Here is a 57,671-nt window from a genome sequence, read left to right on the forward strand (position 1 = left end):
GGCCTGGTGCAGGAATTCCAGTTCGGGATGGCGTGGAGTGAATACAGCCGCTTTGTCGGAGATGTCTTCGGTGCGCCGCTGGCGCTGGAATCGCTGCTGGCCTTCTTCGTCGAGTCGATCTTCCTCGGCCTGTGGATCTTCGGCTGGGGCCGGCTCCCTAAGGCCATTCACCTGCTGAGCATCTGGGCTGCATCGCTGGCAACCATGGGCTCGGCCTACTTCATCCTCGCGGCCAACTCCTGGATGCAGCACCCGGTCGGCGTCGAAATGATCGACGGCCGTCCTGTCATGGTCGATATCTGGGCCGTCCTCACCAACAACACGCTGCTTGTGGCCTACCCGCACACCCTTTTCGGAGCGTTCTCCGTGGCCGGCGGCTTCCTGCTCGGCATCAGTTGGTACCACCTGTGGAAGCGCCGCCGTGACGGGATCGACACCGTGGGCCCCGACGGCAAGGTTATTGTTGGCTCCAGGCCTGCCATCGGCCGCGACGCCGCGGACCATAGAGTCTGGCTGCGCTCCCTGCGGATCGGCGCCGTCGTCGCTATGGTTTCGTTCGGCGGGGTCGCCCTGACCGGTGATCTGCAGTCCAAGCTCATGTTTGAACAGCAGCCAATGAAGATGGCTGCGGCCGAGGCGGCGTGCCATGACGGGACAGGATTTTCGATCCTCTCCGTCGGTGATCTGGGTTCCAATGACTGTGATGATCTGGTTGCGGTTGTCGAACTGCCGGGGTTGCTGTCCTTCCTGGCCAACGGCGATTTCACCACCGAAATCCGCGGAATCAATTCGCTCCTGCCTGAGTACCAGGAGAAATTCGGCACCCATTTGCCGGACAACCCGATCTACGGCGAGCGCGCCGGAACTGAAATCGACTATGTCCCTGTCATGGAGGTTACCTACTGGGGTTTCCGAATGATGATTACCTTCGGCATGCTGGCCGCTGGCGCCGCCCTGGTTGCGCTGTGGATTGTACGCAACGGGACCGTGCCACAGTCCAAGTGGCTGATGCGCCTGGCTGTGTTCGGGATTCTGGCCCCGTTCGGCGCCAACTCAGCCGGCTGGATCTTCACCGAAATGGGCCGCCAGCCCTTCGTCGTCGCGCCCAACCCTGATCCGAACGGGATCGACAATGTCTTCATGTTCACAGCTGCCGCGGTCTCGCCGGGCGTCTCACTGGCCGAGCTTGTCTTTTCGCTGGCGGCCTTCGCCCTGGTGTACGGCGTGCTGCTGGTGGTGGAAGTGAAACTGCTCTTCGCCTACTGCCGCGGCGGGGTGCCATCTGCCATGCCCGAACTGCTGCACGAGGACAAAGATGACGACGGTGACGAGGGCCCCGGCAAGCGGAAGGACGACGACGATGTGCTTGCCTTTGCTTACTGAGGACAACCGCGCGGCCGTATCCGATCCGGACAGTCTGGAGAACTGAAATGGAAACCCTGCCTACTCTTTGGTTCATCATCATTGCCTTCTTCTGGACCGGCTACCTGTTCCTGGAGGGCTTTGATCTGGGCGTCGGCATGCTCATGCGCGGTTTTGCCCGCAACAACACCGAGCGCCGAGTGCTGCTGAATACCGTAGGACCGGTCTGGGACGGCAACGAGGTCTGGCTGGTCACGGCCGGTGCCGCCACCTTCGCCGCTTTCCCGCACTGGTACGCTTCCCTGTTCTCTGCCCTGTATCTGCCGCTGGTCTTCGTGCTGCTCGCCTTGATCTTCCGCGCGGTTGCCTTCGAGTACCGCGGCAAGATGGACTCCGACCGCTGGCGCAACGCCTGGGACTGGGCCATTGTCCTTGGCTCCCTCGTGGCCGCCTTCGGCGTCGGAGCCATGCTGGCGCTGACCACCACGGGGCTGCCCTTGAACGAAAACGGGGACCGGGTGGGCGGCCCCTTTGCCTGGTTCAACGGCTATGCGGTCCTCGGCGGTCTGGCAGTTGTCTTCTTCTGCATTGTGCACGCGGCAGCGTTCCTGGCGCTGAAGACCGACGGCGACATCCGGACCCGTGCCCGCAAGCTGTTGCTTCGCTGGCTGCCTGTCGCCCTGCTGCCGCTGGCGCTGTGGGCCGTCGCGGTAGTGGTGGCCGGCGGCAAATCCGTCACCTATGTGACGCTGCTGCTGGCCGTCCTCGGCGCCGCGTTCGCGTGGATGATGGCCCGGCGGGAACGGGACGGCTGGAGTTTCGGGGGCCTGGGTGTCTTCCTGCTGGCGGGCACCGCGACCATTTTCACCGCGGTGTTCCCGAACGTGCTGCCGTCCACCATCGACTCCGCCTACAACCTGACCGTCACTTCCGCGTCCTCGTCGGAATACACTCTGGGCGTGATGAGCGTTATTGCCGCCTTCGGGATTCCGGCAGTACTGGTGTACCAGGGCTACACCTACTGGGTGTTCCGCAAGCGCGTCAGTGCCTCGTCGATTCCGGCTGCCCACGCCGTCGTCCCGCAGTGAAGCCCCTGCTTCCCGTCAGCGCCACGAGCAGGCGGGCGCTCTATCTGCTGGGCCTGCTGGCCGCGTGCAAGGCGCTTGGTCTCATTTTGCTGGCCGACGCCGTCGCCAGCGGAATTGCCGGACTGGCCGCCGGCGCCCTCGACGCGCAGCACGTTATGGTGCTGGGAGCGGCCGGCGCTGTGGTGCGTTCGCTGTCCGTATGGGCTCAGGAAACGGTGGCCCAACGCGCCGCCGCCGGCGTCAAGCAGGAGCTGCGCGCGGACCTGACCCGGCGGATTATCGACGACGGCGGGGCAAACGCCGCGGCCGGCGCTGGGAACAGTACTGAAGCCCGCGCGGCAGACAGCAGCGCGGGCGTTGGCGCAGGGAGCGGCGCCCTGACCGTCCTGGTGACGCGCGGTCTGGATTCGCTGGATAACTACTACAGCAAGTACCTTCCCGCCTTGGTTACCTGCGCCGTCGTGCCTTTGCTGGTTGGTCTGCGCATTCTTGGTGCGGACTGGATCAGTGCGCTGGTTGTGGTGCTGACCATCCCGCTGGTGCCGGTCTTCATGATTCTGATCGGCCAGCACACCGAGGACAAGGCCCAGGAAGCCGCCGCGGCGTTGGACCGGCTCTCGGACCACCTGCTGGAACTGGCCCGCGGGCTGCCGGTACTCGTTGGACTCGGCCGTGCCGCTGCCCAGACGCGGGCGCTGGGCGACGTTGCCGCCGAGTACCGCAGCCGCACCCTGGCCACCCTGCGCGTCGCGTTCCTGTCTTCGCTGGCGCTGGAACTGATTGCCACCATTTCGGTGGCCGTCGTCGCGGTGTTCATCGGCGTGCGGCTGGTGCACGGCGAGATGCCGCTCGAAGCCGGCCTGCTCGCCCTGATTCTGGCTCCCGAGTGCTACCAGCCGCTGCGCGATCTGGGCAGTGCGCACCATTCCAGCGAGGATGGACTCGAAGCGCTCAAACGCAGCAACGCGGTGCTCGGCTCGCCGGCAGGCCGGCCACTGGTGCGCGCTGATGCGCAAGCGGGTTCGGGGGACATTGCCGTGTCGAACTTGAGCATCCGCTATCCGGGGCGTGCGGAAGCTGTGGTCGATGGGCTGGACTTCAACGTTGCTGCCGGCGGAATCGCGGCCCTGGCCGGCCCCAGCGGCTGCGGCAAAACCTCTGTCCTGGAGGTGCTGGCCGGTGTACGGCGGGACGGGGCGGGTGCGGCGGTTGCCGGCTCCGTGGCAGGAGTCGGCGCGGACCAGATTGCCTGGATTCCGCAGCACCCGGTGCCGGCGGAGCTGACTGTGGCGGACGAGATCGCACTGTATGCCGGCCTGCCGGCTTCTCCCGCGGGGCGACAGGCTGCCGAGCGTGCGCTGTCACAGGTCAACGGGACCGCTTTGATCGACGCGGCCACCGGTGACCTCAGCCCGGGCGAACTGCGGCGGGTCGCCGTGGCCCGCGCCCTGGCCCGGGTGGACAACGTGCCCGGAGTGCGGTTGCTGCTGGCAGACGAACCGACCGCCCACGTCGATGCGACCAGTGCCCGCGCCATCGAAGACGCCCTGAAGCGGCTGCGCGGACGCATCACCATAGTCCTGGTGGCACACGATCCCGCCACCGCAGGACTTGCGGACCAGTTGATTGAGATCGGTGCCGGCGCCAGTCATGCCTGGGGAGCCACACATCCGGCTCCGGCAGCCGGACCGGAAGCCGAAGCAACTGTCGCCGTCCGGGGCGCCGTCGATGAGGGCGAACCTGCACAGCGGCCGTCCCTGTGGCGGAACCTGGCAATGCTGCGCCCCTGGAGCAGGCCGTTTGTTGCCGCGCTGCTCTTGGGGCTGGGCGCTACGCTGTTCGCGGTCTCGCTGAGCGGCCTGTCCGGCTGGCTCATCGTCTACGCCAGCGAGCAGCCGCCGATCCTGTATCTGATGACCTCCATAGTCGGGGTGCGGTTCTTCGGCCTGGGCCGTTCCGTGCTGCGCTATCACGAGCGCCTGCGCCTGCATGATGCCGTCTTCCAAAGTACGGACCGGCTACGGACCCGCCTGTGGAACGGGCTGCTGCAGCGTCCGGCCGGCTGGCGGAAACTTGCCCGGGGCGGGGGAGCTCTGGAACGGCTGATCGGCGACGTCGATGAATTGCGCGACGTCGCCCCGCGCGCAGTGTTCGCGCCGTTGGTGGGAGTCTTGACCGCCGTGGCGTCGTGCGTGGCTACCGCGCTGCTGCTGCCGTCCGGCCTGGTGTGGCAGATACTGCTCGCCGCCGTCGGGATTCTCGTGGCGCCCACCCTGACCCGCCTGGCCGACCGTTCTGCGCAGGCCGCGACGGTAGGCCTCAAGGGGGAGTCGCTGAACGCTTTTGCACGCCTGCTTGGTGCGGCCGCGGATCTGCGGGCCAATGCCGCGGAGGCATCGCTGCTGAAGCGGACCCAGGACCTGGATTCCAGAACGACGGCGGCGCTGCAGCATAGCGCGTGGGCGCAGGGACTCGGCCAGTGCCTGACGGTCCTGGCTTGTTCGCTCACCGCCCTGGTGATGGTTACCCAGTCTGCTGGAGCAGTGCCCGGAGCCGCCGCCGTCGTGATTTTGATGCAGTTGGCGCTGGTCGAGCCCTACGCGGCAGTCAATACCGCCGTCCAGCAATGGGGCGCCTGGCGCGGGCTGGGGGAGCGGGTGCTGCCGGAACTGGGTACCGAGGACCTACCTTCCAACAGCATCGAGGATTCCCAGGTGCGCGGGGAGTTCGCCTCGCTAAGCCTTGAGCAGGTTTCGTATTCCTATCCCGGGCAGTCCCGTCCCGTCTTCAGCGGACTGGACCTCGAGCTGCGGCCGGGGCAGTGGCTGGCGGTGACCGGCCCGTCCGGCAGCGGGAAGTCGACCCTGCTGGGCGTGCTGCTCGGGTTCCTTCAGCCGGAGCAGGGCCGGTATCTGGTGAACGGCCAGCCGGTGGAGTCCGTTACACCGGGCGCCGGCAGAGGCATTGCCTGGACGCCGCAGGAAGCCCACTTGTTCAACTCGACCTTGCGCGCGAACCTGATGCTGGCGCGCAGCAAAGCCGATCCTCCATCGGAAGCCGAGCTGCTCAAGGCGATTGACGACGTCGGCCTTGGTAGCTTCGTTGCAGGCCTGCCGGACGGACTTGATACCCGTATTGGGCCGAACGGGCATTTCCTCTCCGGTGGGCAGCGCCAACGCGTCGCGGTGGCCCGTGCGCTGCTGACCCACGCGGAGGTGCTGCTGCTGGACGAGCCGACGGCGCATCTGGACCGTGAATCTGCGGTAGCGCTGCTGGCCGACCTCCGCGCGGCGCTTGCGGGCAAGGCGGTAGTCATGGTCACCCACCGGCCTTCCGAGGCGGAGTTGTGCGAGCTGCGGCTGGAACTGGGTTCCCCGGCGCCGCTGCCTGCTTTAGCCTAAAGGCATGAGCAGCTCGGCGCTTCCTGACTACCTCGACGCACGCCTGGACTGGCGACCCATGACACCTGCCGACATCGACAACTGGCACGCCTTGATCCGGCGCATGGCCGAAGTGGACAAACCGGTATGGGTGGAAGCGCGCGCGGACCTAGAAGAGGCCTTTGAATCGGCGGCGAACGATCCGGCCGTGACCACCCTGATCGGGACTGATGCCGACGGGACTGCCCGCGCCGTGGGCGCGGTCAAGGCCAACACCGGTTCGGCCACCGCACACACGTGGGGCGGTGTGGACCCGCAGTGGCGACAGCGCGGGATCGGGCGGGCGGTCTACCGATGGCAGGAAGAATGCCAGCGCCGTCGGTTCCTGGCTGCCGGCATAAGCGGCGGAGTCCTGCGCACGTATACGGAGGAGCGGGATTTGGCGCACAACGCGCTGATGGGGACCGTTGGCGCGAAGGTTGTCCGCTATTTCACGGAGATGACCCGTTCGCTTGCTGATCCGATACCGGAGCTGGCGCTGCCGGATGGATTTGTGTTCGCTACGCTCAATCCTGACCAGAGCGAAGCGGTACGACTCGCTCACAATGAGGCCTTTGCCGACCATTGGGGCAGCGAGCCAAAGGACGAGCAGAAATGGAAGTTTGTGGTGAGCCACCCGCAGCTCAAGCCTGAGTGGAGCATGTCCATCATCGAGACTGCTACCGGGGAAACTGTGGCGTACCAGTTAGCCAGTTTTGATCCGGACTACCGCCTCCAAGCCGGGCATGACGAAGGGTTCACTGACCTGCTCGGTGTTCGGCGGGCCTGGCGCGGCCGGAAATTTGCGCCTGCCCTGCTGGCTGAGGCCATGCGTCGATTCAAGGCCGGGGGCATGGAGAACGCCGGGCTGGGCGTAGACACCGAAAATCCGAGCGGCGCCCTGGGCCTTTACAGCCGGATGGGCTACTCGCCAACCAAGAGGGATCTGGCGTACGAGAAGCAGCTCACCTGACATGGTGGAACTGGATTCATGTGAGTTGCCTTGGTATAAGTTGCCTGATGGAAGCGTCGGCCCTGAGTCAGCCGTTGACGTCGTTCAAGTGGTGGAGCACATCATGGAGGAAGTATGCTCCCAGGCTGGTTACGGTGAATACGGAGCCGTTACTGCGCAGGCCCTGGCGCTCCCACTGATCGACTGCGACGGCGGCGAAGGCTGCTGCAACGGACCGCGCGGCGCCTTCAAGCTCTTGTGAGACCTCACGCGGATCCTGCCGGGCATAGTCGTTCTCAACCGCGGCAGCATCCTGGTCCCAATCAGCGAAGCTTGGATTGTCGCGCGACAGCATTAGGGCTAAGCGATCTTCGAAGACCCTGCAGACATCGCGGACATGGGCTCCGTACTCCAAACCCGACCACACCGACTCGTCGCCGCGCTCAGCAACCTGCGGACGCGCAAGCACAGATTGCCAACGCGGGATGCTTTCCCGGACAGCAGGACCTACCCGATCCGGAGTGACGCCCGCGGGGTCAAAACCACAGTCCGGGCATGGCTGCTCGGTAACCCAGGTCCAGTCTTTTGTGTCAGGAATGATCGCCATGCGGCCAGTCTATCCAGCAGGCACTGGTGCGGTGCCTGCCGGCGCAGACGAGGTGGCGATGACCTGTGCCAGGCACTACTTCTGGATCGCAGTGAAATCGAGTTGGCCCGGGGGAGTCGGACGTGCTCGGTCTGATGGACGCTCCGGGCATGGCGGGCTAGGTGGGTGCCAGCATCCTTTGAACAGGTCCTGAATAAGTATTGTGTGCTCCATCACCCCGCGCTAGAATCGAAAGTATGTTCGAGTCAATCGTTCCAGCGGAGATGGATCCGGTGAAGCCGGTTCCCGGTGATCCGGGTGCTGTACTGGTCCGGGCCGCGATTCTGGAACTGGCGAACATGGACCAGGACGTCTCCGAGGGGGTGCGGATTGACCGGATCACCGCCATGGAGGAACTTAAAGCCGCCGCGGCTGCCGCGCAGGCCCGGGAGACGGAGGCGTTTGTTGCGTCCCGCCGGGAAACCCGCGCTGCCGCGGGGGTCGCGGCGGAGAAGCGGGGCCGGGGGCTGGCGAAGGAGATCGGCCTGGCGCGGAAGGACTCGCCCAACCGGGGCGGTAAGCACCTGGGGATGGCCACCGCGTTGATCAGGGAGATGCCGCACTCGTATGCGGCGCTGGCGGAGGGCCGGCTGAACGAGTGGCGGGCGACCATCCTGGTCGGCGAAACCGCCTGCCTGAGCGTGGAAGACCGCCGCCGCGTGGACCGGGAGCTGTGTTCTGATCCGAAAACGCTGCGCGGCTGCGGGGACAAACAGATCGGGGCCATGGCGAAGCAGGCCGCACTGCGGCTGGACCCACTGTCGGTGGTCCGCCGGGCCGCGAAAGCCGAAACCGAACGCCATGTCTCCTGCCGTCCCGCGCCGGACACCATGGCCCAGGTGTCCTGCCTGCTGCCGGTGGTACAGGGCGTGGCCGTCCACGCGGCCCTGGCCAAGGAAGCCGACCGGCTGAAGGCGCAGGGCGATGAACGAGGCCGGGGCCAGCTCATGGCCGACATCCTCGTCGAACGCGTCACCGGCCAGCCCGCGGAGAACCCCGCAAAAATCGAGGTGCAGCTGGTCATGACCGACCGCACCCTGTTCCAAGGCGACTCCGAACCGGCCCACCTGACCGGCTACGGCATCGTCCCCGCCCAATGGGCCCGCGACCTCCTCCGCACCGACAACACCGACCACGACAACGCGAACGGCGGCAAGGACGCCTCCGCCGACAGTAAGCCGATGAAGGGCGCCGCTGGGAACGGCGGCACAGATCACCCAGCGGTCGGCAATCCGATAAACGGCGCCGACGAAGACAAGATCGTTACCCGCGCAGCGGATGCCGGCAACGGAGACGGCGCTGCCGGTTCCGGCCCGCCAGACACAGCCGAAACGGTACCGGCCAACGATGCAGGTGCCGACACCGCAGACACCGGAACCACCGAAGCAACCGGTACCGCAACCCGGCCGGCAGCCGGGCCGCCGGGTTCGGTGCGAAGAGCGCCCGGCGATGGGGCCGATGAGTCCGAGGTGGAAGTGTGGGTGCGCCGGCTGTATACGGCGCCGGGCACGGGACAGTTGCTGGGCATGGATTCGCGGGCGCGGTTGATGCCGGCCGGGATGCAACGCATGATCCAGGCCAGGGACCAGCTCTGCCGCACGCCGTGGTGCGACGCACCGATCCGCCACCACGACCACGTCGTGCCCTGGCGTGACGCCGGGCAGACCAGCGAGATCAACGGGCAAGGGCTATGTGAAGCGTGTAACCTGGCGAAGGAAACCGACGGCTGGCACGCCCAAAGGGTCCCCGGTCCACGGCACACCGTGGAAACAACCACCCCGAGCGGACACACCTACGTGTCAACCGCACCAGCACTGCCGGGCACACCACTGGAGACCAATGCCGGCGAGAAGCGGAAGCCGACGCTGAATCCACAGTTGGAAGGGCTGCCGCCTGAAGTGGAATCGATGCCTGTTCCCCAGGAAGACGCACTTCTGGAGGCAGTGGAAGAGCTAGCCGCCGAGGAACCGCACCCAACGCCCTTACGATATCCCGCTATCACCGGACGGACTGATTTCATCTATTACCGCGCGGCGTGACCGGCAGAGGGACGAAGGGCGCGTCAGGACAGGCTCGGACCGACTGCGTCCACCGTCTGCGACAACGGAATGCCAGAGCCGTCCCGACGCCCATGTTCAGTGGGCAGTGAACGAGTTACGCCGCTTGTCGCGGAGGCCTTAGCCGGACCATGGCCTGCCCAGCCCAGGCTGAGCTGGTCTTCGCCCTTAAGGAAGCGATGCGCTCTCACCCCGGCCGTGGCCCTGCCCTTGGCTGGGAACTCCTCGAGTGCGGTGACCTTCACAGATCCCGGGGACGTGCCGGGCAATGCTTGGGCCGTTGTAGCAATAGTGACGACGACGGCGGCGGCATCGTCAGGATCCACAGCGCCGAAGAACACCACGTCGTCGTCTTCAGTCAGCTTGATGCCTGCCATGCCTCCGGCCGTCCGGCCTTGAGGTCGGACTGTGGCTGCCGCGAAGCGCAAGAATCTGGCCTGCCTGGTCATGAAGACCAGATCATCGCCCTCGGCAGCTGCCGTTACACCCACGATGTAGTCCTTGGGCTTGAGCGAAATGATGTCCCAGTCCTCACGATTGAGCGGATAGTCCGGGCTGACTCGTTTGACGATTCCCCGGGCCGTACCAATGGCGAGAACGGCGTTCAGCGGCGCCAAGGCCACCAGGGTTTCCCCCTTGGCCAGCGTGATGAATTCCCGAGCAGGGACACCGCCGGTCAGATTCGGAACTCCCGCAGACGGAGCGAGGGCCGGCATGTCCACCACCTGCAGCCGGAGCATACGTCCCAGGGACGTAACGGCGGCGATCTCGGCCCGCGCCGAGGTTTTGACCACTGAGGTGAAGACATCGTGCTTGACGCGTTGGCCGCCGTCGAGCAACTCATCCTGATTGGCTGTCCGCGCCAATTGCCCTGAGGCCGAGAGGATCACCCAGCAGGGATCGTCGGCGATCTCCAGCTGGACGGGCGCTTTGGCTCCATTCTTGCTCGCAGGTGCCGCGGTGGCACCGGTAAGCGCTCCTGTGGCTTCCGATTCGAGCAAGACCGTCCGCCGGGGAGTGGCGTATTTGGCTGCGACTTCGCCGAGTTCATCCGAAACCAGCTGGCGCAGTTTGGGCTCGGAGTTCAGGATTTCTTCCAGCGCCGCAATGTCCTGGCGCAGCTGCTCCTGTTCCTTCTCCAGCTCAATCCGGGAGAACTTGGTCAGCTGCCGCAGCCTCAGCTCGAGGATGTGGTTGGCTTGGATCTCGGTGAGGTCGAAGACCGCGATGAGGCGCTGCCGGGCTTCGGCAGTTTCTTCCGAAGCGCGGATGATCTGGATGACCTCATCGATATCGACGATCGCGATGAGAAGACCTTCAACCAGATGGAGGCGGTCCTTCTTTTTGGCTAGCCGGAAGGCTGTGCGTCGTCGGACTACGTCGATGCGGTGATCTACGTAGACCTGGAGCAGCTCCAGGAGTCCCAGTGTCCGGGGCTGACCATCTACCAGCGTGACGTTGTTGATGCCAAAGGAATCTTCCATCGGCGAATAGCGGTACAGCTGCTGCAGTACGGCGTTGGGATTGAATCCGTTCTTAAGCTCGATGACCAGGCGCAGTCCGTGGCTGCGGTCGGTGAGGTCAACAATGTCGCTGATGCCCTGAAGCTTCTTGGACGTCACCGCGTCTTTAATCTTTTCGATGACCTTCTCCGGACCAACCATGTAGGGCAGTTCAGTCACGACGAGCCCGGTCCGTCGGGCGGTCAGTTGTTCGACCTGGACGGTGGCGCGCGTCTTAAAGGAACCCCGGCCGGTGGCGTAGGCATCCCGGATACCACTAAGGCCGACAATCTTGCCGCCCGTGGGGAGGTCAGGCCCCGGCACAAAGCGCATGATGTCATCGAGTTGCGCGTCCGGATTCTGGATCAGGTGCTGGGCTGCGCCGATAACTTCGCCAAGGTTGTGCGGGGCCATGTTGGTGGCCATACCGACGGCGATACCTGAGGAGCCGTTGACCAATAGATTGGGAAATGCTGCCGGGAGGACTTCCGGTTGCATGATCTGGTTGTCATAGTTGGGCACGAAGTCGACGACGTCTTCGTCCAGGTGGTCCGTCAGCGAGAGCGCCGACGCGGCGAGTCTGGCCTCTGTATACCGGGGCGCCGCAGGTCCGTCATCGAGCGAACCGAAGTTGCCGTGTCCGTCAATGAGGGGCATGCGCAGCGCGAACGACTGAGCCATGCGCACCATTGCGTCGTAGATGGCGGTGTCACCGTGCGGGTGCAGCTTACCCATTACTTCACCGACAACACGTGCACTCTTAACGTGACCGCGGTCCGGGCGCAGGCCCATCTCGCTCATCATGTACAGAATGCGCCGCTGCACGGGTTTCAGGCCGTCACGGGCATCAGGCAGCGCCCGTGAATAAATCACCGAATAGGCGTACTCCAGGAACGAGCCTTCCATTTCGGCCGTGACGTCAATGTCAACAATGTTCTCGGTGTAGTCCGGTTCGTCCTGAACGGTCTTCTGTCGGCGGGCCATGTGAAAAGCTCGGGTCCTTACTGCTTATTAACGGTTACAGTGAGTCTATGGCGGAAGAGGCGCAAACCCCTGATTATCCAGAATACTGGGAAGCTGATGTCGTCCTACGAGACGGCGGTACAGCGCATTTACGCCCTATCGTCCCGGAGGATGCAGAGGCGCTCCAGGCCTTCCACGTAGGTCAGTCGGAGAGCTCAATCTATCTGCGTTTCTTCACTTACAAGTCCAAGCTCAGTTCACGTGAGCTGGCGCGTTTCACCAACGTGGACTATAGCAACCGCGTCGCCTTTGTCATCACCATTGCGAGCGAAATAATCGGAATCGGCCGCTATGACCGGCTGGATGATCCGGCGGAAGCCGAGGTCGCGTTCAACATAGCGGATACCCACCAGAGCCGTGGTCTCGGCTCTATTCTGCTGGAGCATCTGGCCGCCGCCGCGCGGGAGAACGGCATCCGCAAGTTCTCGGCCGAAGTACTGCCCGAGAACCGCAAGATGATTACCGTTTTCAACGACGCCGGTTATGAAGTCCAGCGTCGTTTTGACGACGGCGTGGTGATGCTTGAATTCGACATCGACCCCACGGAGCGCTCCAGAGCGGTGATGGAATCGCGCGAGCACCGTGCAGAGGCGCGCAGCGTCGCCGCGCTGCTGGCGCCGTCGTCAATAGCAGTCATCGGCGCCAGCCGCGAGTGGGGCAGTGTGGGTTTTTCGCTGCTGGAGCACATCGTGGAGGGCGGCTTCCAAGGGACCGTTTATGCCATCAATCCGCAGGCTTTTGAGCTCGGAGGTCTGGTTTCATACGCCACGATCGCCGAGGTGCCCCACGAGGTGCAGTTGGCCATCATCGCCGTCCCCTATGACCAAGTTCTCAAAGTAGTGCAGGAATGCGCTGATGCCGGGGTGAAGGGACTCATCGTTGCCACCGGCGGATTTGCTGATGACCGGGTTGAAGGACTGTCGCGCCAGCGGGAGCTGGTTCGCAACGCCCGTGCAAACGGCATGCGGGTGATCGGGCCGGCATCGCTGGGCATCATCAACACCGATCCCAAAGTGTCGCTCAACGCCTCGATGGCGCCGAAACTGCCGAAGCTCGGGCCGTTGGGACTTTTCAGCCAGTCCGCAGCCATCGGCGTGATGCTCTATGCCGCCGCTGCAAGGCGCGGGCTCGGACTATCTTCCACGCTGTCGGCCGGAAACCGGGCAGACGTTTCCGGGAACGACGTTATGCAGTACTGGGAAGATGATCCGGCTACCAGCGCCGTTGGTTTGTATCTCGAGTCCTTCGGCAACCCCAGAAAGTTCTCGCGCATCGCCCGCAGGCTCTCCCGCAGCAAACCGGTCATTGTGGCGAAATCGGACCTCATGGGACTGCAACTGCCGCCTGGACATCATGTGCGGACCACGCAGGCTCCACAGGGCGCTTTGGATGCGATGCTGCGCCAATCCGGAGTCATCCGGGTCGGAACCAATGAAGAACTGATGGACATCGCCCAGATCCTCGTGAGCCAGGCGCTGCCGCAGGGGCCCGGACTGGCAGTTTTCAGCAATTCGCTGGCTTTGGGCAAGGTGGTAGCGGATGCGGCCGCCACCCACGAACTGAAGGTGGCCCGTCTGGAAACGGGCTTGGACCTGAACAGCGGCCAGTCCGTTGCCTTGGACCTGCTGCGCCGGAGGCTGATGGAGGCCCTGCGCTCACCCGACGTGCATTCTGCCGTCGTTACCCTCCTGCCCGCCGTCGGACTGGGTACGGATGATGTAGCAAGGGTTCTGCAGGAGTGCTCCGCGGAAGCGGGCAAACCTGTAGTAGCTGCCTTTACCGGGATTCTTGATCCAGCGGTGCGGGTTGAAGGACTGCTCGCCGCCGATACCGCGGGGCAAGTGGGTGCGCGTCAGCCTGCCGTCCCCAGCTACTCAAGTCCCGGTGCCGCGATCGCTGCGCTGTCGGCGGTAGTCCGCTACACCGAGTGGCTGGCAAGGGACCAAGGCGAGGTTGTCGAGCCGACCGGGCTGCGCCGTGAGGAGGCTGCTGCACTGATTGACGGCCTCATCGAAGGTGTCTCCGGGGCGCGGCTTGTCACCACGACGACGGAGCAAGCCGGCGAGCTGCTCGCGTGCTACGGGATGTCGGTGCTGCCGTCTGCGGGTTTCACTACGGCGGACGAAGCGGTAGCTGCTGCCGACTCTCTGGGCTGGCCGGTGGCGCTGAAAGCCACTGACGAGCGACTGCGCCAGCGACTGGATCTGGGTGGAGTGCGGCTCAATATCGTGAATGCCGAGTCGCTTCGGCACAACATCGAACACATGCGCCAGACCCTTAAGCCGTTTGGCGACATCGGTTTGGAGATCCAGGCCATGGCGCCTTCCGGCCAGTCCTGCACGGTGCGAGCGATCGAAGATCCGCTGCTGGGACCAGTCGTCTCCTTCGGGCTGGCAGGCGACGCAGTGAACCTGCTGGGGGACTGGTCCCATCGGATTCCGCCGCTGACCTCGGTGGACGTGGCGGACCTAGTGCGCGGTCCGCGGGCGGCAACAAAGCTGTTCGGATACCAGGGCCTGCCGGCAGTGGACGTCGCCTCGCTCGAAGACCTCGTTAACCGCGTGGCCCTGATGAAGGACGATCATCCCGAAATCGCCTTGCTCGAATTCAACCCCGTGCTGGTGTCGCCGCAGGGTCTGACGGTGCTCAGCGCGGACCTGCGGTTGGCCAACCACGCCCAGCGCACGGACAGTGCGCGCCGCGCGATGCGGGACTGAGACGGTGCGCAGTTCGCTTTAGCTGACCGGCTGCGCAAAAATGGACTCATGAGCCATTCTTCAACCACCGAACAGCGCAGCCTCGACGAGGACCTGAACAGGGCAGGTTTCTACCCCGTTATGGTGGCCGATGTGGTTCATGACGCCCTCGACGAGCGCGAACCGCTGTCCCACGTGGTGCACTTGGAAACCCATTTTGACCGCAACGAAGTGCATCGCCACATCACCGTCTTGGTCCTGACAGAGGACATGCTGGTGATCACGCATGTCGACGACCAGCAGCTGGACGATGCCGGACAGCAGATGGTTGCGCAGATTTCCACGGAATCGGTCCCGGTCAGCCAGATCCGTTCCGTCGTGCTCAGCTACATTTACGCCCAGCCCCAGGACTACAAGCCATCGGATCAGGCCCGGGAGCTCACGCTGGCTATCGCCTGGTCAGGCGGGCAGCGCCTGGATATGGGACCGGCAGGGTGCGCGGATCCGCAGTGCGATGCGGACCACGGCTACACCGGCAACATTGTGCAGGAGGACATCGTCCTGCGGGTCAGCGCCGAAGCGGACGGGGCGCAGGCCGTCCGGAACGCCAAGAGCTTTGCCCGCGCACTGCGGAAGGTCAATACCTCCACCCCGGTCCCGGTCCGGGCCGCGGAAACGGTGCAGCCGCGACAACGGTTGGGGTCCAGGCTGGCCCGCGGACATCACCAGCGCTAGCATGCCGCAGCACCACGAACCGCTGCCCCCGGCACCCGGCTTCGGCCGCGACACCATCGCCGACGTCTTCAGCAGTGCGGCAGCAGCCCTTGACGTGCCGGGTTTCGAGAATGTCCTGGGCCTGCCCGGCGCCAGACGCATCTGTGTAGTTATGGTGGACGGGCTGGGCAAGGCCCTGCTCAAACAGCGCGGCGGGCATGCGCCGTTCCTGCGCAAATGCCTCGAAAACTCGCGCACGCTGCGCAGCGCCTTCCCATCGACGACGGCGTCGTCGCTCGCCAGTTTAGGGACCGGTCTCGAGCCCGGTCTGCATGGCATGGTTGGCTACGACGTGCTGGACCCGGCGCAGGACAAGGTAGTCAACCAGCTGGGCGGCTGGGACGCGGAAGTGGACCCGCGCAAGTGGCAGCCGCATGCCACCGTCTTCGAACGTGCTGCTGAGCACGTGTCCGTGGTGACTGTCAGTCTGCCCAAGTTTGCCAACTCCGGAATGACGCAGGCCGCGCTGCGCGGTGGATCCTTCATCCCGGCGACGACGGGTCATGCCCGGACCCAAGCCACAGTCGAGGCCCTGGCCGGGCAGGACCGGGCGCTGGTGTATCTGTATTTCAACGAGCTGGACAAGGCCGGACACCGCTATGGCAGCGCGTCGGTGGAATGGGGCAATGCGCTGGAGGAGCTGGATTCGGACATGCGCCGCCTGGCCGGCCAGCTGCCCGCCGACACGCTGCTCCTGCTGACTGCAGACCACGGCATGCTGGATGTCTCCCGTGAACACCGGTACGACTATTCCCTCCAGCCGGAACTGGTCGAGGGGGTCCGCCACACGGGCGGTGAACCGCGTCTGGTGCATTTGTATCTAGAGCCCGACGTCGGTGAGCGGCAACGCGACAAACTCACCACAGCATGGCGTGAGTCTTACGGCAAGCATGCCTGGATTCTCAATCGGGACGAAGCCGTCGCCCATGGACTTTTCGGCCGCGTGGATGCCTCTGTTCTACCCAGGATCGGGGATCTGATGATCGCGGCGCGGGAGCCGATCGCCCTGTACGATACGCGCAGAGTATCGGAGCGTGCCATGGACGTCGTGGGCCAGCATGGTTCATTGACCCGGGCCGAACGCGACGTGCCGCTACTGACGCTGGGCTCAACGGTCCGTTCATCCGGCAAAAAACCACAGCTAAAGGAAAGTAAGAGCCGGCGGACCTGACCGGTTCGGGCCGCCCTGCTGCTCCGATGGCTGCGGGACGCAGCCGTCCGGCTTACTCGTGCTTGGTGCCGAAAACGATCTCGTCCCAGCTCGGGACGCTGGAGCGCTTCGGTTTCATCGACCGCTTGCGCTGCTGCTCTTCGGCCGCCGCCGCATCTGCCGACGCCACCGCTTCCGCAGGTTCCGTCGGCTCGGCGCTTTGGTCCTGGTCTGCCGAGGCCGGTTCGGAGGCAGCGTCCGCTGCCGCATCCGTACGGTCCTCCGGCAAGGGGGCACCGGAGACCGTTATTTCCCTGGTCTCCATGCTGACACCCGGATGAAGATCGAGCGAACGATCGGCCCCGTGGTCAGCTGGGGCGAGACTGAGCGTGAACGGACTGCTCGGCCGCCCACCGTTGCCGTCTGCATCCGTATCATCCCCGGCGAGGATCCCCTCACGCGGATGGGCGGCGGGGATGCCGCCTTGAGTCAGCAGGAGTGCAAGCGCGTCGTCGGCTTCTTCGTCAACGCCGAGCCGCTGGCCGCGGCGGGAACGAAGCACTTCCAACAGATTGTCCGAGTCCGTGGTGTCTTCGTCCCCCGCGGCGGAGTCAGTTTCGGGATCAGCGTTGGTGTCTGCCTCGAAGTCGAAGACCCGGTCAGCCACGGCCGTGAGGCGCCGCGCCGGGACGGGACCGTCCAAGGGCTCCAGTTCACTGAGTTGCTGCGCCCAGCGGTTGCTGTTCTGCACGGTTTTGCTGGTGGGGCTGTAAAGCCACTTGGCGGGAGGTTCCTCGCCGATTGAACCGCTGGCAACAGCGGGCGGATCGAAACGTGCAATGACCTCCCACGCGCCGTCCTGACGCCGCCAGGAGTCCCACTCCAATGAGGCCGCGTCGATGCCGAACGCATTCACGCGGTGGGCGACCATCTCGCCTAGGGTAGCGGGAGCATCTCCGAAGGCAGAGCGGTAGCTGTCGTGTGACGGCAGTGCCGAAGCGACCTCAACCCGCTGCGCCTGCTGGACCATGTATTCCCGCTCGGCCCGGACCGGTCCCTCGTACCGCAGGATACGTGCCATGTCGAGGCCCGATTCGGCGGCGACCTGTTCCGCGGAGGCTCCGGCACGGATCCGCGCCTGAATCTCGCGGGGGGACATCGCGGCGCCCCCGTTCTCCGAATCAGCAGCGGGAACCCGCACTGACGGGCGCGCTGCTGCGGAACGGAGCGCTTCATCAATCGCCAGGCGGTAACTTTCCCCGCCGCCCCCGCTCAACAGCAGATGTTCGCCATCCTCATGGACACCCACCAGCCGTAGATCCTGCATGAAAACCCTCCACCAGACGACAATTCCTCACTGAAACTCTGCCACCGATACTGCCTAATACCTACTGTTTAGGCGGGTGTGGCGTGCAGTTCATGCCCGAAGTTTCGCCGTTTGGGCGCTTATCTGGGTGCCCACGGAGAAAACGGTTTGGTATTCAGGCTTCGAATAGGCCACAATCTTCGCGTTATGGGCACAAAATCCCCGCCGCGGGCGTTGTGACCAAACACATCATCGGGCGTGATGGGCTTGCCGGCCCGGAAGACCGGCTTACAACTGCAACACCGGAGCGTGAATACACAATTATGGCGACTGATTATGATGCGCCTCGCAAGACCGATGAGGAGACCAGCGAGGAATCCATCGCGGAGCTGAAGACCCACCGCACGAGCAAGCAGTCCGCCGTCGTTGACGAGGACGAAGCAGAAGCGGCCGAAGGATTCGAACTGCCGGGGGCGGACCTGTCCAGCGAAGAGCTGACGGTGCGCATCATGCCTGCACAGGCAGACGAATTCACCTGTGCATCATGTTTCCTCGTCCGTCACCGGTCCCAGGTGGCCAGGGAAAAGGACGGGCTCCTGTACTGCAAGGATTGTGAAGGCTAAGCGGCCCTACTTGCCGGCGGCAGTGGTTGCCGGAGAGCAGCCGCTGCCGCACACGGTGAACACGCGGGCGGCCAGGTGATGGCCGCCGGTGGTCCGCTCGTTACTGGCTGTCCCGCTTGGACAGTGCGGCCACGAGCTGGTTCGGCCGTCGCGTGGAGGTGATCCAGTAGGGTGTCCGGTCCGCCTCGTCGGTGATTTCGATCTTGACCACCGGCTGGATCCAGCCGCGGAAACACATGTAGGCGGTGCCATTCAGCTCCGTTCCGCGCTGGGCGGTGGCATCGTCGCCCGTGAAGGCGTCGACCTGGCCAACGAATTTCCGCTCGATCTGTGCGCGGCCCACCTGCAGTGTTTTCTCCGTTACGGTAATGCGCGGCGCCGAAACGATCAGCAGAACCACCAGAATAATCGCAGCGACCGCCGCGGCAATGTAGCCGGTCGTCAGGCTGATCGGTGCCAACACGAAAATCACCGCTCCGGCCGTGCCCGCCGCGATCAGCCAGATCCAGAAGTTCGGCCACAGACGTTCCTGGTATATGACGGATCCGGGTGTCCCGGAAGCGGGGCCGGTGCTACCGGCGGGAGTGGCGTTTGTGCTCATAAATCCAGCTTTTCACCTTTCCTGCGGCTTTTCACCTCGGCAGCCGGCGGAGCCGCGGGGCCGGCAGTGCATGACGTAGCTGTTCCGCGCCAAAAAGCGTTAGAGTGATGTGCGGAAACTCTCGCGGCGGCAGTGCCGCCATCGGCAAGGAAATGGTAGCGAGTGCAGGATATTCAACCCACGCTGAACGTTCAGCTGAAAATGCTCGACGACGGTCTGGAGGCACCGGGCTACGCCCACCCTGGCGACGCCGGGGCTGATCTGCGCAGCCGCATTGACTTCAGGATAGGGCCGGGGGAGCGGATTCTTGTCCCCACTGGCGTGGCTATCGCGCTGCCGCAAGGGTATGTGGCTTTGATTCATCCGCGCTCGGGCCTGGCGACCAAACACGGTTTGACCATTGTTAACGCACCCGGCACCGTCGACGCCGGCTACCGCGGCGAAATCGCCGTCACCTTGCTGAACACGGATGCAACCGAGACCCTGACTTTCAAGCGTGGGGACCGCATTGCGCAGATGGTCATCCAGCGCGTAGAGCACGCCGCCTTTGAACATGTCGACGAGCTGCCCGGCTCCATTCGGGGAGCCGGCGGGTTCGGGTCGACCGGCGGCTTTAGCGCAGCCCGATGAAGCGCCGACCGAGCACAAGTGCCGCTGGCCAGCCAGCGGCTTCAGAGAGGACCCGACGATGATTTTTGGGCGCCGCAAGAACCAGAACAACACGAGCGACCTGCCGGAGACCGCAGCGGAGAGCGCCGTAGAGCAGACTCCGGGCGAAGCATCCGATGCAACAGCGGTCCCGGATCAGCCGGAAGCAGCCGAGGCATTGCCGAAGGCTGCCAAAACCGATGCGGAACTGCGCAGCAGCGGACCCTTCGATAGCGCCGAAAAAGAGACCAATGAGGGATACCTCGATCTCGGCGCGCTGAAAATCCAGCCCCGTGACGGACTTCAGCTACGGCTGGAAGTAGAGGAAAAAACACAGCGGGTCATTGCCGTAACGCTGGATCTGTCCGGTTCCAGTTTGCAGCTGCAGGCGTTCGCTGCGCCTAAATCCGAGGGCTTGTGGGACGAAATCCGCGAGCAGCTGGCCTCGTCCATCGGTTCCCAGGGCGGGACCGTTGAGGAGGTCAGCGGACCGCTGGGCACCGAAGTTGTGGCCAAGCTTCCGGCCCAGACGCCGGACGGGAAGTCTGGCTTCCGGGTAGCGCGCTTCATTGGGGTCGACGGTCCGCGTTGGTTCCTGCGCGGAGTCATCGGTGGTGGGGCGGCATTGGACCGGGCCAAGGCCGCGGAGCTGGAAGAGCTCTTCCGCCAGACCGTTGTGGTCCGTGGCGACCAGCCGTTGCCGCCACGGGATCTGCTGACACTGCGGTTGCCCAAGGACGCGAGCCTGCGCACCCAGGATGGCCAGGCCGCTCCCGGCTTGAGCGCACCCGAGCGCGGACCCGAAATCACCCACATTGGCTAAGGACCGGCGCCCCGATGCCGGGTCCGCCGTCGTTATTCCGTTGGAAGGGCTGCCGAAGCGCGGACGGGTGCGCTCCGTGGGATATGTGGAAGCCATCACGATTCTGCCCGTAGGCCAGGCGCCAAGTTTCTCCGCCGTGCTGACCTCTACTGGGCCCGGGGACCGGGCCACGGAGGCCGGCGTGCAGCAGCGGCCGGCGAGGATCCGCCTCATCTGGCTGGGCCAGCGGCGGGTGCCGGGGATCGACGCCGGCATACGGCTGGGTTTCGAAGGAACCGTGTTCGAAGTCGACGGATTGCCGACGATGTACAACCCGCGCTATGAAATCCAAAGCCTGTTGGAGAATTGAGCCATGACTGAAAAACCCGAACCTCGCGATGAGCAGGAGAAATCCGTCAGCGAGCTCGCCGGCGCCTACGCAGCGCGCGCGGGAGTGGAGCGCCGCGAAGACGGCCAGATCGACGTGCTCAAATCCGTGGGCGGCGTCCGGGGCCTCACCGAAAGCATTCTGCCCGGTCTGGTTTTCCTCGTGGTCTTCACCGTTGTCCGCGATCTGGCACCGGCCCTGATCGGGGCGCTGGGCATCGCGGCAATCTTCACTGTCCTGCGGCTGATCCAGCGCGGCACCGTGGTCCAGGCGTTTTCCGGGCTGATCGGCGTTGCCATCTGTGCGTTTGTGGCCAACACAACGGGCCGGGCCGAGACCTTCTACATCCCGGGCTTCTTCACCAACGCCGCCTACATCGTGGGCATGGTCATTTCGATAGCGGTCAAATGGCCGCTGGCCGGACTGCTGTTCGGCTTCATCCGGGGCGAAGGGACCGACTGGCGGAAGGAGCCGCGCCGTTTGCGGGCCTACGCGCTGGCTACCTGGATTGTCATCGCTGTGCTGGCTCTGCGCCTGGCGGTCCAGGTGCCGCTGTACTTCATGGGACCGGATGCCTTGGTGGCGCTGGGTACCGCGCGGCTGGTCATGGGCGTGCCGCTTTACGCACTCGGCCTGTGGCTGGCATGGATGGTCTCACGCCCCGTCGTCGGCGGGGCCGTCGTCGGCGGCACCGCTGCTCCGGGCGGTCAGCACTGACCGCAACTGGTCTTCGGCAGCGATCGTCGTCACGAAGAAGAGCTCGTCGCTGTCCTCGATCACGTCGTCCATACTTGGCGTGATCGGCGCGTCGTCGCGCAGAATGGCGACGACCGTGGCGTCCTGCGGCCAGTCGATGGACCCCAGCGTCCTGCCGACCAGGGGCGAATCGTGCGGCACGGTGAACTCGACCATGGAGGCCACCCCTGTCTGCAGCGTCAGCAGACGGACCAGATCGCCGATCTCCACCGCCTCTTCCACCAGCGCGGTCATCAGCCGCGGCGTGTTGACGGCTACGTCCACGCCCCACGAGTCATCAAACATCCAGTCGTTTTTCGGATTGTTCACCCGCCCGACAGTCCTGGCGACGCCGAATTCGCTCTTGGCCAGGAGCGAGACCACCAGGTTCACCTTGTCGTCGCCCGTGGCGGAAACCACCACGTCGGCTTCATCAAGGTTGGCATCGCGCAGCGTGGTGATTTCGCACGCGTCCCCGATCAGCCAGCGGGCGCCTTTGAGGCCACTACGGCCGATCGCCTCCGGCTTCTGGTCGATGAGCAGGATGTCGTGGTTGTTGGAGAGCAGCTCCCGCGCAATGGAAGAGCCGACGCTGCCTGCCCCGGCGATAACTACCTTCATTCGGACTCCTTAACCGGCGGTTTGGACAGGATGCCGGCAATCTCATGGGTGGCGGCCACGTTCATCATGGCATGGACGATGTCGCCTTGCTGGTAGCGCGATTGGGGGCCGGGCAGCATGCCCTCGCCGAACCTCGTCAGGTACGCCACCCGGGCGCCGGAGGCGGCTTCGATCTCCGCGAAGCCATGTCCCACCCACCCGTCGTGCAGGGACACTTCGCCAAGAATCAGGCGCCCGGATGCTTCCCGGAAGTCGCCCTTGATGCTTTGTTCGGGCAGGATGCGCCGCAGCACCTGGTCCGCGCTCCAGCGGACCGCAGCCACGGTAGGTATGCCCAGCCGCTGGTAGATTTCGGCCCGCCCCGGGTCGTAGATCCGGGCGACGACGTGGGGGACATGGAAGGTCTCACGCGCTACCCGGGTGGCCAGGATGTTCGAGTTGTCGCCGCTGGAGACGGCGGCGAAGGCATAGGCATTTTCAATGTCCGCGTGACGCAGGGTGTCGCGGTCGAAACCGACGCCGGTGATCTTGCGCCCGGAAAAGTCGCTCCGCAGCCGGCGGAAGGCGCTGTCGTCCTGGTCGATCACCGCCACACTGTGCCCCGATTCGTCCAGCGTATGCGCCAGTGTCACACCAACGCGCCCGCACCCCATGATCACGAAATGCACCACCGGATTCCCTTCCCTTGAAGCATGCTGTCCAGCAGCAAGCTTATCGGCAAGAGCGCCGCAACAGCGCGGTGGCGCCCGCGGCAGTAAGCTTTCATGCGTGATGACTGTGTCCGTATTTGTGCGTGCGTGGAACGGCGGAACATGCTGACCACCCTCAACGCGCTCAAGCGCATCCTGGTGGGCAGGCCGTTCCGGACCGAACGTGCCAAAGCCCAACCGCTGCCGCAACGGCTGGCGCTGCCGGTGTTTTCGGCCAACGCGCTCTCCTCCGTGGCGTACTCGCCGGATGAGATCCTGCTGACCCTGGCGCTGGCGGGAGTGGCCGCCGTCGCGCTGTCGCCGCTGGTCGGCCTCGCGGTCATGGTGGTGCTGCTGGTCATCGTCGCTTCCTACCGCCAAAGCGTGCACGCGTACCCCTCCGGCGGTGACTACCAGATCGCCAGCGAAAACCTGGGCAAGAATGCCGGCATCACCGTCGGTTCGGCCCTGATGTTCGACTACGTGCTCACCGTTGCGGTCTCCATGTCCTCCGCTGCGCATTACGTCATTGCGGCGTTCCCCGCGCTCAGGGGATGGCAAACGACGGCGGCCGTTGCCGGCGTCGTAATTCTTGCTTTGCTGCACCTGCGCGGACTGCGGCGCGGCGGCCGGTCGGTGGCCATCCCTACGTACGCCTTCGTAGGGCTGATCCTGCTGATGTGCCTGGTGGGCTTCATCCAGGACGTGACCGGCGAACTCCGGCTGGCGCCCAGCGCGGGACTGGACATTGTGCCGGCTGCGGAGTTCCAGGCCGGGCTGACCGGTCTGGCCGGAGCCCTGCTGGTGCTGCGCGCGTTTTCTACCGGCGCCGCAGCGCTGACCGGAGTGGAAACGCCGGCCGGCAACGTCCAGGCGTTCCAGCCGCCACGCGCCAGGAACGCTGCGACGGCGCTGCTGGTCCTCGGCGTTGCCGCCACCGTGATGACAATGGCGGTGCTGTATCTGGCGCGCGCCACCCGGGTCCACGTGGTCCAGGTCCCCGCCGAGCAGCTCAGGCTCAACGGCGGCCCCTTGCCGGCGGACTATCTGCAGACGCCCGTCATCAGCCAGCTTGCGGCGACCGTCTTCGACCGCGGCAACGTCCTGTTCTACCTTGTCCTGGCGGCTACGGGACTGATCCTGGTCCTGGCCAGCCACTCTGCCTTCAACGCCTTCCCGTCGCTGGCCTCCATCCTGGCCACCGACGGATTCCTGCCCCGGCAGCTGCGAACCCGCGGCGACCGGCTGAGCTACAGCAACGGCGTCATGGCGCTGGCCGGCGCCGCCCTGGTACTGATCCTGATTTTCGAGGCCGATGTCACCGAACTCATCCAGCTGTACGTGGTGGGCGTGTTCGTCTCGTTCACCTTCAGCCAGCTCGGCATGATCAAGCATTTTTCCCGGTTGATCCGCTCCACACCGCATAAACAAGTACGACGGCGAATGGCGCGCTCGCGCGTCATCAACCTCATCGGGTTCATCATGACCGCCACGGTGCTGGTGGTGGTGCTGGTGAGCAAGTTTGTGTTCGGCGCATGGATTGCGGTGGCCGGAATCCTCATCCTGGCGCTGATTATGTTCAGCATCCACCGGCACTACGAGCAGGTGGCGCAGGAGCTGGCCGTGGACGAGAACCAGCCGGCCACCGCGCTGCCGTCCCGGGTCCACGCCGTGATCCTGGTCTCGCACGTGCGCAAGCCGGTGCTGCGTGCGCTGGCTTTTGCGCGCGCCTCCCGCCCGTCGAAACTCGATGCCGTCATCGTGGACATCGACGAGGAAGAGACAAAGGCGACGCTGGCGGACTGGGAACGCTTCAAAATTCCCGTGCCCATCACGGTCCTGGCGTCTCCGTACCGCGACACCACCGTCCCGGTTATCGAGTACATCAAGAACATCCGCCGCGATTCACCGCGCGATCTGGTGGTCGTGTACATTCCGGAGTACGTCGTGGGCCGCTGGTGGGAGCAGCTAGTGCACAACCAGACCGCCCTGCGGATCAAAACCCGACTGCATTTCGAACCCGGAGTCATGGTTGCCAGCGTTCCCTGGCAGCTGGCTTCCTCCGATGCCGTCCGCAAATACCAGGAGTTTCCCTAATGGCGCAGGCCGCTGACCGCACTGACCCCGCTGAGTTTGAGCTGAGAATCGGCGCTCCGGCGCACGGCGGGCACTTTGTCGCCCGGCACGAGGGCCGCGTGGTCTTCGTGCGGCACGCGCTGCCTGGTGAACTCGTGCGCGTGCGGGTTACCGACGGCGGCGCCGACTCCGGTTTCTGGCGCGCCGACACGGTCGAGGTACTTGAGGCTTCGCCCCACCGCGTGGCGCACCCTTGGGACCGCGCGGACGCCTTGCTGGCGGCTAAGCGCCGCCGTCCGGCGGTCGGCGGAGCCGAGTTCGGCCACATCGAGCTCGCCGAGCAGCGGCGGCTCAAGGCCGCGGTGTTCGAAGAGCAGCTGCAGCGGCTGGCCGGCGTCGAACGGCAGGTCGTTGTGGAAGCTGCGGATAAGAACGACGACGGCGGGCTGGGCTGGCGGACCAGGGCGGCCTTTGCCGTGGACAAGAGCGGGCATCTGGCCATGCACGCCCACCGTTCCGATGAACTGGTGCCTGTCACCGGGATGCCGCTGGCAGTGGCTGCCATCAACGATCTGCGGCTGTGGGAGGCGGACCTGAACCAGGTGTCCCGCGTCGAGGTGGCGGCGCCGGCGAACGGTTCCGCGCCGTTGGTGCTGCTGACACCAGAGCCAGGGTCGTCGCCGCGGCGGATGGCCGCCGTGGCCGGCGCCATCGACCCGTCCGCCTCGGTTGCCGTCTGGGAGCCCGAGCAACGCAAACTGACCCGGCTGAGGGGCCGGACGTGGGTGGCCGAGACCTGCGGGAACCACCAATACCGCGTGACCGGAGACGGCTTCTGGCAGATCCACCGCTCCGCACCCCAGGTGCTGACCGAAGCGGTCATGGCAGGTGTGCGCCCGCAACCGGGGGAACGGGTGGCGGATCTGTACGCCGGCGCCGGCTTGTTCACGGCTCCGCTGGCTGAGGCGGTAGGCGTGACCGGCACGGTGCTCTCGGTCGAAGGGTCCCCGGGCACCAGCCGCGACGCACGCAAGAACCTGCATGCCGCGCCGCAGGTGACCATTGTCCAGGGCAAGGTGGAGAAGGCGCTCCGGTCGCAAGACGTACTGGACGTCGTGGTACTCGATCCGCCGCGCGCCGGCGCCGGCAAGACCGTGGTGCACCTGGTGCACGACCAGCGGCCGCGGGTGGTGGGCTACGTTTCCTGTGACCCGGCATCCTTTGCCCGCGACCTGGGCTACTTCCAGGCCCTTGGCTGGGAGCTCAAGACACTCCGGGTGCTGGACCTGTATCCGAACACACACCATATGGAGTCTTTCGCGGAGCTGGTGCCGCCGCGGGCCTGAGCCGCATTTGGAAGTGCCTGTCATCACTGCGTCGCATTCCGGGCGGAGGGCTAGGATGGGAAAAGGATGTCCGGGGCCGCGCACGGCACTGCTGTCGATGCGGCCGGAACCGTGAAAGCCAATTCCGGCGAATGCAGACTGCTGGTTCCATCAGCGTCTGCCACGATCAGCGGTGTGCGTGAATTAGGGAAGCCTAACTAGCGGGGGACTGCTGCCCGGACAAAGATAAAGTGTGGCGAGAGGAGTCCTGTTATGAGTAATGTGGACAGCTTCGGATCCAAAGGCGTACTAGACGTTGCCGGGTCCGAATATGAAATTTTCCGGCTGAATTCCGTCGAAGGCGCCGAGAGCCTTCCGTTCAGCCTCAAGGTCCTGTTGGAGAATCTGCTCCGCACCGAGGACGGCGCAAACATCACCGCGGACCACGTCCGCGCACTGGCCAACTGGGACCCGAACGCCCAGCCGGACACGGAAATCCAGTTCACCCCCGCGCGTGTCCTGATGCAGGACTTCACCGGTGTGCCCTGCGTGGTCGACCTCGCCACGATGCGCGAGGCAATCAAGGAACTCGGCGGCGACGCCTCCCGGGTCAACCCGCTTGCCCCGGCCGAGATGGTCATCGACCACTCGGTGCAGATCGACGCCTTCGGCAACGCCGGCGCGCTCGAGCGCAACATGGAAATCGAGTACCAGCGCAACGGCGAGCGTTACCAGTTCCTGCGCTGGGGCCAGACTGCGTTCGACGACTTCAAGGTTGTCCCCCCGGGAACCGGCATTGTCCACCAGGTCAATATCGAATACCTGGCGCGCACCGTCATGACCCGCGAAGTCGAGGGCAAGCTGCGCGCTTACCCCGACACCTGCGTCGGCACCGACTCCCACACCACCATGGTCAACGGCCTGGGCGTACTGGGCTGGGGCGTTGGCGGCATCGAAGCAGAGGCGGCCATGCTCGGCCAGCCCGTCTCGATGCTCATCCCGCGCGTGGTCGGCTTCAAGCTCAGCGGCTCCATCCCCGCGGGCGCAACGGCTACCGACGTCGTCCTGACCATCACCGAAATGCTGCGCAAGCACGGTGTTGTCGGCAAGTTCGTCGAATTCTACGGCGAAGGCGTCGCCGCGGTTCCGCTGGCCAACCGCGCCACCATCGGCAACATGAGCCCGGAATTCGGCTCAACTGCCGCCATGTTCCCGATCGACGACGTAACCCTGGACTACCTGCGCCTCACCGGACGTTCCGACGAGAACGTTGCCCTGGTTGAGGCCTACGCCAAGGAACAGGGGTTGTGGCATGACCCGTCCCGCGAGCTGAAGTTCTCGGAATACCTGGAACTGGATCTGTCCACCGTGGTGCCGTCCATCGCCGGACCGAAGCGTCCGCAGGACCGCATCGAGCTCTCCTCGTCGAAGGAACAGTTCCGCAAGGACCTGCACAACTACGTGGCAGCAGCCAACGAGGACGCTCTGGATGAGGCCCTCGAGGAGTCTTTCCCCGCCTCGGACTCGCCGGCCATGACCTCCATGGTGCGCCACTCGGCGGCCGCCAACTCGAACGGGCGTCCGACCAAGCCGGTCACCGTCAAGATGGATGACGGCCGGGAGTTCGTGCTGGACCACGGAGCGGTGACCATTGCGTCCATCACCTCCTGCACCAACACGTCCAACCCCTCGGTCATGCTGGCCGCCGCCGTGCTGGCCCGCAACGCCGTCGACAAGGGTCTGACCTCTAAGCCGTGGGTGAAGACCTCCGTGGCTCCGGGCTCGAAGGTTGTCACCGACTACTACGAGAAGTCCGGGCTGGTCCCGTACCTGGAGAAGCTGGGCTTCTTCACGGTGGGCTACGGTTGCGCCACCTGCATCGGCAACTCCGGCCCGCTCGAAACCGAGATCTCCGACGCCATCCAGGGCCACGACCTCTCGGTAACGGCAGTCCTGTCCGGTAACCGCAACTTCGAAGGCCGGATCAACCCGGACGTGAAGATGAACTACCTGGCGTCGCCGCCGCTGGTCATCGCTTACGCCCTGGCCGGATCCATGGACTTCGATTTCGAGAATGACCCGCTGGGCCAGGACGAGGCCGGCAACGATGTCTTCCTGAAGGACATCTGGCCGAGCCCGACGGAAGTGCAGTCCATCATGGACAGCTCCATCGACGAGGAAATGTTCGTCAAGGGCTACGCAGGTGTCTTCGACGGCGACGACCGCTGGAAGGCGCTGGACACTCCCGCGGGCGACACCTTCGCCTGGGACCAGGACTCTACCTACGTGCGGAAGCCACCGTACTTCGAGGGTATGCAGGCCACTCCGGAGCCGGTGCAGGACATCGCCGGCGCGCGCGTCCTGGCCAAGCTTGGCGATTCGGTGACCACGGACCACATCTCCCCGGCCGGCTCCTTCAAGTCCGACAGCCCGGCAGGACGCTACCTGCTCGAGCACGGAGTGGAGCGCAAGGACTTCAACTCCTACGGCTCGCGCCGCGGTAACCACGAGGTCATGATCCGCGGTACGTTCGCCAACATCCGTTTGCGGAACCTGCTGCTGGACGGCGTGGAGGGTGGCTTCACCCGCGACTTCACGCAGACCGGCGGTCCGCAGGCCTACATTTACGATGCTGCGATGAACTACCAGGTCGCCGGCACCCCGCTGGTGGTGCTGGCCGGCAAGGAATACGGTTCGGGCTCGTCCCGCGACTGGGCCGCCAAGGGCACCGCGTTGCTGGGCGTCAAGGCCGTCATCGCCGAGAGCTTCGAGCGCATCCACCGCTCCAACCTCATTGGCATGGGCGTGCTGCCGCTGCAGTACGCTGTGGGCGAGAATGCCGCGTCGCTCGGACTCGCCGGCACGGAGACCTTCGCCTTCGAAGGTGTGGCCGAGCTCAACAACGGCTCCACGCCGAAGACGGTGAAGGTTACCGCCACGGACGAAGACGGCAAAACCACCAGCTTCGACGCTGTTGTGCGCATCGACACACCGGGCGAAGCGGACTACTACCGTAACGGCGGAATCCTGCAGTATGTCCTGCGTCAGCTGACCGCAGCGTAAGGGTTCAGGTACGAACCGACTTGAACGGAGGGCTCCCGGACTCCGCCCCCAGGGCGGGCCGGGGGCCTTCTGCGCGTTATGGTTAAGTGTCGACCGCGGCCCGAAGCAGAGGCGTCTGGCGGGCAATGCTATTCATCAGTAAGGGAGGCTTCCATGGGTCTACTGGAGACAATCCGTAATCCGCAGGACCTCAGCAAACTCAGCACCAGGCAGCTGGAGAGCCTTGCTGGGGAAATCCGCCAGTTCCTCATCACGAACGTGGCCCAGACCGGTGGGCATCTCGGGCCCAACCTTGGGGTTGTCGAACTGACCTTGGGAATCCACCGGGTGTTTGATTCGCCGCGGGACAGCATCGTCTTCGATACCGGCCACCAGTCCTATGTGCACAAACTGGTCACCGGCCGGCAGGACTTTTCCACGCTGCGCCAGGAGGGCGGACTGTCCGGCTACCCGGAGCGTTCCGAATCCGTGCACGACATCGTGGAGTCTTCCCATGCGTCGTCGTCGTTGTCCTGGGCCGACGGAATCTCCCGCGCCCGGAAGCTGAACGGCGAAGGTGAGCGCTATGTTGTCGCCATGGTGGGCGACGGGGCACTGACCGGCGGTATGGCTTGGGAGGCCGTGAACAATATCGCGGCCGACAAGGACCGCCGTGTCGTCATCGTTGTCAACGACAACGGCCGCTCGTATGCGCCCACGATCGGCGGCCTGGCAGACCAGTTGGCGGCCCTGCGCTCCACCATCGACAAGGTCCGCACGCACAAGGCGTACGAAGGAACCCTGGACTGGTGGAAGGACAGGCTGGAGAACGGCGGCGTGTTCTCGCAACTGGCCTATAAGAGCCTGCACGCCGCGAAGAAGGGCATCAAGGACTGGTGGGCGCCGCAAGGGCTTTTCGAAGACCTGGGGATGAAATACATCGGGCCCATCGACGGCCATGACATGGCCGCGGTCGAGGAGGCGCTGACGCAGGCCCGCAAGTACGCCGGCCCGGTGATTGTCCACGCGATGACCGAGAAGGGCCGCGGGTATGCTCCGGCGCGGGCCCATGAAGCAGACCAGTTCCACGCCGTCGGCGTCATCGATCCGGAGACGGGTGAACCGGTTGACGCCGGGGGAGTGCAGTCCTGGACCTCGGTCTTCGCCAGCGAAATCGCCGACATCGCCGATGAGCGCAAGGACATTGTCGGCATAACCGGTGCCATGCTGATCCCGGTCGGCCTGCACAAGTTTGCCGCGAACCATCCGGACCGGGTGATCGACGTCGGCATCGCCGAGCAGCACGCACTCACGAGCGCCGCGGGCATGGCCTACGGCGGGCTGCATCCGGTGGTGGCGCTCTATGCCACCTTCCTGAACCGGGCGTTCGACCAGTTGCTGATGGACGTTGCCCTGCACAAGGCCGGTGTCACCGTGGTCCTGGACCGGGCCGGCGTCACCGGCCCGGACGGGCCGAGCCATCACGGCATGTGGGACATGGCCATGCTGCAGATTGTGCCCGGGCTGCATCTGGCGGCGCCGCGAGACGCCTCCCGGTTGAGGGAAGAGCTGCGGGAAGCGGTCGCCGTCAATGACGCGCCCACCGTCATCCGCTTCTCCAAAGGCTCGGTCGGCTCGGAGGTCGAAGCCATCGAGCGGCTGAAGGACGGCGTCGACGTCCTCGCCCGCCGCCCGTCCGGCTCCACCGAAAACGACGTGCTCATCGTCAGCATCGGCGCCATGAGCGAGCTGGCACTGGAAGTCTCCAACCGGCTCGGCGCCCAGGGCATCAGCTCCACCGTGGTGGATCCGCGCTGGGTGCTGCCCGTGGCGCGGTCCATCATCGCGATGGCAGCGCAGCACCGGATCGTGATTGTGATCGAAGACGGCGTCCGTGCCGGCGGCGTGGGTTCCCGGATCCGGCAGGAAATGCGCGCCGAGGGCGTGGACACCGCGCTGAACGAGGTAGGTCTGCCGGTGGAGTTCCTGTCCCACGGGACACGGTCCCAAGTGATGGAACGCGTGGGCCTGACCGCGCGCCAGGTAACCCACGACGTCGTTGCCCAGGTCCTCGGAACCAAAGTGCCTTTCGCCCGGCCGCTGCCCGGCCAGGAAATGCCAACGGGCCAGATTCCCAAGATCCAGTGAGCGCGCCGGACTTCACTGCTCCCGGCGCGGCGCCTTCATCCCGTGCCCCGAAACGTATCGAACCAGGCGAACTGGTGGTGATGCGGAACAGGAAATGGAACGGCGAGCCCCACTGGGTGGTGCCGGGAGACTATCTGGGCGAGGACCGCTTTGGGCACTGGATCTCCCAGCCCGCCGGCTCCTTCGTGGCGAAGCCGGCCGTTGCCTTTTACGCTGCCTCCGACGCATTGGTGATGGTCCCGCACGACGGGCAGCATGTGGTGACATTCTTCGACGAGTTCCACCCGAAAAAGGTGGCGATCTACGTCGACATCGTCGCGGACATCCGGTGGCGGCAACTCGCTGCCGGAGTCGGGTACGAGGTCACGCTGATCGACATGGATCTGGACGTCATCCGTACTTTTGACGAGCGCGGGACCTGGATCGACGACGAAGACGAGTTCGAGGAACACCAGGTCCTCATGAATTACCCCGACTGGGCCGTCTCGGCGGCCCAGACGGAATGCAACAGAATCTATTCGGCGGTTAAAGACCGCGTACCGCCCTTTGACGGCACTGCCGACGACTGGTTTAGAAAGGCCCGCCCATGAGCTTTCTCCGGCTGTATAAGCACGACGACAAAGGAGTACTGCAGTTCCGCGAGGCCTGGTACGACGAAGACTACGGCCAGTTCGTGGTCAACCGCGGTACGGTAGGGCACCAGAGCACCACCCGGGAAACAAACAACGTGACCGAGGATGCTGCCGTGGCCCTGTTGGAGGCGTTCGCGGTCCAGTGCGCCGAGGACGGTTTTGCGGAGATCGCCAGGGAGGACCAGTTCTGGGTGATCGCGCAGTATGCGCTGAAGAGCAGCACCGGCACCGAACGTGACCAGTACCTGGAAGACAAAGCGACCCGGACCATCACCGAATTCTTCGCGTGGCGGGGGCTCGGTCTGGTGGACCGGTCCGAGTTCGCGCCGGGGAAATTGAACATCTTTACGTTGGCGCCTGACGCGGCTAAAGCGGTTGCGGGCCTGAAAACGTGCCTGCGCGAAGCGAAGCTGGACTTCACCAAGCTCAGTATCGGCGTGGCGCCCTACGCTGAACCCCGCGCCGTGAAGCAGAAGCATCCGCTGCCGGCAAAGGCACCCTTCAGCCTGGGCTAGAACGCCCGGCGTGGACGGTCATAGCTGGACGTCCTCCGGCAGAATCAGGCCGGCAGCCAAGGCCGGCTGGCGGTACGCGGTGGCGAGCGTGGCCACGGTGTGGTGGGCATTCAGGCCGCTGGGGTTGGGCACCGCCCAAAGCTCGGCTCCGCCAATCGTCTCCGGCTGGCGTCCGAGTTGTGCTCTGGGACGTCCGAAGCCGACGCGGTAGGCGGTAATCCCTGCCATCGCCACCACGCGTGGGGCGAGTGCGGCGACCTTGTCTGCGAGGCGCAGTGCTCCCTCTTTAAGCTCTTCCTTGTCCAATTCGTCGGCTCTGGCCGAGGCGCGGGGGACAACGTTGGTGATGCCGATACCGCGGGCTACAAGGTGGCTGCGGTCTTCCTCCGTCATTCCTTCTCCAGCGCGGATGAGGCGGTCCGTGATGCCGGCGGCTGCCAGCGCCGGATAGAAACGGTTTCCGGGGCGCGCAAAGTGCGTTCCGGTAGCGGCTGACCATAGGCCGGGATTGATGCCGACGAAAAGCAGGCGCAGCCCCGGACCCAGGAGGTCGGGAACCTCGGCATTTTGGTATTCGAGCAGTTCAGTACGTGTGAAGGCCACAGCTCAACTCTTCCACGGCCATTCAGCGTGGCAAAGCCAGAGGCCCGGCGCTCCATCGAATAGACGGCGCACCGGGCCTCTGGGCCGCCCGCATAGGCGGGATGGACGTGTCAGTCGGTACCGGCGTCGAACGCTGCGCGGTCCAGCGCCTCGTCGGCGGCGCGGCCGGCTTCATCGAGTTCGGCGGTATCGGCAATCTCGTCGGCGCCGCCGGCCTCCAGCGCGCCAACCAGTTCCGCGGTCGGCCCGCCCACCAGGCCCTGGGCGGCGTACTGCTCCAGCCGGGAGCGGGAATCGGCGATGTCCAGATTGCGCATGGTCAGCTGGCCGATCCGGTCCAGCGGACCGAAGGCGGCGTCGCCCACGCGCTCCATGGAGAGCTTGTCCGGGTGGTAGCTCAACGACGGGCCGCTGGTGTCGAGGATCGTGTAGTCCTCGCCGCGCCGGAGCCGGAGGGTGACCTCGCCGGTGACGGCCGAGCCGACCCACTTCTGCAGCGACTCGCGCAGCATCAGCGCCTGCGGATCCAGCCAGCGGCCTTCGTACATCAGGCGGCCCAGGCGGCGGCCCTGCGCGTGGTAGCTGGCCACCGTGTCCTCATTGTGGATGGCATTGAGCAGCCGCTCGTAGGCGATGTGCAGCAGCGCCATGGCCGGTGCTTCGTAGATGCCGCGGGACTTGGCCTCGATGATGCGGTTCTCGATCTGGTCGGACATACCCAGCCCGTGCCGGCCGCCAATCGCGTTCGCTTCGTTGACCAGGGCGACGGCGTCGGTGTACTCGGTGCCGTTGATAGCGACCGGACGGCCTGCCTCAAACCGGATGGTGACATCCTCGGTGGCAATCTCCACGTCGTCGCGCCAGAACGCCACGCCCATGATCGGCTGCACCGCTTCAAGGCTGGTGTCCAGGTGCTCCAGGGTCTTCGCCTCATGGGTGGCGCCCCAGATGTTCGCGTCCGTGCTGTAGGCCTTCTCGGCCGAGTCGCGGTAGGGGAAGTTGTGCGCGGTCAGCCACTCGGACATTTCCTGGCGTCCGCCCAGTTCGGACACGAACCGCGGGTCCAGCCACGGCTTGTAGATGCGCAGCCGCGGGTGGGCCAGCAGGCCGTAGCGGTAGAAGCGCTCGATGTCGTTGCCCTTGTAGGTGGAACCGTCACCCCAGATGTCCACGCCGTCCTCGCGCATGGCGCGGACCAGCAGGGTGCCGGTGACGGCGCGGCCGAGCGGCGTGGTGTTGAAGTACGCGCGGCCGGCGCTGCGGATATGGAAAGCGCCGCACGCCAACGCGGCCAGGCCTTCCTCCACCAGGGCGGGCTTGCAATCGATCAGCCGGGAGAGCTCGGCACCGTATTCGGTGGCGCGTCCGGGGACCGCGTCAATGTCCGGTTCGTCGTACTGGCCGAGATCGGCAGTGTAGGTGTAGGGAACCGCGCCGCCGTCGCGCATCCAGGCAACGGCAACGGAGGTATCTAGTCCGCCTGAAAAAGCGATGCCGACACGTTCGCCGACGGGAAGGGAAGTCAAAACTTTAGCCATGGTTTCGATGGTATGTGCAGTGACCCCCAAAGACAGAAGCGACCGCGCCGCTGACGCCTACGTGACGTGCTGGAAATCACCGGTCCGCCCGGGCCGCGGGTCCGTGCCGGGTAGGATTCGAGACGGGCCACACAAGCCAAGCGAAAAGGACGTAGTGATGGAATACCGCAGACTGGGCGCTTCAGGACTGACCGTCTCGGCAGTAGGACTCGGTTGCAACAATCTGGGCCGCAGCGGAACCCCCACCCAGACACAGGACGGGTCCACCGCCGTTGTCAATGCCGCGATAGACGCCGGCGTCACGCTTTTCGACGTCGCAGACACCTATGGGAAGACCGCCGGACTGAGCGAGGAGTTCCTGGGGAAGGCGCTGGGGCGGAACCGCGAGGGCGTCATTGTGGCCACGAAGTTCGGCATGGACACCCACGGGGCCAACGGGAATGACTTTAATGCCCGCGGTTCACGACGGTACATCGTCAAGGCCGCCGAGGCATCGCTGCGCAGGCTGGGCACCGAGTGGATCGATCTCTACCAGTTCCACACGCCGGACCCGCTGACCCCGATCGAGGAGACCCTCGCAGCACTGGATGACCTGGTCAGCAGCGGCAAGGTCCGGTACATCGGGCATTCCAACCGTGCCGGCTGGCAGATCGCGGAGGCGGAGTTCACCGCACGGATGCGTGGCTGCACCCGGTTCATCTCTTCGCAGAACCATTACAACCTGCTGGACCGCCGCGCCGAACTGGAAGTCATCCCCGCGGCGCAGGCCTACGGGCTGGGCGTACTGCCGTACTTCCCGCTGGCGAACGGGCTGCTGACCGGCAAGTACAAGGACGGCAAGGCACCGGAAGGCAGCCGCCTGACCCACTCGCGGACCAATCTGCTCAAGGACGCGGACTGGGAACAGCTCGGCGCGTTTTCCCGTTTCGCCGCCGGGCGCGGGCTGTCGGAAATCCAGGTGGCCTTCTCCTGGCTGGCAGCGCAGCCGGCCGTCGCATCGGTCATCGCGGGCGCCACCAAGCCCGAACAGATCCGGCAGAACGCCGGGTCCGCTTCCTGGCAGCCCACGACTGAAGACCTGGCCGAACTGGACGGGATTTTCCCTGCGGCGCCCAAAGTCGCCCTGTTTTAGCCCGCCATGACTGAATCTGAAGCAGCGGTACGGCTGCTGGTGGACAACGACACCGGTATCGATGACGCGCTGGCCCTGGTCTATCTGCTCAGCCTGTCCCACGTTGACATCGGGGTGCTGACCAGCACGCCGGGCAACGTGGCGGTGGAGCAGGTGGCACGGAACAATCTGGCCTTGCTGGAACTTTGCGGGCAGACCGGCGTGGAGGTCGCCGTCGGGGCGACCGCACCGCTGGAGATCCCCCTGACGACGACGCCGGAAACGCACGGGCCGCAAGGCATCGGTTACGCCGAACTGCCGGCACCGGGAGGCGCGGTTTCGCCGCATCATGCCGTTGACCTGTGGATCGAGGCCGTCCACCGCCATCCGGGGGAGCTGACGGCCCTGCTGACTGCCCCGCTGACGAACTTCGCGCTGGCCCTGCGGAAAGAACCCCGGCTACCGAAGCTGCTCAAACGCGTTGTCATCATGGGCGGCAGCTACTACTACCAGGGCAACACCACGCCGACGGCGGAGTGGAACACCCATGTGGACCCGCACGCCGCCGCCGAAGTCTTCGCGGCGTTCGAGGGCGAGCCCGAAGACCGGCTGCCGATTGTGTGCGCGCTGGAGATGACCGAACGCATCGAGCTGCGCCCTGAACATGTGGCGGAACTGGGCCGGAAAGCCGGCAGCGCGGAGGACGAACTGGTGCTGCCGGGAGATCCGGAAGGCCAACGCAGCACGGCCGCCAACCCGTTGCTGCGCTGCCTCTCCGACGCGCTGCGGTTCTACTTCGAGTTCCACCGCCACTATGACCAGGGCTATCTGGCGCATGTGCACGATGTCTTTGCCGCGGCTATCGCGGCCGGGACCGTGGAATACCGTACACGCCCGGCCACCGTACACGTTGAAACGGGCCCCGGTTTGCTGGCCGGAACGACTGTCGCCGACTACCGCGGACTCTGGGGCAGGAAGCCGAACGCCCGGATTGTGTCGTGGAACGATCCGGAGGCCACGTTCACCGAGGTGCTCGGCTCCATCGGGGCGCTGGCCCGGCGGATGGATTCCGCCGGCGGGTAGTTCTCGGCTGGATTCGCTAGACTGGATGACCGGGTCGAGGTGACATACGCCCAATCCCCATCAGCTTTTTCCAGCACTGAGGAATTTCTATGTCCACGTCCCTGACGCTGCCCTCGAACACCGGCAGCACGTTGCTGCGCTCCCGAATCCTGCCGCTGCTTGGCGCGGCCGTTATTGCCGCCACGTACCTGATGCTGGTTCTGCTCCAGCCGGTGGAGGCGGCCGCCGGCCTGTCCAGCTGGCCCGCCGTCACCGCCTTCGCCGGCTATCTTGCCGGTGCCATCCTGCTGCTGGTCGGCGTCCTGCCGCAGCTCCCGCCCTCGGCCGTGGCCATCATTCCGGTGGGCCTGGCCCTGAACATTGTCCTGGGCCAGTTCGTGGGCAGCACACTGGTGCCGCTCTATCTGGATTCCATCGGAACGGTCCTGGTGGGGCTGCTGGCGGGCCGCTCCGCCGGTGCGGCCACCGGCGTGCTGGGTTCGCTGGTCTGGTCCCTGTTCAACCCCACGGTGCTGCCTTTCGCCGCGGGAGCCGCCGCCATCGGCTACCTCGCGGGGACTGCCGGCCGTCTCGGTGTGTTGCGGCGCGTCTACTGGGCACCGGTGGCCGGCTTCCTGACCGGGGTCGTAGCCGCGGTGCTGTCCGCGCCCGTGGCCGCCTTTGTGTACGGCGGCACCTCCGGCGCCGCAACCGGCGCCCTGGTGGCCATGTTCCGGGCCATGGGCGACGGGCTTCTGGCGTCCATCACCAAGCAGGCGCTGATTTCCGATCCGGCCGACAAGGCCCTGGCATTCCTCGTGGCGGCGCTGCTGGTGGCGGCTCTGCCACGCCGGATCCGCCTGCAGTTCCCGCAGGTGCAGCGTCAGGCGTCGCGGCCCGGCGAATAGCGCTGCGGTATGATCCGGCTTCATCCCTTCACCGGGCTCGCCCTGGCCGTCGCAGCGGCGCTGCTCACGCTGGCCGCCGACCGTTGGTGGCTGAGCCTGGCCGTCACCACGGCCGCCGTCTGCCTGGCAGTCCTCGCGGGGACGGCCACCCGGCTGATACTTACGGCAGGGGCGGTGCTGGCACCGTTGTGGCTTTCGCAACTGATGGTCCACGCATTGTTCGATACCGCCGGCAGCGAGGTGCTCGTCACCGGCGGGCCCGTCCGGCTGACGCTCGAAGGACTAACGACGGCGGGTGGGCTGGGTCTGCGGGCGGCGGCCTTCGTCTCGGTTTTCCTGCTGTATTCACTGACCGTTGACCGCATTGAGCTGGTCCGGGCGATCGACGCGGCCCGCGTGCCAGCTCAGCTGGGCTACATTGTTGCGGCGACGCTTGCTCTGGTCCCGGCCACGGCCGACAGAGCCAGAGCCATCGAGCAGGCGCAGGCCGTGCGCGGCGCCGGCGATGGCAGCGGCGCGGTCGGCTGGCTGCGCAGGAAGCGGCTGCTCGCGGTTCCCTTGGTGCTGTCCAGCATTCAGGATGCCACCGAGCGTTCCGTGCAACTGCAGCTGAGGGGTTTTGCCGGCGGCTCCAGCCGGACGCAGCTCCACCCGGTTCCGGCGAGGAGCTGGGAGAAACCTTTCGGGCTCCTGGTGCTGTGCCTGGCCGCGGCAGCGGCAGTGCTCCTGGCCAGCCAGGGCGGCCGCTGATGGAGCTCGAGATCCTCAACTACCGGTATCCGGGCCACGAGGCACCGGCGATCTCCGGGGTGGGGCTGACGGTGGCACCCGCCTCGCTGACCCTGGTGGCCGGTGGTTCCGGCAGCGGCAAGAGTACACTGGCAGGGATCATGGCCGGGTACCTGCCAGGCCGGACCGGCGGGCAGCTGGCCGGGTCCATCAGCCTGGCAGGCCAAACCCTCAAGTACGACGGCGGGGCGCAACCTTACGTCGTCGACCTGCGGCAATGGGTGCGGCATGTTGCGTACGTACCTCAGAATGCGCGGTCCTACCTGTCCATGGTGCGTTCCACCGTGGAGGAGGAGCTGGCCTTCGGCCTGGAGAATGTGGGCGTGCCCCGGGCCGAGATGGCCGCACGGATCCAGTCCATCGCCGGGCGGTTCCACCTCGGCCCCTTACTGCAACGTGATCCCGCGCGGCTGTCCGGCGGGCAGGAGCGGCTGGTGGCCATTGCCGCAGCCGCCGTCACCGATGCAGGCGTGCTGGTGCTGGACGAACCTCTCGCCGGACTGGACGAGCCTGCCGCGGCCCGAGTGGCCGCCACGGTGAGGGGACTGCGCGACGCGGGCACCGCCGTCGTTATCCTGACTTCTGTCCTGGACACCCGGTTGTCCGATGCCGGGCACGCACTGCTGCTGGAGAACGGGCAGAGTGTGGCCGAAGGCATGCCTGCGGTGCGGCAGGGTGCCGAAGCGGCCGGGGTCGTGGTTCCCGGCGAACCTGCGCCGGCATGGGGCGGCACCAGCAGCCGATCGCCGGAACGTGCGGCACGGGGAGCCACGGTGGTCCCGGCGGGCGGCGGGCCAGGAGAGCCCGAAAGCACAGGCGGCGGCCCCGTCCTGCGCTACCGGAACGTCGGATTCAGCTACCCCGATCCGGAACGCAACGTACGGCGGTCACGACTGGCCCGCGGGCGCCGCCGCGATGTTTCCGGCGGAGCGGAACGGGCCGCGAAAAGACGGTTGCTGGACACGGTCAGATTTGCGGTGCACGCGGGGGAGTGCGTTGCCTTGACGGGACCTAACGGGACCGGCAAGACGACGCTCCTGAAGATGGCCCTGGGCCTGATCGCCCCTGATACCGGAAGCGTTTCGGTGGCCGGCCGGGACACGGCGGAAGCATCGGTGGGGCAGCTCGCGAAGACAGCTGGGCTGCTGTTCCAGAACCCGGCGGACCAGCTGTTCGAGCGGTCCGTCTTGCACGAAGTCTCCTTCGGCCCACCGGGTTCGCGGCCGGCTCCGGCAGCCGTCCGCCAGGCACTGGACGCGTGCGGCCTAACCGGGCTCGAGGACGAGCACCCGTACGAGCTGTCCGTCTCCCGGCGGCGGCTGGTCGCGCTGGCGACGGTGCTGGCGCGCCGGCCCGCCCTGATGGTGCTGGACGAGCCGACGGTTTCCCTGGACGGGCACGGCAGGAAGCTGCTGGGCAGGATCCTGGCGGCGGCGACGGGTGGCGGAGCAGCTGTCCTGCTGTCCACGCATGACAAGGAGTTCGCAGGCGCGCATTGCCAGCGGGTAGTGGAGCTGGGGCGACAGCACGCGCTTCCGCACGAAGCTGCCGCCCCGGAGGGTATCAGCGCCCCGGATGGAACTTCATTCCGTTGACCCGCTCCGCTGCGCCCACCTGGTCGAGGTAGGGCGTGATGCCGCCCAGATGCATCGGCCAGCCGGCACCGGTGATCATGCACAAGTCGATGTCCTCGGGGCCGGCCACCACGCCTTCTTCGAGCATCAGGCCGATCTCTTCGGCCAAGGCATCCTGGGTGGTGCGCAGCAGTTCCTCTCCGGTTACCGGGCTATTGCCGAACTGCAGCAGGTCCAGGGTCTCCTGCGGAATGTGCTTGCTGCCGTCCTCAGCGGTCTCCCACAGGGACGTTTTGCCGGCATCGATCAGGCGCTGCTGGTTGGCCGAGACGTGGAACCGCTCACCGAAAGCTGCGTGCAGTGATTCCTGGACATGCTGGGCCACCGGAATGCCGACCATCGCCAGCAGCGTGAACGGAGTCATCGGCAGACCCATCGGCCGCAGCGCCTCGTCGGCGGTCCTGGCGTCCGTACCGGCGTCGAAAGCGCGGCTGACTTCACCCATGAGCCGCAGCAGCACACGGTTGACCACGAAGGCGGCGGCATCCTGGACCAGGACCGCCGTCTTCTTCAGCTCTTTGGCCAGCGCGAAGGCGGTTGCCAGGACCGCCTCGTCAGTTTTCGGCGCGCGGACAATCTCCAGCAGCGGCATGAGCGCGACGGGATTGAAGAAATGGAATCCGACCAGCCGCTCCGGATGCTGCAGGTCCGCTGCCATCTCCGTTACGGACAGGGACGAGGTGTTGGTTGCCAGGATACAGTCGGGGGAAACGACTGCTTCTACTTCCGCGAACACCTGCTTTTTCACCGTGAGTTCTTCGAATACTGCTTCAATGACGAAGTCGGCATCGGCGAAGGCGTCCTTGCTGACGGAGCCCGTGACCAGGGCCTTGGTACGGTTGGCCGCGTCGGCGGACAGGCGCTTCCTGGCATGCAGCTTGTCTACCTCGGCGTGGACATGCGCCACGCCTTTGTCCACCCTGGCCTGGTCAATGTCCGTCAGCACCACCGGCACCTTGAGCTGGCGGGCGAAGAGCAGCGCCAGCTGGCTTGCCATCAGCCCGGCACCCACGACGCCGACCTTGGTCACCGGCCGGGCGAGCTTCTTGTCCGGGGCGCCGGCCGGCCGCTTTGACCGCCGCTGGATAAGCTCGAGGAAAGCGTAGACGGTATTGCGGAAATGCTGGGTCTGCATCAGTTCGGTCAGTGTTTCCACCTCAGCCGCGGCCGATTCCTGCTGCGTCCAGTCCCTGCCTTGTTCCAGCAGGTCCAGCAGCTTCCCGGGCGCGGGGGCTGCGTTGGACGTCTTGGCCTCCACAAAGACACGGCCCCTGGCGACGGCGGTGTCCCAGTCGGCGTCGTCGTAATTGGCTCTGTCGGCGCGACGTTCCTTCACGGCCTGGAGAGCCTGGGCGTCGCCGGAAATGATCTTCGCAGCCCAGGCCAGCGACTGCTCGAGGAAATCCGCCGGTTCGAACAGGGCGTCCGCGATGCCCAGTTCGTACGCGGCTGAGCCGTTGAGCATCTTGTTGTTGCTCAACGCATTTTCGATCATGACCTTGACCGCGTTCGCAGGCCCGATGAGCCGCGGCAACCTGTACACGCCGCCCCACCCCGGCACCAGGCCCAGGAACGCCTCCGGCAGGCTGATCCCGTTGGCACCGGTGGAAACCGTCCGGTAGTGGGCCGCGAGGGCAATTTCGAGGCCGCCGCCCATCGCCGCACCGTTGATGAACGCAAAGGTGGGGACGTCCATACCGTTCAGGACGCCGTAGACCTCATGGCCCAGCTGTGCCATCCGGCGTCCGGACCCTGCGTCCTGCAGCGAGCCGACGGCGGATAGATCCGCGCCGGCCACCAGATAATACGGTTTGCCGGTGACCGCGACTGCGTCGATCTCGCCTCGGCCCGCGCGGTCGCGCAGCTCTTCCAGCGCGAGGCCCAGTTCCACCAGGGTGTTGGGGCCGAGGGTGGTGGGTTTTGAATGGTCAAGGTCATTGTCCAGCGTGAGCAGGGCCAGGGTAGCTCCGCCAGGCAGGTGCACGTCGCGGACGTAGGAGTGGGTGACCGTCTCGTCCGGGAAGCGGCGGGCCAGGGACTGGAAATTGGCGGTGCTCATGCGAGGTCCTTTCCTGCGGTGCTGGCGACAGCCGCTGCAGTGCTGCTGCGCAAGCTGTAGTCCTGATGGTGGGGGTTCTCCCAGATGACCGCGGCGCCCATACCCAGGCCGATGCACATGGTGGTCAGTCCGTAGCGCACGGTGGGGTCTTCTTCGAACTGCCGCGCCAGCTGCGTCATGAGCCGCACGCCGGAGGAAGCCAGCGGGTGGCCGACGGCGATGGCGCCGCCGTACCGGTTGACACGCTCATCGTCCTCGGCAATGCCGAAGTGGTCCAGGAAGGAGAGCACCTGCACGGCGAAGGCTTCGTTGATCTCAAACAGACCGATGTCGGCAATATCCAGCCCCGCTTGCTTGAGCGCCTTTTCGGTGGCGGGAACCGGACCAATGCCCATCACTTCGGGCTCGACTCCGGCGAAGGCGAAGGAGACCAGCCGCATCCTGACCGGCAACTCGAGTTCGGCGGCCGTTTCGGCCGATGCCAGCAGCGCTGCCGTGGCGCCGTCGTTCAACCCCGCCGCATTACCTGCGGTCACGCGGCCATGGGCGCGGAACGGGGTGCGGAGTCCGGCCAGTTCCTCAACCGTCGTTTCGGGGCGCGGCGGCTGGTCCGCGGTGTGCAGGTCCCAGCCCTGTCCCGGCTTTTTGGCAGCCACCGGCACCAGATCCGGCTGGATCCGCTGGCCGGCATAGGCGGCGGCCAGCTTCCGCTGGCTGGCCTCCGCGTAGCTGTCGGACCGTTCCTTGGTGATCGAGGGGAAGCGGTCGTGCAGGTTTTCCGCCGTGTTTCCCATGTTCAGGGCGGCGGGATCCACCAGCCGTTCGGACAGGAAACGCGGGTTGGGATCGGCGCCCTGTCCCATCGGGTGGTTGCCCATGTGCTCCACACCGCCGGCAATAACGACGTCGTAAGCGCCGAAGGCGATCCCGCTGGCCGTCGTCGTCACGGCGGTCATGGCCCCGGCACACATCCGGTCGATGGCGAAGCCCGGGACGCTCTTGGGCAGGCCCGCGAGCAGCGCCGCTGTGCGGCCAATGGTCAGACCCTGGTCCCCGGTCTGGGTTGTGGCGGCGATGGCCACGTCGTCGATCCGGGCTGCAGGCAGGGACGGATTGCGGCGCAGCAGTTCCCGGATGCATTTGACTACCAGGTCATCGGCGCGGGTTTCTGAGTAGATTCCCTTCTCGCCTGCCTTGCCGAAGGGTGTTCGGACGCCGTCGACGAAGACGACCTCCCTCAAATGCCGGGCGGGATTCGTAGCGCTCACCAAGGAACTCCTTTTTGAGATGTGGGACACAAACAGCTGCCAGCATTATGTTACCCGCGGGTAACATAAGCGGCAAGCCGGGAAATGTCCTTGGTTCTCGCAGGAGGTGCGGCGCCGCGCTCTCAGCGTTTCCGGGGGCTCGTCTTCGGGTCCGCTTCGTCGGTCTTAGGCCTGCGTTCGGCCAAGGGCTCCGGGTGCAGGAACGCGTCGGTTATCACCGGCACGACCAGCTCGCGTTGCCAGTTTCGTGCGCCCAGGTCCCGCAGGGCTTCGGCAATGGAGCCGGCGGTCACCGGGGCCGGAGGACGCCAGGCTATCCGGCGTAGATAGTCCGGTGTCAGCAGGTTTTCCACCGGCATCTGGAGTTCCTCCGCCAAGGCGGCCAGCCGGGGCTTGGCCGTCTGCAGCCGTGCTGCGGCGGCCGGGTCCTTGTCCGCCCATACACGGGGTGGCGGCGGAGCGTTGGTGGGCATGTGCAGTTCCGGCAGTTTCTCGAGGCGCCGGGCGGCATCGATGCAGCGGAGCCAACGGGGAGCTTCCCGCTGGGCCGCGCGGCCATGGAAGCCGTTGACTGCGAGCAGCTGGGGCACCGTTGCCGGCATGGCCTTGGCTGCGGCGACCACCGCCGAATCCGGAATCAGCCGCCCGGGGGCAACGTCGCGTTTTTCTGCCAGCTGCTCGCGTTCCGTCCAGAGTTCGCGCACCGCGGCTAACTGGCGTCGATCGCGAATCTGGTGCAGTCCGGAGGTGCGTCGCCACGGGTCGGTTCTCGGCTGAGCGGGAGGGGCTGCCAGCAGTGCCTCGAATTCCTCTTCGGCAAAGGGCAGTTTCCCCGACTCTTCCAGGACCTCGACGAGGGCTTTGCGGAGCTCAATGAGCACTTCAACATCCAAGGCGGCGTAACGCAGCCAAGGCTCCGGCAACGGCCTGGTGGACCAGTCCGCTGCTGAGTGTTCTTTGGCCAGGGTGAACCCCAGCAGGTTCTCGATCACTGCGGCAAGCCCGACACGGGGCAGGCCGGCGAGCCGGGCCGCGAGTTCAGTGTCGAAGAGCTTGTCCGGCCACATGCCCAAAGCCGCCAGGCACGGCAGGTCCTGGGTGGCGGCGTGCAGAATCCATTCCACACCGCGCAAGGCGTCGTTGATGACCTCGAGATCATCGATGGGTTCCGGGTCGATCAGCCAGGTGCCGGCGCCTTCGCGGCGCAGCTGCACCAGGAAGGCGCGTTGGCCGTACCGGAAGCCCGATGCGCGTTCGGCGTCGACCGCTACCGGCCCGGCACCGGCGGCGAGAGCCGCGGCGGCACGCTGCAGTCCTGACGGGGTGGAAATGACCAGCGGGACCCCTTCGCGTGGAGCGGTCAGTTCGATCAGCTCGGGAGCGTCCTGCTCCGGTTCGTCTGAGGCGGTTGCTGTGCTGTCTGCACGGCGGGAAGCCGCGGCAGACGAATCCGAAGTCAAAAACGTCATGGTTATACCAGTCTAAGGGCAGGTCAGTTCCGGCGCCGGTTAGGCAGCGACGAGACACCCTCGGGCAGGGGCGGCAAACCGGCGAAGGTGCAGACCATGTCGGACCACGCCTCCAGATGGGACTGGATATCCGCCGAGTCCGGAGTCCACGAGGCTCTGAGCTCGATGTCGATCGCGTCCTGGTTATCCGAAAGCGAACCAAAGCTTTCGGAGAGGATCCTGGTGGCCGTGCCGCCGGCATTCCGGTAACGGGCGCCGTGGTCGTGCAAGGCGTCCACCAGCCAGGTCCACGCCACGGAGCCGAGCAACGCATCGTTGCCCATGTCGGCGTCGAGCTCGGCGCGAATATACGTCACAATGCGGAAGGTCCCGTCCCAAACCGCGGAGCCATCCGGATCATGCAGGAGAATGAAACGGCCGGTTGCGAGTTCCACGTCTGCGGTCTCCCGGAGGGCGGCGATGACGGGACCGTGCGCGGGACGCCGGCCTGCTGCCGCCGGCTGGATGACCTCCGCGCCAAGCGCCACTGCATACGGAGCCAGTCTCGACGGAGCAGGCAGTTCCGCCAGTTTGAGTTCATTGCGGCAGTTGGCCCGGCGCAACGCGGCCAGGGCAGTCAGGAAGTCCGCGGGTGCCGCGGAGAGATCGCCAATCGCACTCACTCTTCCAGATTAAAACCGTGCGGGCTGCCCGGAACGCGAGGCGCGCCGTTGGTGCCGGATCGTTATGCGCCCAGCTCGTTCCGGATAGCCGCGGCGAAAGCATCGATATCTTCCTCCGTGGTGTCGAAGGAGCACATCCAGCGGACCTCGCCGCGGGACTCGTCCCAGTCGTAGAACCGGAATTGCTGCCGCAGCCGGTCTGCCGCTCCGGCGGGCAGGGTGGCGAAGACGGCGTTGGCCTGGGTCGGCTGGGTCGGCGTCACGCCGTCAATACCTTCCACGGCGGAACGGAGCCGCGCGGCCATGGCGTTGGCATGGGCAGCCGAGCGCAGCCACAGATCGCCGTCGAGCAAGGTGAGGAACTGGGCGGAGATGAAACGCATCTTGGAGGCAAGCTGCATGTTCATCTTCCGCAGGTACGTCATGCCCTGAGACGCCTCAGGGTTCAGGACCACCACGCATTCACCGAAGAGCAGCCCGTTCTTGGTCCCGCCGAAGGAGAGGATGTCGACGCCGGCGTCGGTGGTGAAGGTGCGCAGATCCGTCCCCAGTGCTGCGGCGGCGTTTGCCAGCCGGGCTCCGTCCATGTGCACTTTCATGCCGTGGCCGTGGGCGTGTTCGGCGATGGCGCGGATTTCGTCAACGGTATAGAGCGTGCCGAGTTCGGTACTTTGGGTGATCGACACTGCCAGTGGCTGCGCGCGGTGCTCGTCGCCCCAGCCCCAGGCCTCCCTGTCGATCAGCTCCGGGGTGAGCTTGCCGTCGCCGGTGGGCACGGGGAGCAGTTTGATGCCGCCCACGCGTTCCGGAGCACCGTTTTCGTCCACGTTGATGTGCGCGGTCGAGGCGCAGACCACGGCCCCCCAGCGCGGCAGCAGTGACTGCAGGCTGAGGACGTTGGCACCGGTGCCGTTGAAAACGGGAAAGGCCTGGGCCTGCTCGCCGAAGTGCGAGGCGATGACTTCCTGCAGCCTGGCGGTGTAGCCGTCATCGCCATACGCGACCTGGTGTCCGCCGTTGGCATGCGTGAGCGCGGTGAGCACTTCCGGGTGGACGCCCGAGTAGTTATCCGACGCGAAGCCGCGCACGGACTGGTCGTGCAGGGAAGCGGACAGCAGCGAGGAGTCATTCACAGTAGATATATTCCTTTTCCGGTAGGAGAAAGTTGGAGTCGGCAGCGTTTAGACGAGCGGGATCCGGCGGCCATTGATTTCGGCCGCGGGCCTGCCGAACAAATTCTTCACTGCCGCGGCCAGGTCCGCAACGTCGGTGAATCCGGTGAACGGCTTCTCAGGGTTCCCGGCGCGCATCCGGTCATCCACCAGCGCCTTAATGACAAGTACGACGGCGGCCGAATGCTCAGCTTCGGCTGTCTCCTTCGCACCGGGGCCGGCTGCCTGGTCGCGGCGGAACCCGTCGGCCACGGAGAACATCCAGCTTTCGGCAGCGGCCTTGGCCGCGGTGTAGTTGGCGCCGCCGGCGGTGGGGGAGCCCACCGCGGTGGCCGAGACGATGACCGCCCTGCCGTGGGGCGACGCGGCCAGGTCGTCGTAAAACGTGCGGGTGGTGTTCCGCAGGGTGGTGATCAGGTTCCGGTGCAGGAAGTCCCAGTCCTCGTCGGCCTGCCCGGCGATACCCTTGCCGCCGCGCCAGCCGCCCACCAAATGGACTAACCCGTCGATGCTGCCGGCTTCGGCGTCTACCCGCGCCGCGAGTTCCCGGACAGCCCCCGGATCGGCAAGGTCGCAGACGAAGGTGAGCACGCCGTCGTCGTTCGCATAGGCGTTTTGTAGGTGTTCGGGGTTGCTGCCGACGGCGATCACCTGCGCGCCAGCTGCCCGCAGGGCCGCGGTAACGGCCTGTCCCGAGGAGCCGGACGCGCCCGCCACCAGGATGCGCAGCCCGGACGGAATGCCGGCGCTTGTGCTGGGAAGTTCTGTCATGCGGCAGCGCCCGTAATGCCGGAGGTCGATTCGATCACGGTTTTCATCTTACGGTTCAGCGCCTCGTAGAACATGGAGAGCGGGAATTCATCATCCAGCACCTGGTCCGTCAGCTCGCGGGGCAGCCCGGACAGCGGCAGGGCGTCCGGTCCCTTGGCCCAGACGGAAGCCGGGTGCGGTGTCAGCGTCTTGGTCAGCATCTCGTACGCGGCCAGCCAGTGCGCGGTCTTGGGGCGGTCGATCGAACGCCAGTACAGCTCCTCGATCTGCTGTCCCAGAGCGACGACGACGTCCGCCACGTTGTCCCAGTCGATGCTCAGCTTGCCGTCGGTCCAGTGCAGCACGTGGTGCTGGTGCAGCCAGGCGAAGAGCAGTTGGCCGCCGAGACCGTCGTAGTTGCGCACCCGGTTGCCGGTGATGGCGAAGCGGAAGATCCGGTCGAAGATGACGGCGTACTGGACCAGACGGGCGTGCCGGCGGATTTCCTCGGACGCATGCAGGTCATTCTGGAGCCGCACGCTCTCCCGGAAAGCGGTCAGGTCGCAGCGCAGTTCCTCCAGCGAGTATAGGAAGTAGGGCATGCGCTGTTTGATCATGAATGGATCGAACGGCAGATCACCGCGCATATGCGTCCTGTCATGGATCAGATCCCACATCACAAAGGTTTCTTCGGCCAGCCGCTGGTCCGCGAGTAGATCGGCAGCCTCCTCGGGCAGCTGGAGCGACGTGATGTCCGCTGCGGCGCCGACGACCTTGCGGAAGCGGGCCGCCTCACGGTCGGCGAAGATGGCCCCCCAGGTGAAGGCAGGAGTTTCCCGCACTGCCACCGTTTCCGGAAACAGGACGGCCGAATTGGTGTCGTAGCCCGCCGTGAAATCCAGGAAGCGGATGGGCACGAAGAGCTTGTTGGAGTATTCGCCCGCCTCGAGGTCGGCGATGAAGTCCGGCCAGAGGACCTCCAGGAGCACGGCCTCCATCAGCCGGTCGGTGCTGCCGTTCTGGGTGTACATGGGGAAAACCACCAGATGGACCAGCCCGTTGCTGCGCTGCTGCTGCGGCTGGAACGCCAGCAGCGAATCCAGGAAGTCCGGCACGCCGAACCCGGTTGCCGACCAGCGGCGGAAGTCCTGTTGGAGCAGACGCAGGTAATCGCCGTCGTGGTCGAACATCGGCGCCAGTTCGGCGATGGCCGACACGATCGTCTCGGTGTGCACGGTTGCCTCGGCATGGTGCGCGGCATCCGGAATGGAACCGTCATGGACCTGCAACGGACGGAGCCCGCTGGCGGCTGCCTTCAGTCGCAGCCAGGCCGGATGCAGTTCGGGCCGCATATCGTTTGAGTGCATGGTCTCGGTAGTGCTGGTGGTGATGCTCATGGTTGCCTTCCTTCCGGCAGCGGTTCCCTAGCGAAACCGCGGAGGGGGACTTCTTACTGTTTCCATGAGCGTAACAATCAAACAGTGGAACTTATGCGAAATCCTCTGACAGATTAGAAATTCTGGCGCTCGGCATGGGGCGGCGATGGACATGACGAAGCCCGGCTCATGCTGGCCGGGCTTCGAGAGGGGGAAGAGCTCAAGGAACTCCGCGAGATCAGCAGATCTCAGGGAGCCTCGTCCTGCTTGGGCTCCAGCTTCAGGGAGACGGAATTGATGCAGTAGCGCTGGTCGGTCGGCGTGCTGTAACCCTCGCCCTCAAAAACGTGGCCCAGGTGGGAGTTGCAGTTTGCGCAACGCACTTCGATCCGTTCCATCCCCAGCGCTGAGTCCCGCAGGTAGCGGACCTTGCCCTCCGCCAGCGGGGCCCAGAACGAGGGCCAGCCGCAATGGGAATCAAACTTCTCCTGACTGGTAAACAACTCGTCCCCACAGGCGCGGCAGCGATAGACACCGGCCGTGTGCGAGTCCCAGTACTCACCGGTATAAGGGCGTTCGGTGCCCGCCTGCCGCAGCACCTGGTACTCCTCGGGCGTCAGCTCGCGGCGCCATTCGTCCTCGGACTTTGCGACGGGAAACGTTTCTGGCGTGCTGTTCACTTCACTCATATCCTTTTCAACGCTCACGAGTCCCCAATGTATCCCGAACCGGAATACAGATGGAGCACGGGAATCCCGAGTTTGTCCTGGGCGCGGTTGGCCCAGTCGGTATGGAACGTATCGGCAACGGCGTGCGGGGTGGTGATCACCACGGCGCGGTCGGCCGGATGACGCTGGACGTATTCCACCAGCGCGGAAACGCCGTCGTCGTCGACTATTTCCACCGTTCCCAGCAACCCCCTGCCCTGGAGCGCCAGAACGGAAAGGCGTTTGGCTTCCTCTGCTTCGGTTTTGGCCTCGTCCGGCGAGGGCTGTCCATGCAGCAGCTCGCGGAAGGCCTGGGCGACGTCGAGCAGACTCAGATTGTCCAGAAAATCCAGCACCAGATTCCGTTTGGTGTCCTCGGGAATCAGCACGCTGAATTCAGTGCCCTCGGTTGCCAGCAATTCCAGATTTTGAAGATCCGCATCATTGAGCGGCTCTTCGGTGAGTACTACAATCGTTTCGCTCATGGCCCCAGCGTAACCAGCGGGCGCGCGGCAAACAATAACGGGCCTTCCCGGGGGCATCGCGCGCCGTCAACTGCCTCCGGCGTGTGTACGGCAGGGCGTTACGCCGCGCGCCGCCGCGTGAGTAAGAATGGTGCCATGGCTTTGTTCGACCGTCGGAAAACTCTGATCTCCGTCGCCGCGCCACCAGCCGAGGAAATTCGGCGGCAGTTGCCGTGGATGCGCTGGATGGGCGTCGGCGCGATCGCCGGGGCAGGTCTTGGTTCACTGCTGGCCGGAGCCACCTCCGGGCTCGCCTCGTATTTCGCCCGCCAGGTTCTCACCCCGGTGCGCGAGCATGACCAGAATCTCGAGATCTACGCCGTGGTCGGCAGCAGCCAGCACCAGGAGGTCATTCTGCCGGCCACACCGGACACCACGGCACCGGGCCTCTACAGCATTTATTTCGACGGCGGACGCGGCCAGGCGCGGATCGGCGCCATCACTTCCTACTCGCCGAAAGACGGAACAGTCCAGCGCACCGTGGAGCGTGTGTACAGCGGCGACCTGGCGGCGGCCCGCCGCGGCTGGTGGGGAGGCGCGGTCTACCCTGACCCTGCGGCCGCGGGTCTGGCCAACGAGGAAGTCCGCATCGCCGTCGAGGGCGGCCAGGCACCAGCGTGGCTGATCAGGGGAGAGGAGAACGCCCGGACCTGGGCCATCATGGTGCACGGCCGGGGCGCCACCCGGCAGGAAGGGCTTCGTGCGGCCCGCACCGCCCGCGGAATAGGTATGACCTCCCTGCTTATTTCCTATCGGAACGACGGCGAAGCCCCCGCCGCGCCGGACGGGCGTTACGGACTCGGGCTGACGGAGTGGCGGGACGTTGAAGCCGCTATCACTTATGCCCTGGAACACGGAGCCGAGGAGATTGTGCTGTTCGGCTGGTCGATGGGCGGCGCCATTAGCCTGCAGGCGGCGGACCAATCCGTGCACCGAAACCGGATCAAGGCGCTCGTGCTGGACGGTCCGGTGATCAACTGGATCGACGTGCTGGCCTACCAGGCCAGGCTGAACCGGATCCCCGAGGCTGTGGGCCGTTTTTCGCAATGGCTCATCTCGAACCGCGCCGGCAGGTTGCTGACCGGTTTGGCTGCTCCTCTGGATCTGAAGAAGATGAACTGGGTAGCCCGGTACGACCAGCTCTGCGTGCCGACACTGATCCTGCACAGCCAGGACGACGAATTCGTGCCCTACGGGCCGTCCGCGGAACTGGCGGACAAGAATCCTCGGCTGGTGACTTTCGAGCCGTTCTCCGGTGCCAGCCACACCAAGGAATGGAACGTTGATCCCGAGCGCTGGGAGCGGGTGGTCACCGGCTGGCTGACCCATGTATTGAGCGCCCCTGTTCCCGGGGTCAAAGGGCCGGGTATGAACGGCGTGCAGCCGGACTGATCAACCCGTACCGATGGCTGCCAGCCGCGCGCCGGACAGGCGGATCAGGTCCTGCGGTGCCAACTCAATGTCCAGTCCGCGGCGGCCGCCGGAAACCAGGATAGTGGGATAGTCAATCGCGCTGGAATCAAGGATTGTCGGACTGCGGTACCGCTGGCCCAGCGGGGAGATACCGCCGAGCACGTAGCCGGTGCGGCGCTGGGCATCGAGCGGATCGGCCAGCACGGATTTCTTCGCCCCTAAGGAAGCTGCGAAGGATTTCAGGTTGAGGTTTCCGGAGACTGGCACCACAGCCACAGCGAGGTTGCCGTCTGCCGTCACCATGAGGGTCTTGAAAATCCGTTCCGGAGCCAGACCGAGCTTGCGTGCTGCCTCAAGACCGAAGTCGCTCACAGCCGGATCATGGGCATACTTGTGCAGTGTGTGGGGGACCCCCGCCTGCTGCAACAGCAGTGTGGCGGGGGTCCCGGTCGAAGCGGTGCGCTTTGCCAACGGCGGATTCGGCGCGGTCAGACGGCTGCGCGAGCGTCCGTAATCTGGCGCTTGATCCGGGCGAGCATGGCGGACATGCCACGCAGCCGCAGCGGCGTAATGGCACGGGTCAGCCCGAGCTGCTCCGGGACATCGTCCGGTACAGCGAGAATCTCCGCAGCCGGCAGGCCGTTGAGCCCTTCATGCAGGACGCCGGCGAAACCGCGGGTGGTCGGAGCTTCCGGGGGCGCCGAGAAGTAGATCTCCACCGGTTCCTCCGGGCCGTCGCCGATCTCCAAGGTCAGGAACAGCGGGGACTGGCACTCAACAACCTGTTCCAGCAGCTCCGGCTGGCCGGCAAGATGCTCCGGAAGGTCCGGAAGCGATCGGGAGAATTCCAGCAGTAACTGCAGCCGCTCAGGCTCCTCCATCGCTTGGAAGTCATCGATGATTTCTGCCAGCTGTGCGGGGATGTTTTGTGCGTTCACAGTCACCTATTCTACTCGTGCACGCGGCTCTCAACGCCTGGCGGCGGGCACCTCGCCGGGTTCGGTGCCCTTGACGATCGGAACGCGGACTGCGTTGCCCCATTCGGTCCATGAACCGTCATAGTTGCGGACATTTTCGAATCCGAGCAGGTGTTTGAGGACGAACCAGGTGTGGCTCGAACGCTCACCGATGCGGCAGTAGGCAATCACTTCATCGCCGTCGCTCAACCCGGCCTCGCCCTTGTAAATCGCTTCCAGCGCTTCGCGGTTCCGGAACGTTCCGTCAGCAGCGGCGGCGCGGGCCCAGGGGACGGAGGCGGCGCTGGGAATGTGGCCCCCGCGCAGCGTTCCCTCCTCGGGATAAGCGGGCATGGTGGTGCGTTCGCCGGAGTATTCTTCGGGCGAGCGGACATCGATCAACGGCTTCCCGAAGTGCTCGAAGACATCGGGCAGGAATGCGCGGATGGCCTCATCCCGACGTTCGACGACAGGGTACTCGACCGCTGCAGGCTTCGGCGTCTCGGTAGTGAGCTCGCGCCCCTCCGCGATCCACTTGTCGCGCCCGCCGTCAAGCAGCCGGACATCCTCGTGGCCGAAAAGCGTGAACACCCAGAGTGCATAGGCAGCCCACCAGTTGCTCTTATCTCCGTAAATCACCACGGTGGTCTCGCGAGTGATGCCCTTGGAACCGAGCAGCGCTGCGAATGCTTCGCCGTCAATGTAGTCGCGGGTCAACGCGTCGTTCAGATCCGTATGCCAGTCGATTTTTACTGCACCCGGAATATGTCCGGTCTCGTAGAGGAGGATGTCCTCATTCGATTCGACGACAACCAGGGAATCCGCGTCCAGATTGGCTGCCAGCCAATCGGTGGAAACGAGCCGTTCCGGGTGGGCATAGGCGGCAAACTTCTCGTTCTGTTCTGCGGCAACAACAGGCATAGCAAAACCTTTCCATTCGTCAAGGGTGGTCTCTGCCCAGCCTAACCATAAGCACGAAGAAACAACCTTCGCGCCGGTCATCATCCGCCACAATGAGGGGAGTCCGTTGCCGCGGAACTGCATCCGCCTGGTTCCTGGCAGTGGCCTCGGTCACGAATCTGCCGCGACGTCGTCGGTAGCGTATCGTTTTTCTGGCGGCAATTCACCGCCACGCAGATTTTCAGGAAGGCTACGGTCAGTTAAACGTGCCCCAGATTGAACAGCTTTCACGCCGGACCCCCAAGGTGTCGGTCGACGACTTGTTGGAGGGATTCCATCCTTCGCCGCGCTTCGGCGAAGTCACCTTCGACAGTTACCGTCCCGACCCGTCCCAGCCCTCGCAGTCCGCCGCGGTCAAAGCGTTACGGGATTTTGCCGCAGAGGTGGACCACCGGGGACCCAAAGGACTGAAGAAACTTTTCGCCGCCAAGAAGCAGGCAGGCAAGGCCGGCATCTACCTCGACGGCGGCTTCGGTGTGGGAAAGACACACCTGCTGGCTTCCCTCTGGCACGCGGTGGAGGGCCCGAAGGCCTTCGGCACTTTCGTCGAATATACAAATCTGGTGGGGGCGCTATCCTTCCGCAAGACAGTGGATGCGCTAAGCAGCTACCGGTTGGTTTGTATCGATGAATTCGAACTGGACGACCCGGGGGACACCGTGCTGATGTCCCGGCTGATGCGCGAGTTGGCCGACGCCGGCGTGAAGCTCGCAGCTACCTCCAACACGCTGCCCGGTTCCCTCGGCGAGGGACGCTTCGCAGCCGTCGATTTCCAACGCGAAATCCAGGTCCTGGCAGACCAGTTCAACGTAATCCGTATCGACGGCGAAGACTACCGCCATCGGGGACTGCCAGCTGCTCCGGATCCTTTGACGAATCTTGAACTCAAACGGCGGGTCTACAGTGATTTCAAGGGCCAGGTGGTTGCGGCCGATGAGTTCTCCGATCTGGTCAGCCATCTCGAAGGCGTGCATCCGAGCCGGTACCGGCAGTTCATCGACGGCATCGACGCGGTGGCATGGCACAACGTGGCCACGATTACCGAACAATCGGTAGCCTTGCGCTTTGTCGTGCTTGCGGACCGGCTTTATGACAAGGACGTGCCGATTATTGCCAGCGGCATGCCGTTCGACGAGCTTTTCACCCCTGAGATGATGTCCGGCGGCTACATGAAGAAGTACTACCGGGCTGTTTCCAGGCTGACAGCCCTGGCACGTGAAGGGTTGACTGGCGAGGAGTCCTGAGCCCCCCAACGGCCCGGCCGAAACAGCACAAAGGCGCTGGTGCTACCTCCCGGTAGGACCAGCGCCTTTTTGGCGTGCTCTAAGCGAAGTTATGCCGAAGGGCTGCTCTCATCGGTTGCGGCACCGGGGGTATTTCCACCATCTGCCCTGTCGATGAGGTTCGCGGCTTTGGCCTGCAGACCATCTACCTGCCCGGAGTACTTGCCGCCGGTCTTGCTGTCGATGAAATCTCCAGCCTTGCCGACGCCGTCCTTGAGCTTGTCGGCATTGTCGCCGACCAGATGAGCGGCCTTGTCCTTAAGCTGTCCGGCCTTGCCTTTGAGCTCGTCAAATACAGACACAGACACCTCCCTTCGCTCCTGGGAGCCGCATGCTCCCGCCTACTTCTATCGTAGGCGCGAGGCAGGCCGCGTCAATAGGTAGGCCGGGCAGGCCCGGTACTGGTAGCCGCCAAGGAGAGACGTGTTAGTGATCGTCTGGAAATTTGTGCCCGAGACCAAGGGCAAGGAACTCGAGGCTATGTAGCTTGCCATATGTGGTCACCACCGTGGTTCGTTTGGTTGCAGCGGCCACTCATCGAACAGCCGGTTCCAATTGTCTTTAACTTAGCTGCGTCAGCCGAATCAGGCTGGAAATGGCCCGAAAGAGAAGGGGCGGAGAGGCCGGCTACCAGGAAGGAGGGAATGGCCCGGAACTCCTCGCTTGAGGAGATAGCGCATTAACTGCAAAAACGGCTCCGAAGGGGAGCCGTTCTTTGTGGGCGATACTGGGATCGAACCAGTGACCTCTTCCGTGTCAGGGAAGCGCGCTACCGCTGCGCCAATCGCCCTGGATCCTTCAGCATCGGCATCAAAGGCGCAATGATCGGATTGGAGCGGACGACGGGATTCGAACCCGCGACATCCACCTTGGCAAGGTGGTGCTCTAGCCAGCTGAGCTACGTCCGCGTGGAATGGAGCCGATAAACCGGACCATTTCCGTGGGCGATACTGGGATCGAACCAGTGACCTCTTCCGTGTCAGGGAAGCGCGCTACCGCTGCGCCAATCGCCCATAAAGGGTTTGTTGCAATGCTCAGCAAAACAACTGCAAGCACTTTGAAGTACCGTAACCGAGGTGGGGACGGGATTCGAACCCGCGTATACGGCTTTGCAGGCCGCTGCCTCGCCTCTCGGCCACCCCACCGTGGCCTGCAGATTCAGGACCGGCCAGTAGAACTGGCACTTACAGTGACTTGCGAGCGGACGACGGGATTCGAACCCGCGACATCCACCTTGGCAAGGTGGTGCTCTAGCCAGCTGAGCTACGTCCGCATGTGGATTTTCATCAAGCTTACCTCCGGTTTGACCGGAACGTTTTCTCGATTTCCAACGAGTAAAGACTCTATAGGACGTTTTCCGCTTCGTCCAATCGAGGGTTCGAGAGCCGGTTTTGCAGCTCATTCTTGGGCCAGAAGGGGTGCGTACATGCGGTCTGAGGTGATGTGAACCTGGACTGGGAGGCCGCGGCTCTGACCCACGGGCACGACAAAATGCGCCGTTTTTGCGTCGGGGCGAACGTCGGCTAACATTCATAAACGATGCAGGTCCGGTTCGCCGGTGCGGGCATCTCAGACGGGCGATTGGCGCAGTGGTAGCGCGCTTCGTTCACACCGAAGAGGTCACTGGTTCGAACCCAGTATCGCCCACCGTCAGAAGCCGGCCCCTTGCCTTTCCACAGGTAAGGGGCCGTTTTCTTTGCGGCAGGAAACCGTCAGCGGTCTCTGACATGATTCTTGGTATGACTGATCCGGCACTGGCCCACAAAACCGATTTCGGGCGGATGTATTCACGCTCAACCACTGATCTGCCCAGTGTGCCGTCCATTACCACTGTTATTTCCCAAGCGCCCGTAGATCTGGGTGGCTGGTTCTCCCATATGGCGGCCACGGCCATGGCGCAGGACCAAAGGCTGACAGAGGCGGCGGGCAACCCGGCGAAACTCCGGGCACTGGCTAAGGAGGCTTCGACGGCGGCGGAACGCTTCCGGGATGCCGCAGCTCTCCGCGGCGATCGGGTACATAGCTATTGCGAGCAGGTCTCGCTGCGTGCCCTCGGCCGTCCGCACCGTATGGCCGAGGCCCGCGAGGAACTGAGGGCTAACGGTGAAGAAGCCTTCGCCGCGCGTTTTGACGAGTGGTGGGAGCTGTACCAGGTGGAACCGGTAGCGCCCGAAATCACCGTGTGGAACGCCGAGGTCGGATACGCTGGCACGCTCGATCTCGTAGCCCGCATCGGTGGCCGGCTGTGCCTGATCGATTTCAAGACCAAAGGCACGGACCGCAACGGTCAGGTCAAGCCCATGGACGAAAAAGTCGTTATGCAGTTGGTGGCGGGAATGAAGGCCCAGGAAAGCCTGGTCGACGCCCATACCGGTAAGTGGGAACCATGGGCGCACGGTGACTCCCCACTGCTGCTGGGCGTTGCCATCGGTGAGACGGAAGTCCGGCCCATGCGGGCCAACCCCGAAGTGCTCAAGTACCACTGGTACAAGTTCTGCGCCTTGCGCCGGGTCTGGGACCTGCAACTGCAGGTGACCGACGCCGGCCGTGCGCTGCTGCCTATCGGTCCGCCCGCTGCAGTGCTGCGGACGGTGGCCGGATAAGGCC

General features: G+C 65.1%; 48 protein-coding genes and 6 tRNA genes (1 of these 54 cut by a window edge). 28 read left to right on the top strand and 26 right to left on the bottom strand.

Annotated features, from left to right (window positions below):
• The 4 genes in view from HGO92_RS10750 to HGO92_RS10765 are tightly spaced (at most 47 nt apart) and all read left to right on the top strand, a layout consistent with a single transcriptional unit that may run on beyond the window.
• Positions 1-1,383, top strand: the 3' portion of a protein-coding gene (locus HGO92_RS10750; RefSeq protein ID WP_169994615.1) for a cytochrome ubiquinol oxidase subunit I. The gene continues 204 nt to the left of window position 1, outside the view; only the last 1,383 of its 1,587 coding nucleotides appear in the window; its start codon lies beyond the left edge, outside the window; it ends in the stop codon at positions 1,381-1,383.
• Positions 1,384-1,430: 47 nt separating this feature from the next.
• Positions 1,431-2,450, top strand: a complete 1,020-nt coding sequence (cydB, locus tag HGO92_RS10755) for a cytochrome d ubiquinol oxidase subunit II (RefSeq protein ID WP_169994616.1) — start codon at positions 1,431-1,433, stop codon at positions 2,448-2,450.
• Positions 2,447-5,851 (top strand): thiol reductant ABC exporter subunit CydD, encoded by a 3,405-nt coding sequence (cydD, locus tag HGO92_RS10760; protein WP_346768921.1) that lies wholly within the window; start codon positions 2,447-2,449, stop codon positions 5,849-5,851. Before cydB ends, cydD begins: the two co-directional genes overlap by 4 nt.
• Positions 5,852-5,855: 4 nt before the next feature.
• Positions 5,856-6,842 (top strand): GNAT family N-acetyltransferase, encoded by a 987-nt coding sequence (locus tag HGO92_RS10765; protein ID WP_169994618.1) that lies wholly within the window; start codon positions 5,856-5,858, stop codon positions 6,840-6,842.
• A 67-nt stretch (positions 6,843-6,909) separates the two neighbouring features.
• On the opposite strand, the gene HGO92_RS10770 is transcribed toward HGO92_RS10765, so the two are convergent.
• Positions 6,910-7,428, bottom strand: a complete 519-nt coding sequence (locus HGO92_RS10770) for a DinB family protein (RefSeq protein ID WP_169994620.1) — start codon at positions 7,426-7,428, stop codon at positions 6,910-6,912.
• Between the two features lie 236 nt (positions 7,429-7,664).
• On the opposite strand from HGO92_RS10770, the gene HGO92_RS23735 reads away from it, so the two are divergent.
• A complete protein-coding gene (locus tag HGO92_RS23735) occupies positions 7,665-9,506 on the top strand; it encodes an HNH endonuclease (protein ID WP_240974561.1) in 1,842 nt (613 codons plus the stop codon).
• Between the two features lie 23 nt (positions 9,507-9,529).
• Here the strand turns inward: HGO92_RS23735 and HGO92_RS10785 are convergent, their stop codons facing one another.
• Positions 9,530-12,010 carry a DNA gyrase/topoisomerase IV subunit A gene (locus tag HGO92_RS10785; protein WP_169994621.1) on the bottom strand — a complete coding sequence of 827 codons (2,481 nt, stop codon included), beginning with the start codon at positions 12,008-12,010 and terminating at the stop codon, positions 9,530-9,532.
• Between the two features lie 47 nt (positions 12,011-12,057).
• On the opposite strand from HGO92_RS10785, the gene HGO92_RS10790 reads away from it, so the two are divergent.
• Genes HGO92_RS10790 through HGO92_RS10800 form a run of 3 tightly spaced genes read left to right on the top strand, consistent with a single transcriptional unit; the run spans position 12,058 to position 16,690 of the window.
• Positions 12,058-14,766 carry a bifunctional acetate--CoA ligase family protein/GNAT family N-acetyltransferase gene (locus tag HGO92_RS10790; protein WP_169994623.1) on the top strand — a complete coding sequence of 903 codons (2,709 nt, stop codon included), beginning with the start codon at positions 12,058-12,060 and terminating at the stop codon, positions 14,764-14,766.
• Positions 14,767-14,814: 48 nt separating this feature from the next.
• Positions 14,815-15,480: a DUF5998 family protein gene (locus tag HGO92_RS10795; RefSeq protein ID WP_169994624.1), complete on the top strand. Its 666-nt coding sequence runs from the start codon at positions 14,815-14,817 to the stop codon at positions 15,478-15,480.
• A gap of 1 nt (position 15,481) precedes the next feature.
• Positions 15,482-16,690, top strand: coding sequence for an alkaline phosphatase family protein (locus HGO92_RS10800; RefSeq protein ID WP_169994626.1), 1,209 nt, complete (start codon positions 15,482-15,484; stop codon positions 16,688-16,690).
• Positions 16,691-16,742: 52 nt separating this feature from the next.
• Here the strand turns inward: HGO92_RS10800 and sepH are convergent, their stop codons facing one another.
• Complete coding sequence (gene sepH / locus HGO92_RS10805; protein WP_169994628.1) at positions 16,743-17,996, bottom strand: septation protein SepH; 1,254 nt, start codon at positions 17,994-17,996, stop codon at positions 16,743-16,745.
• 302 nt (positions 17,997-18,298) lie between these two features.
• On the opposite strand from sepH, the gene HGO92_RS10810 reads away from it, so the two are divergent.
• Complete coding sequence (locus tag HGO92_RS10810) at positions 18,299-18,598, top strand: DUF4193 domain-containing protein (protein ID WP_074702559.1); 300 nt, start codon at positions 18,299-18,301, stop codon at positions 18,596-18,598.
• A gap of 100 nt (positions 18,599-18,698) precedes the next feature.
• Here HGO92_RS10810 and HGO92_RS10815 read toward each other — a convergent pair whose 3' ends face one another.
• The gene (locus HGO92_RS10815) at positions 18,699-19,199 is read right to left on the bottom strand and encodes a DUF3093 domain-containing protein (protein ID WP_169994629.1); all 501 of its coding nucleotides are present in this window, start codon (positions 19,197-19,199) and stop codon (positions 18,699-18,701) included.
• A 201-nt stretch (positions 19,200-19,400) separates the two neighbouring features.
• Between HGO92_RS10815 and dut the strand changes: the two genes are divergently transcribed.
• Genes dut through HGO92_RS10835 form a run of 4 tightly spaced genes read left to right on the top strand, consistent with a single transcriptional unit; the run spans position 19,401 to position 21,754 of the window.
• Complete coding sequence (gene dut, locus HGO92_RS10820) at positions 19,401-19,829, top strand: dUTP diphosphatase (protein ID WP_205834415.1); 429 nt, start codon at positions 19,401-19,403, stop codon at positions 19,827-19,829.
• Positions 19,830-19,887: 58 nt separating this feature from the next.
• Positions 19,888-20,670 (top strand): DUF3710 domain-containing protein, encoded by a 783-nt coding sequence (locus HGO92_RS10825; protein WP_169994633.1) that lies wholly within the window; start codon positions 19,888-19,890, stop codon positions 20,668-20,670.
• Complete coding sequence (locus HGO92_RS10830; protein ID WP_169994635.1) at positions 20,663-21,019, top strand: hypothetical protein; 357 nt, start codon at positions 20,663-20,665, stop codon at positions 21,017-21,019. Before HGO92_RS10825 ends, HGO92_RS10830 begins: the two co-directional genes overlap by 8 nt.
• Before the next feature lie 3 nt (positions 21,020-21,022).
• Positions 21,023-21,754 (top strand): DUF3159 domain-containing protein, encoded by a 732-nt coding sequence (locus tag HGO92_RS10835; protein WP_169994637.1) that lies wholly within the window; start codon positions 21,023-21,025, stop codon positions 21,752-21,754.
• Here HGO92_RS10835 and HGO92_RS10840 read toward each other — a convergent pair.
• A complete protein-coding gene (locus HGO92_RS10840; protein WP_169994639.1) occupies positions 21,692-22,393 on the bottom strand; it encodes a potassium channel family protein in 702 nt (233 codons plus the stop codon). The two genes, HGO92_RS10835 and HGO92_RS10840, sit on opposite strands and share 63 nt — an antisense overlap.
• Positions 22,390-23,064 carry an NAD-binding protein gene (locus tag HGO92_RS10845; protein WP_169994641.1) on the bottom strand — a complete coding sequence of 225 codons (675 nt, stop codon included), beginning with the start codon at positions 23,062-23,064 and terminating at the stop codon, positions 22,390-22,392. The genes HGO92_RS10840 and HGO92_RS10845 overlap by 4 nt, the downstream gene beginning before the upstream one ends.
• A gap of 141 nt (positions 23,065-23,205) precedes the next feature.
• Between HGO92_RS10845 and HGO92_RS10850 the strand changes: the two genes are divergently transcribed.
• The 6 genes from HGO92_RS10850 (at position 23,206) to HGO92_RS10875 (ending at position 32,820) form a co-directional block, all read left to right on the top strand.
• Positions 23,206-25,179, top strand: coding sequence for an APC family permease (locus tag HGO92_RS10850; protein ID WP_169994643.1), 1,974 nt, complete (start codon positions 23,206-23,208; stop codon positions 25,177-25,179).
• Entirely contained in the window at positions 25,179-26,504 is a 1,326-nt protein-coding gene (locus HGO92_RS10855; RefSeq protein ID WP_169994645.1) for a class I SAM-dependent RNA methyltransferase, read from the top strand. Before HGO92_RS10850 ends, HGO92_RS10855 begins: the two co-directional genes overlap by 1 nt.
• 252 nt (positions 26,505-26,756) lie before the next feature.
• The gene (gene acnA / locus HGO92_RS10860) at positions 26,757-29,546 is read left to right on the top strand and encodes an aconitate hydratase AcnA (protein ID WP_169994646.1); all 2,790 of its coding nucleotides are present in this window, start codon (positions 26,757-26,759) and stop codon (positions 29,544-29,546) included.
• Positions 29,547-29,699: 153 nt separating this feature from the next.
• Positions 29,700-31,673: a 1-deoxy-D-xylulose-5-phosphate synthase gene (gene dxs / locus HGO92_RS10865; RefSeq protein WP_169994648.1), complete on the top strand. Its 1,974-nt coding sequence runs from the start codon at positions 29,700-29,702 to the stop codon at positions 31,671-31,673.
• The gene (locus tag HGO92_RS10870; RefSeq protein WP_346768922.1) at positions 31,670-32,263 is read left to right on the top strand and encodes a DUF402 domain-containing protein; all 594 of its coding nucleotides are present in this window, start codon (positions 31,670-31,672) and stop codon (positions 32,261-32,263) included. Before dxs ends, HGO92_RS10870 begins: the two co-directional genes overlap by 4 nt.
• Complete coding sequence (locus HGO92_RS10875; RefSeq protein WP_169994650.1) at positions 32,260-32,820, top strand: hypothetical protein; 561 nt, start codon at positions 32,260-32,262, stop codon at positions 32,818-32,820. The genes HGO92_RS10870 and HGO92_RS10875 overlap by 4 nt, the downstream gene beginning before the upstream one ends.
• Positions 32,821-32,838: 18 nt before the next feature.
• Here HGO92_RS10875 and HGO92_RS10880 read toward each other — a convergent pair whose 3' ends face one another.
• Positions 32,839-33,423: a uracil-DNA glycosylase family protein gene (locus HGO92_RS10880; protein ID WP_169994652.1), complete on the bottom strand. Its 585-nt coding sequence runs from the start codon at positions 33,421-33,423 to the stop codon at positions 32,839-32,841.
• Positions 33,424-33,533: 110 nt separating this feature from the next.
• Positions 33,534-34,961 (bottom strand): argininosuccinate synthase, encoded by a 1,428-nt coding sequence (gene argG / locus HGO92_RS10885; RefSeq protein WP_169994654.1) that lies wholly within the window; start codon positions 34,959-34,961, stop codon positions 33,534-33,536.
• Positions 34,962-35,115: 154 nt separating this feature from the next.
• Between argG and HGO92_RS10890 the strand changes: the two genes are divergently transcribed.
• From HGO92_RS10890 to HGO92_RS10910, 5 genes are all read left to right on the top strand, one after another.
• On the top strand, positions 35,116-36,093 hold the full coding sequence (locus HGO92_RS10890) for an aldo/keto reductase (protein WP_169994656.1): 978 nt from the start codon (positions 35,116-35,118) through the stop codon (positions 36,091-36,093).
• 6 nt (positions 36,094-36,099) lie between these two features.
• A complete protein-coding gene (locus tag HGO92_RS10895) occupies positions 36,100-37,155 on the top strand; it encodes a nucleoside hydrolase (RefSeq protein ID WP_169994658.1) in 1,056 nt (351 codons plus the stop codon).
• 89 nt (positions 37,156-37,244) lie between these two features.
• Positions 37,245-38,042, top strand: coding sequence for an ECF transporter S component (locus tag HGO92_RS10900; protein ID WP_169994660.1), 798 nt, complete (start codon positions 37,245-37,247; stop codon positions 38,040-38,042).
• 9 nt (positions 38,043-38,051) lie between these two features.
• Positions 38,052-38,792, top strand: a complete 741-nt coding sequence (locus HGO92_RS10905) for an energy-coupling factor transporter transmembrane component T family protein (protein WP_169994662.1) — start codon at positions 38,052-38,054, stop codon at positions 38,790-38,792.
• The gene (locus tag HGO92_RS10910; protein WP_169994664.1) at positions 38,792-40,426 is read left to right on the top strand and encodes an ABC transporter ATP-binding protein; all 1,635 of its coding nucleotides are present in this window, start codon (positions 38,792-38,794) and stop codon (positions 40,424-40,426) included. The genes HGO92_RS10905 and HGO92_RS10910 overlap by 1 nt, the downstream gene beginning before the upstream one ends.
• On the opposite strand, the gene HGO92_RS10915 is transcribed toward HGO92_RS10910, so the two are convergent.
• The 9 genes from HGO92_RS10915 to HGO92_RS10955 form a co-directional block, all read right to left on the bottom strand.
• Positions 40,395-42,524, bottom strand: coding sequence for a 3-hydroxyacyl-CoA dehydrogenase NAD-binding domain-containing protein (locus HGO92_RS10915; protein WP_169994666.1), 2,130 nt, complete (start codon positions 42,522-42,524; stop codon positions 40,395-40,397). The two genes, HGO92_RS10910 and HGO92_RS10915, sit on opposite strands and share 32 nt — an antisense overlap.
• Positions 42,521-43,792: a thiolase family protein gene (locus tag HGO92_RS10920; RefSeq protein ID WP_346768923.1), complete on the bottom strand. Its 1,272-nt coding sequence runs from the start codon at positions 43,790-43,792 to the stop codon at positions 42,521-42,523. Before HGO92_RS10920 ends, HGO92_RS10915 begins: the two co-directional genes overlap by 4 nt.
• Before the next feature lie 122 nt (positions 43,793-43,914).
• Positions 43,915-45,261, bottom strand: a complete 1,347-nt coding sequence (locus HGO92_RS10925; RefSeq protein WP_169994669.1) for an HRDC domain-containing protein — start codon at positions 45,259-45,261, stop codon at positions 43,915-43,917.
• 23 nt (positions 45,262-45,284) lie between these two features.
• Positions 45,285-45,923: a DUF3000 domain-containing protein gene (locus HGO92_RS10930; RefSeq protein ID WP_440915773.1), complete on the bottom strand. Its 639-nt coding sequence runs from the start codon at positions 45,921-45,923 to the stop codon at positions 45,285-45,287.
• A 62-nt stretch (positions 45,924-45,985) separates the two neighbouring features.
• A complete protein-coding gene (locus tag HGO92_RS10935) occupies positions 45,986-47,056 on the bottom strand; it encodes a beta-eliminating lyase-related protein (RefSeq protein ID WP_169994671.1) in 1,071 nt (356 codons plus the stop codon).
• 48 nt (positions 47,057-47,104) lie between these two features.
• Positions 47,105-47,866: an SDR family NAD(P)-dependent oxidoreductase gene (locus tag HGO92_RS10940; protein WP_169994673.1), complete on the bottom strand. Its 762-nt coding sequence runs from the start codon at positions 47,864-47,866 to the stop codon at positions 47,105-47,107.
• Positions 47,863-49,212 (bottom strand): DUF6421 family protein, encoded by a 1,350-nt coding sequence (locus HGO92_RS10945; protein ID WP_169994884.1) that lies wholly within the window; start codon positions 49,210-49,212, stop codon positions 47,863-47,865. The genes HGO92_RS10940 and HGO92_RS10945 overlap by 4 nt, the downstream gene beginning before the upstream one ends.
• 257 nt (positions 49,213-49,469) lie before the next feature.
• The gene (msrB, locus tag HGO92_RS10950; RefSeq protein WP_440915774.1) at positions 49,470-49,901 is read right to left on the bottom strand and encodes a peptide-methionine (R)-S-oxide reductase MsrB; all 432 of its coding nucleotides are present in this window, start codon (positions 49,899-49,901) and stop codon (positions 49,470-49,472) included.
• A 23-nt stretch (positions 49,902-49,924) separates the two neighbouring features.
• Entirely contained in the window at positions 49,925-50,413 is a 489-nt protein-coding gene (locus HGO92_RS10955) for a hypothetical protein (RefSeq protein ID WP_169994675.1), read from the bottom strand.
• Positions 50,414-50,548: 135 nt separating this feature from the next.
• On the opposite strand from HGO92_RS10955, the gene HGO92_RS10960 reads away from it, so the two are divergent.
• The gene (locus HGO92_RS10960) at positions 50,549-51,844 is read left to right on the top strand and encodes an alpha/beta hydrolase family protein (RefSeq protein WP_169994677.1); all 1,296 of its coding nucleotides are present in this window, start codon (positions 50,549-50,551) and stop codon (positions 51,842-51,844) included.
• Here HGO92_RS10960 and ybaK read toward each other — a convergent pair whose 3' ends face one another.
• From ybaK to HGO92_RS10975, 3 genes are read right to left on the bottom strand one after another with little or no spacing between them, the layout of a single operon-like run.
• Positions 51,845-52,336 carry a Cys-tRNA(Pro) deacylase gene (gene ybaK, locus HGO92_RS10965; protein ID WP_169994679.1) on the bottom strand — a complete coding sequence of 164 codons (492 nt, stop codon included), beginning with the start codon at positions 52,334-52,336 and terminating at the stop codon, positions 51,845-51,847.
• A 17-nt stretch (positions 52,337-52,353) separates the two neighbouring features.
• On the bottom strand, positions 52,354-52,803 hold the full coding sequence (locus tag HGO92_RS10970) for a SufE family protein (protein ID WP_169994681.1): 450 nt from the start codon (positions 52,801-52,803) through the stop codon (positions 52,354-52,356).
• A 30-nt stretch (positions 52,804-52,833) separates the two neighbouring features.
• Positions 52,834-53,742 carry a sulfurtransferase gene (locus HGO92_RS10975; RefSeq protein ID WP_169994683.1) on the bottom strand — a complete coding sequence of 303 codons (909 nt, stop codon included), beginning with the start codon at positions 53,740-53,742 and terminating at the stop codon, positions 52,834-52,836.
• Positions 53,743-53,987: 245 nt separating this feature from the next.
• Here HGO92_RS10975 and zapE point away from each other — a divergent pair, with 245 nt between their 5' ends.
• A complete protein-coding gene (gene zapE, locus HGO92_RS10980; protein WP_169994685.1) occupies positions 53,988-55,025 on the top strand; it encodes a cell division protein ZapE in 1,038 nt (345 codons plus the stop codon).
• 89 nt (positions 55,026-55,114) lie between these two features.
• Here zapE and HGO92_RS10985 read toward each other — a convergent pair whose 3' ends face one another.
• From HGO92_RS10985 to HGO92_RS11010, 6 genes are all read right to left on the bottom strand, one after another.
• On the bottom strand, positions 55,115-55,366 hold the full coding sequence (locus HGO92_RS10985) for an Rv0909 family putative TA system antitoxin (RefSeq protein WP_169994687.1): 252 nt from the start codon (positions 55,364-55,366) through the stop codon (positions 55,115-55,117).
• A 416-nt stretch (positions 55,367-55,782) separates the two neighbouring features.
• Positions 55,783-55,854, bottom strand: a tRNA-Val gene (locus HGO92_RS10990).
• 41 nt (positions 55,855-55,895) lie between these two features.
• A tRNA-Gly gene (locus tag HGO92_RS10995) sits at positions 55,896-55,972 on the bottom strand.
• Between the two features lie 33 nt (positions 55,973-56,005).
• Positions 56,006-56,077: transfer RNA gene (locus HGO92_RS11000), tRNA-Val, on the bottom strand.
• Between the two features lie 61 nt (positions 56,078-56,138).
• A tRNA-Cys gene (locus HGO92_RS11005) sits at positions 56,139-56,209 on the bottom strand.
• A gap of 54 nt (positions 56,210-56,263) precedes the next feature.
• Positions 56,264-56,337: transfer RNA gene (locus tag HGO92_RS11010), tRNA-Gly, on the bottom strand.
• Between the two features lie 302 nt (positions 56,338-56,639).
• Between HGO92_RS11010 and HGO92_RS11015 the strand changes: the two genes are divergently transcribed.
• Both HGO92_RS11015 and HGO92_RS11020 read left to right on the top strand, forming a co-directional pair.
• Positions 56,640-56,711 (top strand) — tRNA-Val (locus tag HGO92_RS11015).
• A gap of 92 nt (positions 56,712-56,803) precedes the next feature.
• A complete protein-coding gene (locus HGO92_RS11020) occupies positions 56,804-57,667 on the top strand; it encodes a cytochrome (RefSeq protein WP_169994688.1) in 864 nt (287 codons plus the stop codon).
• Positions 57,668-57,671 lie beyond the last annotated feature (4 nt).

Source organism: Crystallibacter degradans (assembly GCF_012952295.1).
Lineage (GTDB): Bacteria > Actinomycetota > Actinomycetes > Actinomycetales > Micrococcaceae > Crystallibacter > Crystallibacter degradans.

Bases quoted from the DNA above. Each gene is read 5' to 3' on its own strand.
- argG (WP_169994654.1), bottom strand. From the start codon at position 34,961: ATGGCTAAAGTTTTGACTTCCCTTCCCGTCGGCGAACGTGTCGGCATC.
- HGO92_RS10925 (WP_169994669.1), bottom strand. From the start codon at position 45,261: ATGACGTTTTTGACTTCGGATTCGTCTGCCGCGGCTTCCCGCCGTGCA.
- HGO92_RS10800 (WP_169994626.1), top strand. From the start codon at position 15,482: ATGCCGCAGCACCACGAACCGCTGCCCCCGGCACCCGGCTTCGGCCGC.
- HGO92_RS23735 (WP_240974561.1), top strand. From the start codon at position 7,665: ATGTTCGAGTCAATCGTTCCAGCGGAGATGGATCCGGTGAAGCCGGTT.
- dxs (WP_169994648.1), top strand. From the start codon at position 29,700: ATGGGTCTACTGGAGACAATCCGTAATCCGCAGGACCTCAGCAAACTC.
- dut (WP_205834415.1), top strand. From the start codon at position 19,401: ATGCTCGACGACGGTCTGGAGGCACCGGGCTACGCCCACCCTGGCGAC.
- HGO92_RS10915 (WP_169994666.1), bottom strand. From the start codon at position 42,524: ATGAGCACCGCCAATTTCCAGTCCCTGGCCCGCCGCTTCCCGGACGAG.
- HGO92_RS10960 (WP_169994677.1), top strand. From the start codon at position 50,549: ATGGCTTTGTTCGACCGTCGGAAAACTCTGATCTCCGTCGCCGCGCCA.
- HGO92_RS10810 (WP_074702559.1), top strand. From the start codon at position 18,299: ATGGCGACTGATTATGATGCGCCTCGCAAGACCGATGAGGAGACCAGC.
- HGO92_RS10825 (WP_169994633.1), top strand. From the start codon at position 19,888: ATGATTTTTGGGCGCCGCAAGAACCAGAACAACACGAGCGACCTGCCG.
- HGO92_RS10795 (WP_169994624.1), top strand. From the start codon at position 14,815: ATGAGCCATTCTTCAACCACCGAACAGCGCAGCCTCGACGAGGACCTG.
- acnA (WP_169994646.1), top strand. From the start codon at position 26,757: ATGAGTAATGTGGACAGCTTCGGATCCAAAGGCGTACTAGACGTTGCC.
- HGO92_RS10785 (WP_169994621.1), bottom strand. From the start codon at position 12,010: ATGGCCCGCCGACAGAAGACCGTTCAGGACGAACCGGACTACACCGAG.
- HGO92_RS10855 (WP_169994645.1), top strand. From the start codon at position 25,179: ATGGCGCAGGCCGCTGACCGCACTGACCCCGCTGAGTTTGAGCTGAGA.
- HGO92_RS10765 (WP_169994618.1), top strand. From the start codon at position 5,856: ATGAGCAGCTCGGCGCTTCCTGACTACCTCGACGCACGCCTGGACTGG.
- HGO92_RS10945 (WP_169994884.1), bottom strand. From the start codon at position 49,212: ATGCACTCAAACGATATGCGGCCCGAACTGCATCCGGCCTGGCTGCGA.
- HGO92_RS10910 (WP_169994664.1), top strand. From the start codon at position 38,792: ATGGAGCTCGAGATCCTCAACTACCGGTATCCGGGCCACGAGGCACCG.
- sepH (WP_169994628.1), bottom strand. From the start codon at position 17,996: ATGCAGGATCTACGGCTGGTGGGTGTCCATGAGGATGGCGAACATCTG.
- HGO92_RS10905 (WP_169994662.1), top strand. From the start codon at position 38,052: ATGATCCGGCTTCATCCCTTCACCGGGCTCGCCCTGGCCGTCGCAGCG.
- HGO92_RS10770 (WP_169994620.1), bottom strand. From the start codon at position 7,428: ATGGCGATCATTCCTGACACAAAAGACTGGACCTGGGTTACCGAGCAG.
- HGO92_RS10895 (WP_169994658.1), top strand. From the start codon at position 36,100: ATGACTGAATCTGAAGCAGCGGTACGGCTGCTGGTGGACAACGACACC.
- HGO92_RS10955 (WP_169994675.1), bottom strand. From the start codon at position 50,413: ATGAGCGAAACGATTGTAGTACTCACCGAAGAGCCGCTCAATGATGCG.
- HGO92_RS10975 (WP_169994683.1), bottom strand. From the start codon at position 53,742: ATGCCTGTTGTTGCCGCAGAACAGAACGAGAAGTTTGCCGCCTATGCC.
- HGO92_RS10875 (WP_169994650.1), top strand. From the start codon at position 32,260: ATGAGCTTTCTCCGGCTGTATAAGCACGACGACAAAGGAGTACTGCAG.
- HGO92_RS10815 (WP_169994629.1), bottom strand. From the start codon at position 19,199: ATGAGCACAAACGCCACTCCCGCCGGTAGCACCGGCCCCGCTTCCGGG.
- HGO92_RS10850 (WP_169994643.1), top strand. From the start codon at position 23,206: ATGCTGACCACCCTCAACGCGCTCAAGCGCATCCTGGTGGGCAGGCCG.
- cydB (WP_169994616.1), top strand. From the start codon at position 1,431: ATGGAAACCCTGCCTACTCTTTGGTTCATCATCATTGCCTTCTTCTGG.
- HGO92_RS10790 (WP_169994623.1), top strand. From the start codon at position 12,058: ATGGCGGAAGAGGCGCAAACCCCTGATTATCCAGAATACTGGGAAGCT.
- HGO92_RS11020 (WP_169994688.1), top strand. From the start codon at position 56,804: ATGACTGATCCGGCACTGGCCCACAAAACCGATTTCGGGCGGATGTAT.
- HGO92_RS10900 (WP_169994660.1), top strand. From the start codon at position 37,245: ATGTCCACGTCCCTGACGCTGCCCTCGAACACCGGCAGCACGTTGCTG.
- HGO92_RS10835 (WP_169994637.1), top strand. From the start codon at position 21,023: ATGACTGAAAAACCCGAACCTCGCGATGAGCAGGAGAAATCCGTCAGC.
- HGO92_RS10840 (WP_169994639.1), bottom strand. From the start codon at position 22,393: ATGAAGGTAGTTATCGCCGGGGCAGGCAGCGTCGGCTCTTCCATTGCG.
- HGO92_RS10940 (WP_169994673.1), bottom strand. From the start codon at position 47,866: ATGACAGAACTTCCCAGCACAAGCGCCGGCATTCCGTCCGGGCTGCGC.